This window comes from Alteromonas lipotrueae, assembly GCF_019249215.1.
In the GTDB taxonomy this organism is placed as follows: Bacteria; Pseudomonadota; Gammaproteobacteria; order Enterobacterales; family Alteromonadaceae; genus Alteromonas; species Alteromonas lipotrueae.
In genome coordinates this window covers 57,672-115,342 of the sequence record NZ_JAESDI010000013.1, presented here as the reverse complement: position 1 = coordinate 115,342, position 57,671 = coordinate 57,672, and the positions used below count along the sequence as shown (strand labels likewise).

Genomic DNA, 57,671 nt, shown 5'->3' with positions numbered 1-57,671 from the left:
AAACCTCGAGTTATTTGCTCTTGGTAATAACAAATACTTTCTATGGTAAAATAAATTGGTTGTATTTGGGCGCTCAATTGGTTAGATTGTGTTTTTCGTGTGACATTTCTTTTACACAAAGCGAAGATCGTAAATGGCTTATATGGCCATGGTTGGCGAGCAAATAGTGAAATCAGTATCGGTTCAGTGTAATTAGGCTAAATAGCGTTGATAATCCCATAAATGTGAGGATTAGGTAAGTGAAGTCTATCTGGTACCAACAAGATTTAGCTAGCCCTCGGATTGAACGGCTACTTCGTTGAGTAGACAGTGCATATTAAATTGGAGTCTGTGTAGCATGAGAGTTGGTTTTATTGGCGAATGTATGTCAGAGCTTAGAGAAGCTGAAAACGGCTTACTCTCTCAAGGATTCGCAGGTGACACTTATAATTCAGCTGTTTATATGAAACGTACGTTTCCCCAACATGACGTTTATTACATTAGTGCCGTTGGCAACGATGCGTTAAGTGATGAAATGGTCATGCATGCTGTAAATGAAGGGATAAATCCGCGATTTATAGGCAGGCATGTAGAGAAGCATCTAGGTCTCTACCGCATATATACAGATGATAGTGGTGAACGCTCATTCGTTTATTGGCGTTCGGATTCTGCAGCAAAAAGCATGATGCAAACCCTCGATAGCAACGATATTGCCGCAATGACCGCCTTCGACATGGTGTTGTTTAGTGGAATAAGCTTAGCGATAATAAACGAAGAAGATCTCTCAACGTATTTCTCTTTGTTAGCCCGGTTAAAATCGGCGGGTGTTAAGTTAGTCTTTGATATCAACCACCGCCCCTCGTTGTGGAAAAGTAAAGATGACGCTAAGCGTCTTTATGCAAAAGCTTATGAGTTAGCAGACATTATTCTTCCCGGTATTGAAGACTTCGATTTCTTGTATGGCATAGACACTATTGACGAGACACTGAAATTTTTAAGTGATTACACCTTCGATGAAGTGATTATAAAAAATGGAAGTGACGCTGTTACCGTTATTAATCAGCAGGGCGATATCTCTCAAGTTCCGCTTACGCCAGTTGAGAATGTCGTAGATACAACATCTGCAGGAGATGCCTTCAACGGCGTTTACCTTGGGGCAAGACTAGAAGATTCGTCGCAAAAAGAAGCAGTCGAGAAAGCATCCAAGAGTGCGGGGTTTGTTATCCAGCAAAAAGGCGCCATTGTGGATGCCACCGCTTATAGCCTCTTTAGTCAAAATTTAACCTGATCCTTACGCAAAATTACACAGAGAAAATTATGAATTCTATATCTTCAATTATGGGAGAGCAGAAGCTTTTACCTATTATCCAAGTCAATAATGCAGACGACGGTGTAGATATCGCAAAAGCGATGTATGAAGCGAACTTGCGCACGGTAGAAGTCGTACTTCGTTCAGAAAAGTCAGCCGAAGCAATTACAGCGATAAAAGCTGCTCTACCTGAGATGATTGTAAGTGCGGGCACCATTATTGATGAAACATCATTGCAAATTGCTAAAGACGCAGGCGCTGATTTCATTGTGACGCCAGCTGTCACCGAGCGCTTACTCACTGCATTAACAGCCTGTGGTTTACCTGTGTTACCTGGCGTTTCCACTGTTGCTGATATTGTATTAGCAAGAGAGCATGGCTTTCGTGAAATGAAGTTGTTCCCTGCATCTCTATCTGGCGGCGCAGCGTTTTTAAAAGCGGTAGGCGGATTGTTTAAAGATACACGCTTCTGTCCAACCGGCGGTGTGTCAGAAAGTAACTATCAAGATTATTTATCCATGAGCAATATTTTTGCTGTGGGTGGAACTTGGGTAGCAAAGCCTGAGTGGGTTGAGGCGAAAAACTGGCAAGCCATCACACAAGCATGCCTAGACGTTAAATAGCAAAAGAAATCGTCTATTCTACAAATTACTGCCAGAGTGAGGGGATCACTTTTACTTCTGGTAGCTCATCGTGTTCCGTTCTAAATAATTATCTCTTAACTTACTGCCCAAACTGGCGAAAAGTGGATTTTAGATTAATAATCACTAGATGCTTGTGATAGTTAATTTCACACTTGTTTGCTTATAAGGTTTCCCTTTGGTTAGTCGGTTCACATTACTGTTTATAATCGAGAGTTTTATCTCCTTTGGAGCCACCGCCAAAACTTCAAATGATTTACAATTTTCTGGGTTTGCGCGATTGGTTGGCGGTTACTTATCTACCGATGAAGCTAAGTACGAGGGCTATAATAATTCGGTAAGCTTCTCTGAAAAATCCTTAGCAGCACTGCAAGCCGATTATATTATTAATGATTACTTTTCTCTGTCTGGACAATTATTATGGCATAGCGATGAGACGAGAAAATCGGGTGTGGAATGGCTGTATTTAACCTACCAACCTAACGCATCTTGGCAGTTTAACCTTGGGCAAATACGCACGCCTTTTTTGAAATATTCTGATGTGATAGACGTTGGTTTCGCTTATCCATGGTTAAATGCGCCGCAGCAACTTTACAGCAGCTACCTGTTTTCCCAGTACAAAGGCGTGAATGCGCGTTACCTAGGTTCATTTAATGAGGTCGCCTTTTCCTTAGAAGCTTACTGGGGGAACTACAGTGATGAAATACACTCCAGCGGAACGGCTTTTGATGTTACTGTCGATGGCATGTATGGTGGAGTAGTAGAAATAAGTTACCGAGGTTTTCAATTTCGAACTGCCACTATACACGCGAACGATACCGACACCGATTTAACCGAGTTGGATCCATTAATTCAAGGCTTACGCGCCGCAGGCTTTCCCGACACCGCAGATATCTTGGATATTGACGGTGGAGCCACCTCTTATCTGTTCGGTATCAGCTACGACTCGCTGAATTGGTTTGCTTCTGCTGAATGGATGTCGGTTAAATCAGACTTAGACATTCTAGGCGGTATCGACAGTTTTTATGTTACTTTTGGTTATTACTTCGATGAAGTGTTAGTACACGCCACCGTGGGCTCATCTCGCCAATCTTTAAACGATATTGAAAACCCGATCCCTGTTGGCATTGCACCGCAACTTGATGCGCTTCATTTCGCTGTGGAGGAAGTAAAAACGTACTTTCCAACGGATGACTTAGACTCATTAACGTTAGGGGCCCGGTGGGATTTTCGAAACGATTTAGCGTTAAAAGCTGAAGTGTCTTTTTTAAAAGGAAAAGAAGGAAAAACATCGTTTTTTGAATTAGATGTCATCGGTTCTGATTTTGACCGGCGAGCCACACTGTATCAGCTAGGCCTAGAGTGGGTGTTTTAATGTCGAAATTTGCCTTCGCTATATTCATCATCTCCTTTATTTTTTGTGCGGTTGCCCAAGAGCGCGAGCGAGTGGTAGTGGTTGCGCATTTAGCTGATCAACCTGTTTCCTTGAGTAAAGGGGAAATCCGCAATATCTTCATGGGGGGAGTATCGGAATCTAATCTTACTCCCGTAGAAATTGCGAGCGGCTCCCATATTCGGGTTGTCTTCAACACGTATGTTATAGGGCTACCTGAATCTAGAATTCAGTCTTACTGGGCACAGATGAAGTTCAGCGGTAGGAATAAGCCACCCACCAGTGTTGGTAATGTTGATGAGATGATAAGTTACTTAAATGAAAACGAAGCCAGCATAGGTTATTTACCTGAAGGCGTTGAGCTTCCAGATAGTCTTACTGTTATTTTTATAACAGATTAGTGTTAATCAGCCTCGTATCCAGTGGTTTTGTAGGCTGCATAAATATTTCCTAATACTTAAGTCTGGCTGGTAATTGTTAGCGCTTATGCTATTAATTATGTAACTAAAACAGCAGCTAGCTCATGTGCCACCGTCTGCTATTGATATTTACTGAGTTGTGACCTAGATGCTGAAATATATCACTGCTGCTTTGCTCACCTTAGCCCTGTTTACCCCTTTTGCGATTGCAGATACCCATCGCGATCTAACGTTCTCTGGGTTTGCTAGGGTAGTAGGTGGTCAGCTCTCCACAAGCGAAGCATCTTATGCAAATTACGATAGCTCGTGGAGCTTTTCTGAAGACTCACTTTTCGCACTGCAAGCCGATTATGCTATTAATAACCAGTTTTCAATTTCTGCGCAGGGAATACTCCACACTGGACCAGATAGAGATTCAGGATTAGATTGGCTTTATATTACTTATCAACCTTCATCATCGTGGCAGTTCAACGCTGGGCGACTTCGGATACCTGTACTTAAATATTCTGATGTTATCGATGTGGGGTTTTCTTACCCTTGGCTAAATGCACCCGAGCAAGTTTACAGCCGACGGCTTTTCTATTCGGGTTACGAAGGCGTGAACGTAAGACACAAAACACAATTTAAAAACGTTGGATTTGATATTGAGGGTTATTGGGGAAATTTCGATGGCGAACTTTTCTCCGGCCAAGAAGGGTTTGATGTTGATATCAATGATATTTACGGTGCGGTACTTTCTCTGACTTATGATGGCTTTAGCTTTCGTTCTTCTTTTATGAGAGTGACAGAAGTTGTAGATAATAGCGTGCTAATCGACCAATTAGTTGGGGGGCTTACTTCGGCTGGCTTTGATGAACTCGCAGCAAAATTTAGATTGGACGACGGCGTATCCGTTTACGTATTTGGCGCAGGCTATACATCGTTAGATTGGTTTATTAGCGCAGAATCTATGTCGGTAGATTCTGATCTCGATGTATTATCTGGTATCGACAGCTACTACCTTACTATAGGGCATTATTATAACTCGCTGCTATTCCACGCAACGATAGCAACATCACGACAAGACGAGAACAGTATTGAAAATACCATCCCATTAGGTGTCAGTCCGCTATTAGACCTATTATCAACATCGGTTGATTCTATTAACGCTTTATTTCCCACTGATGACTTAGATTCTTTAACCTTTGGTGTTCGTTGGGATCACAGTACCAATCTTGCATTCAAAGCAGAGGTTTCGTTTTTGAAGGGTAAAGAGGGCAAAACATCGTTGTTTTATGTCCCTCCAGAGAATGCTGATTTTGATAGGCGGGCAAGTCTTTATCAGGTGGGATTAGAATGGGTATTTTAATGCGATATTTACCCTTATTCATGTGCCTATCTTGTTTAGCGTTTCCGCAGTTAGTGCACGCTCGTGAACGTGTTTGGGTGGTCGCTAATTTAGGAGAGCCATCGCTTCAGTTGAGTAAAAGCGAAATACGTAATGTGTTTATGGGAGGCGCTACGAATGGGCTTTCACCAGTAGAATTCGAGCCAGGCTCCTATATTCGAAAAGTCTTTAATACTCGGGTTATTGGATTACCTGAAGCACGTATTCAATCTTTCTGGGCGCAAATGCGATTCAGTGGGCGTAGTATTCCGCCTTCGAATGTTAGTAATATTGAAGAAATGGTCACTTTTCTCATAGAGCATAAATTAAGTGTTGGCTATTTACCCGAGGGAACCGTTATTCCCAAGGGACTAACCGTGGTGTATGTATCAATTTAATTTACTAGGTGTAACAAAGCTCGTTCTTCTTGCGAAAACAAAGCGTCAAGAGGGATTGGTTTACTGTATAAAAAACCTTGCAATATGTTGCAACCATTCTCGGTTAAAAAAGCGGATTGCTCATGGGTTTCGATACCCTCAGCACACACATTTAAATTAAGGTTTTTTGCCATTTCGATAATAGTGATAGTGATAAGCTCAGATCGTTTAGAAATGCCAATTTGACTGACAAATTGACGGTCTATTTTAAGTGTGTCGATGTTAAACTCTGTAATGTAACTTAATGATGAATAACCGGTTCCAAAGTCGTCTAAAGATATCTTACACCCTTCTTTTTTGAGTTCGGCTAAAAAGGCGTTTGCGATAGAGAAATTATTCATATAGGCCGATTCGGTGATTTCAAATTCCACGTTATTCTTGGGGATCCCACCAGATCGTAAACCCTCTAAGATAAATTCAGTCACATAAACGTTTTTTAGATCGTAAGCAGAAAGGTTGATTGAAACCCTAATATCTTCGCCATAGTGTTCTGTAATATGGGGTATTTCTATACAAGCTTGGACTATCACCCAAAGCGTGATTTCAGAAATTCTGTCGCTTTGCTCAGCGATGGGTATAAACTCTGCTGGTGAAACATTTCCAAGCTCATTATCAAACCAGCGCAACAAGGCCTCAAAACCTACTACGTTACCTTGGCCGTTGACTTTAGCTTGATAAACCAAATGGAATTCATTGTTCTCGATAGCTTTAGGAAGGTGAGTAGCCACCTGAATTTTGCGCCTAGTTGCCTCCTGCATCGATTCGGTAAACCAAACGTAACGACCTTTTCCCTCGTTTTTCGCTTTGTACATAGCCACATCAGCGTTTGTCACTAACGTGGACGCGGCGTAATCACTGTCGGTAGCGAGGGCAATACCTATGCTAACGCTAGGATCCACTCGCCAACCATCAATATGATGCAACTTGGTTATTTTACTGATGAGCCGCTTCGCTATTGCTTCTAATTGTGAATTCGTAGGGTTACCCACTAGAATAATAAGAAATTCATCGCCGCCGAGACGACCCACTATGTCGCCATCACGCATGGCATCAGAAATTTCAGAGGAAATGCCGCAAAGTAGTTTGTCACCAGCGTCGTGACCATAAGAGTCATTAACTTGCTTAAACCCATCCAAATCGAGAAACATAAGCGCGACTTGCGATTTTTCTCTTTTAGCTCGAGCCAATTCAATTGATAAGCTCTTCATTAAATATTGCCTGTTGGGTAACCCTGTTAACGTATCGAAGTTGGCAAGCTTCTCCATTTGAGATTGCTGCCTTTCAAGTAACAGTGTTTTACGCTTATTAATATCTATTTGATTCTTTATGTGTAGCATCATGCTATTAAAACCGCGTCCAAGTGAAGCAATTTCATATTTGCCTTCTTCCGACACTTTTACGTCGTAGTTTGCTTCTTTTTCCACTTTTTTCATTTTCGCAATTAATGATGTCAGTGGTGTGAGCAAACGTCTTTGTAAGCGCACCGTAGTAATGACTGTGATGAGAAGCAAAATGATGACGACCGGCGTGACGAGCCCAATAAATTTCCATCGGTTTTCGGCAAGCGGATGTTGAATGTCGTAGGATAGAACGAGCTTTCCTATGGGAAGATCCACTTCACCTATCGTTTTAATAACAAAGATGTTGTTATTGATGGTGTGAAAGCCATTATCTAAATGAAGGTAGTCAACTTCGTTAATGATTGGGACCGGTGCTGACTCATTATCGATAATTGGGTTACCCACATAATGATTGACCAATTCATCGTATTCATTGTAAATACGAGCAAACTCAACGTATTCGTATTTGTCTAACCTTAGCAGCACTTGGGTTTGGTCAAAGCTTCCTGCGCTGTAATTAATGACGGGTAATAAATCGACCGCCATATTTTCAGCCAGTGCATCAAACTGGTAGGCAACAAAATCTTGATACAAGGTTTCGTAAACACGAATAGACAAAGCCATTATCAATACACTGATAATCGCAACAGAAGCTATAGATGTAAGTGCAATGTCAGAACGAAGACTTTTCAATTAAGAAACCCAAGTTAATTAAAAATGCCTAATGTCGTTTGATGCCTAGGGCGTGTTGAACTCTGCAACAATGTGCAGAGGTCAACACGCCCGAGTTATTCTTTATTAGTAAACGACAATGTGAAGGCATATAACGATTAGTATAATACTGGTTAATTGGTTTCGCTGGCGAAACGATTGTTAACCGCAGTGTTGGCACTAATGCGATAGTTAATAATAGGTTGTTTTGCGCACAATTATGTCGTTTTCTCAAATTATTTCAATTAGACACAAGAGTAGTTTTCCATATAAGGTTTCTAGCAGATTTATCGGTAGCGTAGAGCAATGAGTGCTGCAATATGAAAGATAAAATCACCGATACGCTTTTTCTACCTTCGTTGCATATTAACTTAACGGTCGAGGTTAAAAATTAACCTAGCGAGTAAGGTCAAACAGTGGTAGTATGCGCCCGCATTTTGTAGGTACTATTTTAATTTGATAATTGTTTCTGCTTTTATGATTACTATTGCAAGTCCCTCTCGCGTTTCACATTACGAACTTTACCGTTTTACACCTGCTTCAGACTGATAACCCTTCAGCGCAGACCGGTTACGTTGCGTAACCTAATTTTTATTTCCAGGAGTTATCCATGTCTTTTTCTCAGTTGGGCCTAGCTGCCCCGCTACTACAAGCTATTGAAAAACAGGGCTATACAACGCCTTCGCCAATTCAGCAGCAAGCTATTCCCATTATTCTTGAAGGCAAAGACATACTGGCAGCAGCGCAAACAGGTACAGGTAAAACCGCGGGCTTTTCTTTGCCTTTGCTCCACCGTTTATTAGATGGCAGACCCGCGGCATCAAATTGTGTTCGCGCACTTATTTTAACGCCAACCCGTGAACTTGCGGCGCAGGTGGAAGAAAACGTAAAATCGTTTAGCGAATTTTTGCCACTTAAAACTGCAGTGGTTTTCGGTGGTGTGGGTATTAACCCGCAAATGAAAGCCTTACGATCAGGTGTTGATGTGCTTATCGCCACCCCAGGTCGCTTGCTTGATCTATACCAACAAAACGCAGTTAAGTTCAGCCAACTCGAAACCTTGGTGTTAGATGAAGCCGATAGAATGCTAGACATGGGCTTCATCCATGACATAAAGCGTATTCTTAAATTGTTGCCAGCTAAGCGTCAAACCTTATTGTTCTCTGCGACTTTCTCGTCTGAAATAACCACGTTAGCGCAAACGATTACTAACAATCCTGAGAAAGTGTCTACGGCACCTGCTAATACTACCGTTGAAACGGTTCAGCAGCATTTAGTGCCTATCGACAAGTCTAAAAAAACAGCGGCCTTAATTAGCCTAATTAAGCAAAATGGTTGGAAGCAGGTGCTAGTGTTTAGCAGAACTAAACATGGCGCTAACCGTATTGCAGACAAACTGAGCAGAGCGCGTATTCCTAGTGCAGCAATACACGGTAATAAAAGCCAAGGTGCGCGTACTAAGGCGCTGTCTGAGTTTAAAAGTGGCGAAATTGATGTACTAGTAGCGACTGATATCGCAGCCCGTGGTATCGATATTAACGAGCTTCCTATCGTTATTAATATCGACTTGCCAAACACGCCCGCTGACTACGTTCACCGTATTGGTAGAACGGGCAGAGCAGGAGCGAGCGGTCAAGCTTGGTCTTTTGTTAGTGTTGATGAACTAGACCAACTTAAAGATATTGAAACCCTTATTCAACAACTGCTTCCTCGTCAAGTTATTGAAGGCTTTGAGCCTCAAGCTAAAGTACCTGAAACCACATTGTCAGCGCCTAAGAAACCAAACAAGCCTAAGCGCCCACGTCAATCTCAAGGTGGTAACGGCAATAGCCAAGGCGACAGACCCGCGCGTCGCTCTGGTAGCCGAAACGGACCTCGTGGTCAGGGTAGACCGGGTGGTTCTGGCAAACCGGGAGGCTCAGGTCGCTCTAACGCTGGTAAACCTAGCTCGCGCAGAGCACCAACCAGTAAAGCATAGTGACTTTGTAGCAGCAGGTAACATTACCTGCTGCTAGTTAGCGGTACACAAACGGTTCAAATAAATCGTTTGTCTTTACTACGAAGTGCGAGTAACAACCCGCCAAACGCGAGCACGTTTATTAGCGTAATAGCGATAAGCACACCAGTAAAACTCTCTGGAAACAAGCTCACCATTTCAGTATTGTCATTGTATAAATTAAGTTGCTGCATTGCGCCTTGGGTGGCAAATTCTGTTGCATCACCTTTGTTTGTGGCTGCGGGTGGATTGAATACCCGCACCATAACGGAAGCGGGTATGTCCGCTTTTTCATTCGTCCACTTTTCCAGCTCTCTGGCTGCACCATCCTGAATATGCGCAAACCCTTCAGTTCCCCATCTACCTAACGTAAGGTAACTGAGCAGAACTTTTATATTATTGTCTAGCGGCGCAATAATTCCCGCCAGCATGATTTGCGGCATAAGGGCAATAGGTACAAAAGTCATGACCTTTTCAGTGGTGGTAAATACTGCGGATAGAAAGAGGCCAAATAAGGTGGCTGAAACCGACAATAACAGCATAAACAGCGCTGTTGCGCTAACACTCCAAAGTTGTACTTCACTAGCATCCCAATTCACGTTGCGATACGCAAGATGAGTTATAGCGATAAATATAGTCACTTGAATACAAGCGATAAATGACAGTACCGTTAGCTTAGACGCAATATAATTGAAGATATTTAGGTTATACATGCGCTCCCGTTCGTAGATGGGGAGCTCAGAGACTATTTCTTTAGCTGCATTACTTACCCCAAACCAAACCGCAGATACTGCCATCATAAACATCACGCTCACTTGAAGTTTACTAAATATAAAAACGAGTAGCCCACCAATAATGAGTGGTTGCGCGAGTAACAAAAGCAAATTTGCGTGGTCATTGAGCTTAATATTGAAATAACGAACTGAGAGCCAAAAAAACTGGCCCATGAGAGCAGTGTTTGATTTCTTCGCGAGTACTTCTTGCTTTACTTCGAGGGCAGACGCAGGATTTTGGCGAACCCAATGTTGATACCACTGTTGGCCTTCTTCTGGGTTTTTCATCATGGAATACACTTCAATAATATTGTCTTTTTCGAAGTGGTTTAGAAGCTGCTTCTTATCACCATAATACGTTTGATAACCTCCTTTTGATAGAAAGATAACTTGATCAACATAGTCTAAATCGGAGGGTTTATGGGTGACCATGATAACGGTTTGCCCCTTGCTCACTAACCGTCTAATACAGGATAGGAAATCTTCAATCGTCTCTGGATCTAAAGGAGAGGTGGGCTCATCCAAAAATAATATTTTAGGGTCATTGAGCAGTTCTACCGCAATAGATACCCGTTTTCTCTGCCCCCCCGATAAATCACTGACCTTACTTTTTCTTATGGCATCGCTATCTAAGTTTAGACTTGCCAATACCATGCTTATTTTATCTTTGATTTCCCGTTTTGTTACATCGTCGGAAATGCGCAATTTGGCGGCGTAAAACAGGGTTCTTTGGACGCTTAATTCCCCGTGAACAATATCGTCTTGCGGCACATAGCCAATATATTTTTTGAGCGTGTTGTAATTACTATTATTTAGCTTTAACCCCTGTACAGTAATAGCCCCAGAGGTTACAGGGTTGGCACCGTTTAAGCCCTTCAATAAGGTTGATTTTCCACAGCCAGAGGGGCCCATCAAGGCAATAAATTGCTTACTCGGAATTTTTAAGCTCATGGTATTTAGGCCAACGAAGCCACGGGCATACACTTTTTCTATGTTATCTGCCACGATAGCGTATTCAAGTTCAACTCTACCGCTTTCAATAGCAAAGGTAGTGGTTCCAATGGTAATTTCATCAGTAGTGGAGATACTCACTGAGCCACTAATTTTTTCACCATTTACGAACGTACCGTTGGTGGTATCAAGGTCTTTTAATGTTATCTGGCCATCACTGAACGTGAGTAAAGCGTGCTTTCGTGATGCCTGAAGGGAGTCGATAACGTAATTGCAGTCGAAAGAGCGACCAATGAGTACTTGCCCACGGGTTAATAGTAATTGATGAAGTTCGTTATTTTCAGAGCCACTATGAGTGATGGGCCCAAGGTGAGGCTGGGACGTTGTTGGTGAAACCTGTGGTGCTGAAGAATTAGCGTGTGAGGTTGAAGAGGCTAAAGTTGAAGAGCATAGCTCGACATGGATGCTGCCATTCGCTAATAAAATCGTACTAGGAAGCTGAACTTCATAAGGTTGACCGCCTACTAGTGTTAAGTCGCCGATGATGCTGCCGTTGGAACTATTATTATCGGTAACACAAACGCGCCCATCGAGGTAGCGAATAACTAAATGCTGACGGGAGAGTAGTTCGGCATTAACGCTGGCGAAGCAAGTGTCGGAACGACCTATATCGTAGTCCCCATTTTGAGATAAGATAAATTCTGATTCTATGCCTCTAAAAGACACTATTTTAACGCTGACTGCTTGTGATCCTGCCATTTTATTCTCTTTTTAAAATATAGTGGCGCTCTCAGTAATACGATTAACTGACTTTAAATATGTAGCTAAAGTCAGCAATACGAAGGAGCTGTCCGTGCTTAATAGGTGCTGGTAAAAAGGCTTTAAGTCGTTCTCCGTCCATCATGGTACCGTGGGTTGAGTTTAAATCTTCAACCGTAAAGTAGTCGCTATGAGACTTAATTCTTAGGTGACGTCTGGAAATTCGCTCATCTCGAAGTTGCAAGTGCACAAGTTCTAGTGACCTACCAATAACAAACCCTTCACCTTTCGATGCAGTATAAGAACAAATATTGAGTTTTTGGTTACCCTCAAGGGATTGTAAGTAATAAGGCGAAGCCTGCTGATGCGGAGCACTTCCACTATTGTTGGTATTTCCCTTTTGCTGTTTAGATGGCCTGGGAACAAGATAGTCCGGCGTCGCATTTGGGGATGCTCCTGAGGTACCCATTGACGTATTTATTTGCGTATTTTCAGCTGAATAACCTTTGGGGCTTTCGCTTCTGCTATACGCCGGCTTTAATTTAAAAAGCGCTAGCAAAGCAATACAAAGACCTACGCTCCCTAGAATCAAAATTATAACGAGCTGGTTGTTATCGGCTTCGTTATTAGACGTATGGACTCTGTCATTTGTTTCCAAAGGTTCCTCTGCTTTTGGTGGGGGCGTTGTTGGCTGAGGAACAGGTTGTGACTCTTGCTCTGGCTCTGGCGAAGACTCGGATTCGGGAGTGGGTACTGGCTGTGGCTCTGGAACTTCTTGAGGCGGGCTCCATGCTCCCGTCACACCAACTGCATCCATCGCTTGATGTACCGCTACCCACTCTTTTGAGCCTTTACCGTGCAAAGCTTCGGCGGCTAAAGCATACGCAAAGCGAGCATCTTCAAAGTTAGCATTTTGAACAAGTAATTTTGAAGCCGCTTGCGCAACAATGTGTACTGCTGGGTATAATCCTATGCCGGTTACGGTACTCGTACTGGAATGGCGTGGGTGCTGGCCCCCGTTAGCCATTAAAAAGAATGCCATATTCATTATGGAGGAGTTTATATGAACACCGCCTTGGTCTTTCTTTATCGGCCAATTCAGAAAGTCATTCATATGGTCTGGGTAGGCACCCTCTCCAAAACTCAGCGAACTAGGATCGGCTAAGTCCCTTTCTGGCCCCGAAGGCATTCGTAATAACCAATACTCCCTGGGAATCTTAGTTGAATTTGTCTGCTTGTTAGCATGCTCTAACCAAATGCGAAAGGCGATACCGATTGAGTCGGCTATAGATTCATTCAGCGCGCCTGATTGAAAAGAGTATTCCAGATTACTGCCATTTGAAACAATGCCGTGTGCCAATTCATGCATGGTAATTTCAATGTATTTAAGCCCCTCTTTCGGCACATATAGTGACTGTTTTCTCGACATCCACATGGCATTGAATACATCGCCATAACACTGAATAGTAGGCATGCCCTTTAAAAAGTGAACGTTGATAAACATATTTAAGCGCAAGCCATTCCCATCAATACTATCCATACCGAGCACGGTATCCATAAATTCATAGGCATTACCTAGTAATGTAAATGCGGTTTCTACAGAATCATCATTACTAGGCGCGCTGCCTTCTGTTCGCGCATGGGTTTTCATTGCTCGCGCTTCAACTCTATCGGTTAGCGGTGGGATAAGCGGAAATTTAACTTTGAATTCTTCACAAGCTGCGGAAAAGTTGTTGATTTGGCGGTGCATGGCAGTGTGAAATAAAGGCTCCCGGTCCAATTCTCTACCTGTGGTAGCGTCGACAAATACACGTTGAGAAAGAGCGTAACCAAACGTGGTGGTAAACTCTCCTTCAAATTCATAAGCCAAAATATGCTGGCCCTGCGGCGAAGGCCAATATACTAGCCTCGATGCTACATCAGCCCCATTTGCAATGCTTAGTGTTGATAACGCTTGTTCAATATTGAGTGTGGGGGTCGCTGGTTCTGCGGATTTAATATTCCTATGTGTGCCTAATATATATATAGGTTGATGTCGCGCATTTAAAACCAAACGAGATGCTGAATTAACTACCGGAACATTTTGATATGTTTGGTTTACTGCAACTATTTTAAAGGAATGTAGTTGCTGCTCTGAAGTGGTGTGAAGTGCGCTCTCTTTACTTAAATTAAATCGCTGTGATAAGACAGTTTTTACCCACTCTTGTCTTTCTGCTTGCGTACTAAGCGGTGATTGCTCTTCCAGTGATTGAGGCGCGCGGTTAATGCCAATTTTCTCCGCGCCTACCGCAGGTTCTATCTGATATAAGTAGATAAATGCCAAACATATACTAATAGTTTTGGTTCCTATGTACCTTGGTTGACGTTCACTTTGTTTCATCTACAAGGCCTTCAGAAATATGTAGGCTAATTTCTTCAACAATTAAGGCATTAGTGCTGTCTAGGAATAGCATTACCTGTTCACCGGTTGCTTTTTCAACTTCAGCGCGCCATACAAGTAAGTAGTTGTCTCCTTTTTTGAAAATGATGAGCTGCGCTTGCTGAAGCATTCTTAATGACGATTTAACCTCGTCTTGCGCTAACGTAAATGCTTCGTCAGCTGACAGTGCCGGAGAGGTGTCTATATTAATATCGTTAAGCGTTTTGCTATCTATGCTAGCTATCTTGTTTTCACGAACAAGGGTAATTGTTTCGGCGCCATAAACAGGTAAACCTTTATAGAACTGTTGGAGTTTAATAACTTGGCTATCACCTATTTCACGCCCGCGGGTGGCTACTTTTAGTTCATCGTCTTCACCTAAGCCGCCTTCTTCTCGAAGGGTTTCCTCCGTTTTCTTGATAGCATCATCAATACTTGATACAGGAATATCTGGAGTGCTTCTTCGGGTTTGGATATTTCCTGAGTCAGCAGAAGATGTGTCGGTTCCTACGACTTCTTTTGAGGATTTTCCAGCGGACTCCAACGGTAAGTTATCCTGTTGCTTAGTCGGACTATTTGAGTCTGGGCGGGGTGTTGGAATAGGTTGTTTAGATTCTGTGGACGGGTTAGCGTCGGAACTGTTAGCTTTACTCGTCTTTTGATGTGGTAGTGACGCACTGTCGATGCTGTTAGGTCGACTCAGAAAGTAATATCCTAATGCAATTAGGATGATGAGAACCCCCAGCCCTAACAGTAATTTGTACTGACTATGTGAAGATTGCTCTGCCGTGCTTTTTAGCGTGCTGCTTTCTAAGTCACTGTGAATTTGTGTTGAATCAATATTCTCTTCTATTGAAACTTCAATGCGATTTGATTCACTCTCAGTGGATCCAGCTTTATGTAATTCTGTTACCGGCGATTTAATGCCATATTGTGCCTGGGGCGTTTGCCCTGAACCTGTAGTTTCTTCAGAGCACAGTTTTACTAAAATAGCGGTGGTATTGTCATGTTGACTTTTATTGGCTAATTGCTGCTGTATTAGGGTTTCTAAATCCTTGTCGCTCTCAATATTTTCAAGTGCTTCGCCTAATGCTTGTCGAGTGAATAACTCCCAAAAACCATCAGAGCAAACCAAAAACACGTTACCGCTTTTCTCGTAACTTTCAATAAGGGGGGAAGGGGGCTCACTACCGCCTAAACTAGAATAAATTTTGTTTTGGTCTGGATGCGATGCAATTTCATCATCTGAAATATCGCCTTTTAATGCATGAAGTTGAGCGAGAGATTGATCTACGGTTCGTTTAACGAAGCTTTCGTTTTTAAACTGAAACGTTCGACAGTCGCCCACATGCATCGACATGAAGATACTTTGTGCTAGGTTGACATAGAGCATGCAGACGAGAGATTGAGCTTGTGCGAATTCTGGAATTTGTGAATCTACAATTGCACTATGTGTGAAAAATGCCAATTCGGTAAGAAAATTTTCGGGCTCTTCAATACTTTCATTTTCATTCCACTTTAGTGTGCAGATGTCGACCACTTTTTTTGCTGCAAACGCCCCCCCTTTATGGCCGCCCATGCCGTCTGCAACCACACATAGAAACTCGCCGTATTGCGGTTTTGTTAATACCGCATGAGCATCTTGATTCTCGTCGCGATGGCCAATATGACTAGCAGAAAAAACGCGAAACTTGTTGTACATATTTCTCTTCCTTAAGAAAAGCCGCTATTGAAAAGTCACCGCCGAAATTGGCAACTCAGTAGATTCACTACAGGCTTTATCTTTTTAAAAGGAAGCAAGAGAAGGCTTGATAACTGGGTAAATCGCCTTTGTTTCGCTAAAGAGAAAAGGCGGAAAGACAAAAAAGAGGGAGCTGAAAGTATCATATTTGTACCTGTCCTTGGTGCCGTTGAAATCGCAATTCATTATTTTTGTAAGTGCGTAGAACAACGAAAAGGCCAAATACTTTTCACTAGCGCTTTGTAGTATTGATCGTTTTTCATACAAATGCTACCGATCAAAAAATAAACATATTGTGCTCGTTTAAAAGATTGATTCGTTATTTTCTTTGGTGTATATCTTTTATTGTTGTTTAAATTTTGATCAGCTGGTGTTTTTTTAGTGACTCAAAAGATGTTGACAACTGCGCCATTAATTAGAAAGAAAGTTGCACACTAAGGGTAGTATAAAGTGCAACACACAATGCAAATATACAGGTAAGTATTTACCACTGCAGAGGGAAGAATGAGCAGTCAGGTGCACAAGCTCGCGTTACCAGCTGGTACGCAACTTCAACAGTATCAAATAGAGTCAGTCCTTGGGGTTGGTGGGTTTGGTATTGTCTATCAAGCGCGCCACACGCATCTTGATTCCTTGGTGGCCATTAAAGAATTTATGCCGCAGCACTGTGCTACTCGTGATGGTCAGACCGTTTATCCATTAAGCCAGTCAGACGAACTAGAATTTGAAACCGGTATCCAAAAATTTCTCGATGAAGCAAAGCAGCTCGTCCAGTTTGATGACCACCCCAATATTATTCGCTGCAAAGACTTCTTCAAATACAATGGAACGGCGTATCTAGTAATGAATTTAGAGCGAGGAAAAGAACTCGCTCAGATCCTTAAAGCTCACACAGCACAGGAATGTCCACTCACTGAAGCGCAAATAATAAAACTAATGATACCTGTGCTAGAAGGCTTGCAGTATATACACGACCAAGGTGTATTACATAGAGATATTAAGCCCGCTAATATCTTTGTTCGCTCAAGTGACGAGCGCCCATTGTTGATTGACTTTGGAGCTGCAAAACAAAACTTTGGCCACACGCAGAAGTCTGAAAATCAAATGCAAACTTATGGTTATGCTCCGCTAGAGCAGGTAGGTTCAGAGGGCGAACTTGGCCCTTGGACAGATATTCACGCAGTTGGCGCGATGATGTGGCGAATTGTTCTTAATGCCAACCCTCCTCGGGTTGAAGACCGTACCGCCAGAGTATTGCAAGGACAAGCGGATCCTGCCCTAACCCGACTGGATGAAGTTAAAGGGCAGTTTTCTGAAAATTTTATTAATACAATTAAAAAAGCGCTATCAATTCGCATTAGTGAACGTTTTCAAACTGCAAATGAACTTATAGCTGCGTTACAAGGTGTACCCGTAACACCACAGGTTGGGCTAGACGAACAACAAACTACTCGGTTAGATTCATCGGCCTCAGCATCTCAGTTTCCACCAAGCTATCCATCGCATGTTGCTCATCCACAGGCTACCCATTCCAATCCTGGTTCACTCAAGTCACATAGCGCCTCGGGGCCAAATACGACAGGGGTTTCTGCGCCTCAACCTATATCTGTTAGCGGTAACACGGGGTACAGCGCGGGCTCTATTCCCAATAATGCTGGGGCGAACGCGAATCAACATCAACCGACAACTCCACAAACTAAAAACAACTTCAAAATGTGGGTAGGCGCGCTTTGTGCGGCGGTTGTCGTTCTGCTAGGCGGCTTTTATGGCTTGCAGTCGACCAAAAGTAGCACTGCTTCCAGTCAGATTTTAGTAAACGAAGAAATCGATATTATTTACTCTCTGGTCACTAAAGCGGAGATGGATAACGACAGCAATACTATTGAAAACCGCATGCTATGTGCAATGGAAGAAATCGATGATATGGATGATGCTGGGACGAGAAATATGGAGCTACTTCGTTCTGGCATTGAAAACCGAACGCTAAATATTGAAAAGAATTTAGCGAAAGCCAGAGAGCGAGCCTTCGATTTAGTATCTCGTCATCAATCAAGCTCAAAACATATCAATAATGTCTTCGATGAAGTCATAAAGTCGAGTAAACAAAAAGGGAAGTACGATAAAGCAGAATACCTAGCCTCATTAAAGTTACTTGTTCAAGAAGCTTCTAAATTAAATGAAAAGAGCGAAGTCGTTGAGTTATTAGAAAAACGAATAACCGTTACTCCTAAAGCTTGCAGTTAAAGCCAACCTAGAATTACGAACTTGAAAGACGTCTGTCAATTTAATAGGGATTTAAAAATGAATACGTTAAACAAAGTAGTGCCAGCGACCATTGCATGTTTACTCATGACAGGGTGTGCAAATACAGCAGAAAGCTTGATGGGGGCTTTAACACCAGAGAGTAATCAAAGTAACAGTAGCGAAGGCGGCATGGACTTCAGCTCGTTTGACGTAAGTTCGCCCGTTGAAGAGTTGGGTAAGAAGGATATTAGTACTTCACGAACGGTGGGCCAAATCATCGGTGCGATTGTGGGCGGCTATGCGTGTTATAAGAAATTTGGCGGAAATAAATTGCTTATGGCTGGTTGTGCTGGCATTGGCGGTATTGCCGGAGATCAGTTAGGGAAATATATAGGTGAAGCGATTGCAGTTAGACGTATGAATTATGCCAGTAACTATGAGTTTCTAGAGTCAGAAATTGAAGCGTCTGAAAATGCGATTCAAACCCGAGAAGAAGAGTTAGCAAAAACTAAGCAAAACATTTCAACGATGGAAGAAAGAATTGATTTACTTAAAAGCAAAGCATCACTCACTGAAGCAGAAATTGCTGAGGCGACAGCATTGCTTGCGGAAGGGGAAGCTTTACGGGCTGAGAATCAACTACTCGAAGACCGCTATACCGATACGCTTTCATATTTGAACAGTGCACTTGAAGACAGTGAAGAAGAAATTGCGTCACTAACCGAAGATAAAGCCAAGACACAAGAGGCCCATGAGGAGTTACTTGCCAAGCGAGATCAACTTTCCATGCAACTGGCTGCCATCCAAACTCAATCTTCACAATTGGATGAGCAAAATACTGCACTTAACAGCTTAATTGCAGGTTAAGGAGCCACGATATGAACAAGTTATATAAATTAGGTGTAGTGCTACTTAGCATAGTCGTAGTGGGTTGTGCGGTTTCGGCAGATCCCAGAGAACAAAGTACTAGTGATCGCATCTGGGCGAGTGTAAGTGGCTTAGATGAAAAAACTATTGCGAGTATGCAAGAGAAGCTCGATGGGCTAAATAGCCGAGTGAAGGGAATCGATGAAGAAATTGATTACTATATGAGCCAGCTTTACTTGGTCAAAAAAGAGCTGTCTAGCTACGAACTTACCGAGCAACAACTCACCGATTTAAAGTTGGAAATTGAGGAAGTTGAAAAGCAAACCTTAGCATTGAATCAGAAGAATAAAGACAGTGCACTACTCATTAAGCAAAAGAATGCACAACTGCAGGAGAAAGAGGGGAGTAAGGATGAACTGGTTGAAGACCTAAAGCAGTTAGATTCGCAAGTTGGTAGTGTTGAAAGTCAAGTAGGCATTGTTTCTACCGGTATCAAAGACATTGTTGCCATGCGAACCCGATATTCATTGGAAGAGTGATATGGCGTTTGCAACTTACACGGTAGGTAGGTCGAGCCAAGCTGATATCTGTATTGCAGACCCGAGTATTTCTCGCATTCACATGGAAATAACTGTCACCAATGACGGGCGCTACTTTTGCGCAGATCGTAGGTCGACTCACGGCACTTTTTGTAAAAAGAATGGAGAGTGGAGCCCACTTAAGCAAGGCTACATAGACGGAGCCGATTCCCTCGTGTTGGGAACGAAAAAAATTAAGCTCAGTAGCATTATAAATTCGCCCGCAGTGGCTGGCTTTTTAAAGCAAAAAGAAGTGAATGAAGATGTTGAGCCTATGTCATTTAAGCCTATTCGCAACACTGCTACGGGTGAAATTGAATCGTCCTCGTAAATAGCTAACATGAAACATGGATTGGTAAACGTTATGAATTTATTGGAATCAGACGAGCAGAAATATCGGGTTATTGTGGCTTTAGTCGCCATATTTATCACCATATTTGTGGTTGGCGTATTTGCATTAATACTTCCTGTCAGCGAAGCCAAAACCGGTCAAATAAATGTGGGCGACGTATTGTTCGATCGCAGCAGTGGTATGTTTCCCGCTACCTTGCAAAACCTAATGTGGCTCATGTTCTTTATCGGGCTAGGCGAAATGTGGGTTAGGCACAATCGTTCAGCCAAAGAGTTAGAGCAGCTTAAGCTTTATATTTTGCCTGAAGAAGATGACGTTATGCTGAGGGCGAAAGATCTAGTACCTATTTATACCGGTATATGCGAGCGAAAAGTTGCTCAGCATTTCTTTGTACAAAGGCTCACCAAACGGGTGATCCTTCAATTCCAAGGCAGCAATTCAGCGGACCAAGCCAACTCTTTAATGAATTCCAGCCTTGAGTTAATGCAGCATGAAATAGAGCTCAAATTTAATATGTTGCGATACCTTGTATGGTTAATACCTACGCTTGGGTTTATCGGTACGGTGGTGGGAATTGCATTAGCGTTATCGTCGGCGGCAGACATGCCCGATGTATCAGACACAGACGCGATTCGTGAATGGTTAGGGTTGTTAACCACAGATTTAGGCTTAGCGTTTAACACCACGTTAGTGGCCTTGATTATGTCTGCCGTTTTGGTTTTCTTACTACATATTGTGCAGGCTAGGGAAGAAATGGCACTTAATAGTGCGGGTCAATATTGTATGGACAATTTAATTAATAGACTTTACGAAAACAAATAGAGGTGCACCATGGCGATTAAACGAGGCCCAGATGGCGTTCCAGTTGATATGCCGTCAGTCATAGCTCATGAAGGCAGAGCTCCTAAAGGTATAGCTCCAACCGAACCTGAAACTCGGGCAAGTGGTATGGGTAGCAATACCGCTAATGATGGGCCAACGGTTACCACACCTTCTCCCACCAATACTATGCCCTCAAGTACTAGGCCTTCAAGGCCTGCAACGTCTGGTTTAATATTTGATGAACCTTCAACAACTCCAGCCAACCGTCAGCATACGACAACACCTGCTGAGACCGTTGATATTCGCGAAAACTCTAGTATATCTAATCACGATGACATTGATGCACTACCCACTGTGGTAGGGGGAAACAGAAGACCTAGTGCGCCGCCAGTCAGTACGACTGAAACCGCCGTGCAGTCACCACATTCTATGCCTGATCCTATGCAAGACCCCATCTCTGGTTGGCTAGTGGTGGTAAAAGGGCCGGGTAAAGGGCACTTTTTAAAATTGGGCTTTGGCCAAAATAGTATTGGGCGAAGTGCATCTGAAAGAGTCAGTGTTGATTTTGGTGATGGGCAAGTATCAAGGGCTAATCATGCCACCATTTCTTACGATCCTCGAGGTAACCAGTTCTATATTCAGCCGGGCTCAGGTACCAATATGACCTATTTAGATAACCAGCCTGCGCCCGTACTGCAGCCCATGATATTACCTGCTTTTAGTCATATTTCTATTGGTGAAACCACACTGAGGTTTGTGCCTTTGTGTGGCGAAAACTTCACTTGGGAAAGTATGGAAGAGGATTAATCATGTATTCGGTTCAGGTGGCGTGGTCTCAAATAATTGGTGCTCGAAAAAGCCAACAAGACAGTGCCTCAGTAGTAACTTGGCCTAACGGTTTCCGGTTGTTGCTGTTAGCTGATGGGATGGGGGGGCATGTTGGGGGAGATATCGCCAGTAGCTTGGTTATCGATACATTCAAACAGCAATTTATTGAAAGCGATGAACAGGATATTAAGCAGCGTTTAATTAACGCGTTAGATGCGGCCAACCTTGCTATTTATCATCAGGTAAAAGAAAACCCTGAGTTATCAGGTATGGGAACCACGTTAATTGCGGCAGTTTTTGATGGCTTACATCTACAGTGGTTAAGTGTAGGAGACAGCCCAATGTGGTTACTGCGTAACAAAACGTTGGTGCGACTTAACGAAAACCATTCTATGTCGGAAGTGTTGGCCAGAAAAGTAGAGCTGGGCGAAATATCAAGCGAGGAAGCAAGGACATCACCGGTTCGTTCTCAATTACTCGAAGCCGTAATGGGCGAAAATATTGAACGGGTTGATGCGCCGGACCATTCCAGAGAACTCATGCCACATGATTTGCTTATTTTGGCTAGCGACGGGGTGGAAAGTTGTAGTGATGAAACAATTATTGGGGTATGCCAACAGTCTTCAAATGATAGTGCCGAACTAGTAATGGCACTGTTAAACGCGGTTAAAGCACAAGAACGACCTAAGCAAGATAACGCGACGCTTGTTGTCATGCAGGTAAAAGAACCTGTGGTAAATGAGCCCGCTACAGTGCAGCCGGAAGCGGGTGAAACATTAGAAGAGCCATCTACCCATTAACTAACAGATAATTTGAGGAATACACTTGTGTATAGAGTAGGGATGTTTATTACACTTTGGGTACTATTTACTTTGCCATCCTATGCTTCTACTACGGTCGCTATAGAGGTGCTTGATAATGGAAAAATTGAGCAAACAGGCATTGCTACGCTGGTTGCAAACGAAACCATTATTATCAACCAAAAACTGCTAGCGCAGGGCAATCAGTTTGTCGTCACTGACCCTATCAGCAAGGCAAAGTTGATTGCTGACTTATCAGCAAAAGACGAAAACTTAGACTTAGCCATTCTGCATGTTAACGGGTTAACAGGTACCCCTGCGGTGGTGGCGAAAGAGAATACTGTCATTGGTAGCAAAATCTATTTGGTGAAGCTAAATGGCCTCTCTACGGCCGGCACTCTTCACTCCATACTTCCTATAGATAAAAGCCACCCTGAACAGCGGTGGCAGCATACGGCATTATTTACAGAAGGAGAGTTTGGTGCACCGCTAGTGAACAATTGCCAAGAGCTACTAGGCGTTAGTGTTAGCGATACCAAAGGGGTATTCGACAAGCGACTTAAACTGTCTTCCTCATTTTCAGCCGCAACCAGCTTAACTAACCTAAAAGCGTTTCTTACTAAGCAAAATATAGATTTCACAGAATCAGAAAATAGTTGTTTGTCTGAAGCTGACCAACTGGCTGCGTTAGAAGAAGAAAAGAAAAAGCAGCAAGCAACACTTGAGAAGCAAGAAGCCGAACGAAAGGCAGTGGAAGAAGAGCTTGAAAAGTTAAAGAAAGAAGCGGAAGCAAAGAAAAAAGCGCTAGAAGAAGCTAAAGCTGATACGACACGACAAGATGCGGAACGTCAAAAGGCCGAAGAAGCATTGGAAGAAGCTAGACAACAAACCATTGAACAACAGAAAAAGCTCGAAGATGCTGAAAAAGCCATTAAAGAACAAGAAGAAAAAGTAAAAGAAACCGAAGCGAAGAGTAAACAAAAAGAGCAGGAATTCGAAGAAGAAAAGAAAAGTGAACAACAGAAACTTATTTACTATGCAATTCCAATCATTCTGGTACTGATTGTGGTGCTTATTGTATTAAGCCGCCGCAGAAAAAAACTGCTTGAAGTAGAACAGGAGGCCTCGGAAAACAAGCAGCAACTTTCGGCAGAGAAAGCCAAAGTGGCCTCTGCGCAAGAAGCGCTCAGCATGGCGTCAGCAACCTTCGACGATATTATTCTCGATGGCAAAGATGAAGCGGGTGGTGAGCATCGTATTAAAGTTATTGGGTCTACTTTAGCCAGAACCGAAGGCGGCATATTGATAGGTCGTTCGGCACAAAAAGCAAACTACGTTATTAATGTGCCGGGTGTTTCACGAGAGCATTTAAACGTTACTTTGATAGACAATAAGGTCATGATTGACGATTTAGGCAGTGTAAATGGGACCGCAATAAATGATAAAGACTTAGCGCCAAACACGAAGGCCGAACTAGAAAATGGCGATACCCTTCGAATAGGAACGGTGACTTTTTCTGTCCATTTTTTACCGTCTTAGGTGAAAGAACAGGTGAAACCAAATGAAAGTGCGCAGCAGGGAAGTAAACGTATTTAGTATGTCGGCATTAGACTTATTTGCGTCTGCCATGGGCGCTTTTATGTTTTTGGCCATCATCGCACTGCCGTTTTTTCCTAACACGGGAGATTCAGCTGAGCGAGTGGCTGACATTAAAAGCGAGCTTAAAAAAGCGGAAGCGCAAATTGCCGAAGAACAAAAACAGAAAGCGGAGATAGCAAAGCAAAGGGATGATGTTCAAAAGAAACTAGACGAAGAGCAAAGCACATCCAAGATATCGTTTCCTACCATGGATATGGTTATTGCGCTTGATACAACCGCTAGCATGGATAAACAAGTTAAGGGGCTGAGGGCTGAAATTGTTGATATTGCCAACTTGCTGATGAAGTTATCCCCTGATGCGGCACTTGGCGTCATTGATTTTAAAGACAGATGTGAGCCAAGAGGGGCAATAAAAAGTCACGATATCATTAAGCTAAATACGAGTTCAGTTAATCAGTTACAGCGCTTCGTGAATACCATGAGTGCTGGCAGTCATAACTGTAACCAAGATGGCGAAGAAGCGATAAATCTTGCAATGAACAAAGCATTAGCATTGAAGTGGCGCGCTTCTTCAAAATCTAAAACTATTATTTTTATTAGCGATAATGGTGCATACGCCAGCGTATCCTCCCAGGTGCTAGGGCAGGCGAGTCGGTTTAATCAAAGTGGTGAGAAAAGCCAAGTTTCAACGGTTTTCGTGCCAACTCAAAATGCCCTCGGACGTGCCTATTTAAAACAATTAGCAGAGACAGGGGGCGGCAAGTTTGTCACCGGTGGCGGCTCTTTTGTAGGGACCGTGCTGTTGGCGCTAGCAGAATGATTACCTTTAATGTGTTGGCAAACGATTTTTAGCGCTCCATTAATGTCGAGGCTTTATGAAATTACGTAACAGGGAAGTCAACGTATTTAGTATGTCTGCACTTGATCTGTTTGCCTCGGCAATGGGGGCATTCATGTTTTTAGCCATTATTGCACTGCCTTTTTTCCCCAATACTGGGTCTTCACCTGAGTCTATAAGCGAGATTAAAAAAGAACTCGATGCCGCAAAAGAAAAAACAGCACAGACCGAAAAAGCGTTAGAGTCTACTCAGAAAAGTTTAGATGAGGCGAACAAAGAGCTTGCCGAGGGTATTAATAAATACCCCATCGAACTGGTTATCACCATTGATATTAGTGGTTCAATGGCGGTGCCTTTACAGCGCTTGAAAGACGCGATTAAGCGGCTCACCATTGAAGTGCCCAAAGTTACCCGTGAATTTAAGATTGGTGTGGTGGCCTATGGTGGAGATGGAAAATTTATTACTGTACCAAGTGTTGTTATCACGAAAGCATCAAGAGAGGGTTTTATTCAGCGGATAGACGCCCTTGAGCTCTTGCCTGGAGAGACCGATGTGCCAGAAGCGGTATCGAATGCCATGGCGATGTTCACACCACCAAATAATAAAGTACGAAAAGCTTACGTACTTATCGGTGATGTGGGGCCTTATGAAATGATTGGCTCACGAAGTTTTGATATTTACGCCATATCTGAGGCTCAGGCAAACAGGTTAATTAATGCAGGAAGAGGCGTTCAGGTGAGTAAAAACTATGAAACTGAAATCTTAAATAGCATAGGCAGTTTTATATCGAGCAATAAATTACGTAGTGTAATGGCTATGTACACAGGTAACGCAACCCGCCGTGGGGATGCGTCGTATAACGTTATCGCACTCACCAAACCGCATAGCATCCCGTTCTTCAAGGCTGTGGCAAATAAAGGTGGCGAAGACAATGGGCATTATTCAGAAGAGCCTTCAGAAATGCTATCAATGCTGCTTATTGCAGTATTAGCCGCGTCTTAATAAAGCGGCTAGCATGCAATAACTAATATGTAACAAGTAGTATTGAAAAATATGAATGAGCTAGCTGAAGAACTAGTTAGCTTCAAGCGTTAATGCTACGCCGCTCTTTTTAAGCTGTAAGTGTTGTCGACTATTCAGCAAAAACAAACGATTCGCGTCAACCGCAAGGTCATTTGCCAAGAAGTTCTTCACCGTTTTGGCGCGCGCATCAGCTAATTGGGCAAGTTCCCGCTTCGGTATGTCAATGGCACTTCTTACTTGGTTGTACATGGCGATATACAGCGCTTGTTCAACTTGTGCGGCATCAGGTGCTACTTGAACAGGTGTTGTTTCGCTATTTGCAGTATCTTTACCTTTATTGTCACCGGTATCGTTTTGCTGCAATTTAGCTATTACCACTACGCGTTCTTCTTCTACTGTTTTGCCGGTGCTGCTAACGAATAACTCACTTAATGCGTCAGCGAGAGGGCCGCTTATCGGCATGGTACTTGGCGACAAGCTTTCTGGGAGCGCCTCTTGGCCAGAAAGAGCCAACAGCTGTTGTTGCAGTTTCTGTTCTGCTAGTTCATAAGCGTCAGGTACTTCATCTACAGTGCCTTCAATATTCACGCGAAGCCCTGGGCGTTTTGATAGCGCATCTGCGAGGGTAGAGAGTTTACTTGATGCAACATCAGTTAACTGTGATGCGCCATGCGTGAAGTCAATCTCGTTAAGCTCATCGTCGTCGCTGCCGACTAAGTTCGCTAACAACGAAAATGGTGCAGTCACCGCTTTCGTGATCAAGTTCCCAATTGCTTTTAATATGATAGAGCCAAACCCAAAGGTTGGGCTATCTAAATCACCAGACACTTCAAGACCTAGATCGATAACACCGTTTGAGTCTTCTAATAAAGCTATGGCCAGCCCAAGCGGTAAGCTAAGCGCTTGGTCAGAGTCTGTTTTCCTACCTAAGGTAAGTTGGTCGATGACTACATGGTTATTGCCCGCTAATTGGTTATCCTCCAATAAATACTGTATATCGAGGGACAATAAACCTTTATCAATAAAGTGCCCCATATAGGTACCTGAATAAGGGTTTACAGACGTTAGTTCAGCACCCTCTACGGTGAAGGTGAGGTCTAAAAAGATATCATCTATTAATGGGTTAATCGCGCCGTACAAAGCGACTGGCGCATAGCCATCTATTTTGCCCTTTACGTCAACATTGGCGGCGGTGTCGGCATTTGATGAAAGCTTGGTAATACTGCCGTTTAAGCGTTCAATACCGGATGCAAAACGGGGGCGTAAAGAGTTATCAGCAAAGTAGGCGCTGCCATCATTAAAGACTATTTCATCAATGCGGATAACAAGCGCAGACGCTTCTTCTCCAGCGGTGGGGTTTGCTTCCTGATTTGATTCAGATTGGGTATCAGAACCCACTACTGGTGTGGAAGTAGGAGGAGATGTTGAAGCGGTTTGGTCAATGAGAATATTGCTGAAATTAGTTTTTTTATCTTCTGCAATCAGAAGCTTAGCGTAGGGTTTGTCCAGCGTGATTTTTTCTAAAGAAAGGGTGCTGTCAGTAGAATTATACTTAATACCTTTGACTTGAAAGTCGGCCCATTGCAGCAAAGGCTCTTGCTTTAAGTCATCGATAACCGTAAGTGACGCTATGCTCGCCTGCCCATCAAATATTACTTTACTGTCACTGTTGGCTTCAAAACTACCTGAAAGATCTGCACTGCCATCTTCAAGAGCAAGATTTAAATACTGCCCCACATAAGGCTGAAGTTGGGAAAGGCCGAACTGGCGGATATCAATAGTACCCGACACGGCTTGAACATTTGCCAAAATAGCGCCTTTACTGCTTATTGATGAAGCGGGTGGGGCTATCGATGGCGTGGCTGATAGGCTTGAAGTGGAAGATTGCGCTAGGCTGCCACCGAGCTTCATATCAATAGTGTAATCGATTGGGGTTGTAAGGGTAGAATCTATCACGCCCGTGGTTAAATTTAGCGGAAATACTCGCCAGTTAACCCCGTCAGAAACCATACCTTCTTGTATGAGTACGTCGCCACCGTTTAGCGCGAACGTTTGCAGTACTACCCGCCACGCCGCTTTGTTACTTTGTGCGGAATTCACAGAAGCTGAGCTAGCGCTAAAACCTGATGAAGTTGGCGCTGTTGCGGTTGATGGTGGCGTCGCAGGTGAGTTTTTTGTAGCTGCTGCCACTGTTGTTGACGGTGTGCTCGTAGCCGCTGGCGGGGCATTTTCATCACGCCCTTTTAGGGTAAACATTGATACTAAATCTACGCCCGACTTGTCGATTTGAGCACTTACCCAAGGTTGCTCTAAGCTAACATTGGTAACATCAACCTGCTGGGTTTTGGTATCTAGCTTTATGTCACTAACACGTAATTCAGTAAGCTTAATTCTAGGGCTTTCTTTGTCTGAGATAACGAATTGAGACAAAGATAAGTCGGCATTATTTGCTTGAAAGCGAAAATCATTATTGTCTTGTGATAGATGATAATTGAGGGAAAAACTTAGGGCGCCGTTTGTTATTTTTGCATTAATCACGTCATCAGATAATGGCCAAAGCGGGGCTAATGCAATTTGGCTAACCTCAAAACTACCCGCTATATCTATGGGAGACAGCTGAAACTGCCCATCGAATTGAACGCTGCCGCCTTCGGTGGTCGCTAAGGTAAACGCATAATGATTAGCGGATTTGTCTTGGTTGTTATCCACAGTGCTATTCGCACTAGTATCATCTGCATGAGCCGGACTATTGACTGCATCTACATTCAAAGAGCTGGCGAAGGTATCAAGATTGGTCAATGTGAACGACAGTTCTGGGTAATCAAGTTGTGTGTCGGTGACATTATCGGCTACTGAAATATGGCCATTGCTCAGGCGAAATTCTCCCAGGCGAATATGAGGTATTTCGCTTTGCCCTTGCGCTTCAGGCTCGGTTGTATCCTCATTAGCTTTAGCGAGCGTATCTATAATGTCAGAAAAATTAAATACGGTGGTATTTTGATTAGACCCTGGTGAGGTATCTCCTTCCGATACCCTCGCAAGGTGTGCATAAGGCGCATTTAGGTAGAAGTGTTCTAGGGTAGGGGTAAAGCTGAATAGGGTTTGCCAAAAGCCCACATCAACTTCAAGCCGTGTAAACGCAATAAATGGTTCGTCGTTACTGGCTTCCTCGATAGAAAATCCAGACACCCTGGCGCGTAGCAAGAAAGGATTGATACGAATACTTTCGATACTGACATTTCGGCCTAACTGTTCACTCAATATTTTTGGTGCTTTGGATTCAAGAACCATAGGCGCAACAAGGCCCAGTATTAACGCGTAGAATAAGTATGCCAACAGAAAGTAGGTAGCAATACGCCGCCATTTAGGTTGCTGCTTAAATGAGGTGGTTAAGTTTTTTATGGGCATAATTATTCTAGACGTATTAAATAGAAGAGAAAAAGGCGGCGAATAAGTGATGGCATAGGTCAATCACTAATACAGCCGCCAAAAATAAATATTAAAGCATTGAGGCTAAATTACCTAAGCCAGACTGAAGTAAAGATTGTGTTTCTTCATTGCTGTTCAGGTAAGTGTTAATTTGTGTGATAAAGCTGCTTATCATATCTGCATCTAAACCAAGTGCATCGAATTGTTGCTTTAATTCGTTAATAGAGCCTAGAGAGCTGCTGTATTCAGAGGCTTTACTTAGTAGTCCAGACATGGTTGAGCCGCTATTTGTAGAATCTGCTGCAACTAAAGGTACGTTTTCTAATAAAGAATCTAAACCAGGGATCGCACTGGCAAGTTCTGAATAATCAGAAGTCGTCAGGTTGCCTTTAGCATAATCAAAAATAGATGCTAAACCGCCTTCAGATTGTGTTTCACTTACGCCCAAATTTTCTGACACCATACTTACCAAACTAGACACATCCATCGAGCTAGCCTCAGCCGCTTCTGTGGTTTGTGAAGATGGAATAGTGGCATCACCCAACATACCGTTAAGTTTGTTAAGCGTGTCGTTGGCAGAAGCGTGTGCCGAGAATGATAATGTAGCAATAACGAATAAAGATAAAATTTTCATAAGATTTTCCTCTGAAGTAGAAATCTACCGGGCTGTAGCTAGTAAGTCAGTAAACTAAGAAGCAAGGTGAGCGTCGGCCAAGCTCGATAGCATAATAGGTGAAATTTAGGCGGTATTCTGAGGCGCTATCCTAGCGTAAATAAAGTGCTATTGCCTGCAATAAAGTGTAAAGCCGCTTTACATTAGCATGGAAAATACGAAGCCAGGTGTAAGTTATGTAGCCACTATTTATTCTAAAATAGGCGGGCACGTTATTAGGTAGAGAGTTTGTATTAGGTAGAGGGTTTGGGCGGAAAGTATTGTGTAGGTTGCTGCTATTTGAGGCTATTACTTCAAAAAGACATTCAAGCCTGCAGGTAAATGGCCACAACGTATGTTGTAGCCATCGTCAGTACTTAGCTTAGTCTAGCTTTTTCAGTGGCTCAATTTTAGGAATCAATAACCATACCGCAGCCATTGCGACAATGGCGAGCGAAGCACCAATAATAAACGCAGGGGCATAGTTACCATCGGCGGTAAGGTAAGGGACCAATGCGGTTAACCCAACCGCCCCTAACTTTGCAGCCATGCCTGAAAAACCAGCCAAGGTGCCTACGGCTTTTTTGCCTAGCAAATCGCTTGGTAGTGTCTGTACATTGCCAATAGCGGTTTGAAAACCAAACAAGATGACCGCCATGATAATAACCGCCATGGTAGGAGAACCCGGTTGCGACATGGCTAAAAGCGATGGAAGCATAATTAAACAACCAAGCGTTATGGTCAGCTTTCTAGTTTTATCTGTATTCCATCCGGCCTTAAGTCTATTTTGGGCAAGTAAACCGCCAAACCAAGCGCCCACATAAGGTACCCAGCCGTAAATACCAATAGATTTTACATCCATGGCATACACTTCATTTAGGTAAATGGGGATCCAAAATACAAACAGCCACCAAATAGGGTCAATAGCAGCAGACGCTAAAATAACGCCCCAGCTCTGTTTACGCTTAAGTAGTTCACCGGTAGAAGGGTTGTATTCTTCTACATCTGTTTCAACCATGTCTGCTGACATCGTAGTTTGACGTTGGCCAGTAAGGATATACTCACGCTCTTCGTCAGTAATCCAAGGGTGTGCCCCAGGTGGTGCTTTCACCAGAATTAACCAAGGAATTAACCACAGTAATCCTACTGCACCCACAACAACAAACAGCATTTGCCAACTGAAATAAACGGTTAAAAATGCAATTAAGGGGATGGCAACAATGCCACCAATGGCAGCGCCTGAATTGAAAAGACCCTGCGCAAGAGCACGTTCCTTGGTAGGAAACCATTCTGCATTTCCTTTCGCAGCACCTGGCCAGTTGCCTGCCTCAGCAATGCCTAATATGGCGCGAAAGAGGCTAAAGGTTAGTACGCCCTGTGCAAATGCATGGGCAATGGTGGCCAACGACCATACGCCGATAGACAGCACAAAGCCTAAGCGGGTACCTACCCAGTCAAAAATTTTACCGAAAATGGCTTGCCCAAACGCGTAAGCAAATACGAATACAATAGAAATATTAGCGTAAATTTGCTTGCGTTCTAACGCTGATTCATCCGGAAATAACTCTTCAACAATATCAGGCCACAACACGCTAAGTGCCTGACGGTCGATATAGTTAATCACAGTGGCAAGCGCAATTAATGCGATTACCCACCAACGTAAGCCATTTAATTTCACAGTTTTATTCCTCTAAAAAGTCTTCGCGAGGAGGACTAAAGGTGTCAATTAATATACCACCAGTAGGACAAACTGCGCCGTGATCTGCATGAGGAGGAATAAGGCAGCTATCACCTGGCTTCATCACTTTTACTTCGCCATTGATGCTGAAGTGGAATTCGCCTTCAATAACGTAAGTGACTTGAGAGTGTCTGTGCGCGTGCACGTACCCTTCTGCGCCCTTGTCAAAAAAGACTTTAACCATCATTAATTCTTCGTTGTATCCAAGCATTTGGCGTTTTAGCCCGCCGCCGATATCTTCTATTTCAGTTTCGTTGCCGGATAAAAAAAGTGCGCTTTGCTTTTGCATTTTACTTGCTCCTAATAATTAAATAGCTCTTAAATGGCGGTCTACCATTTAACAAATAGGGTTTGAATTCTTATGTGAATTTGAAACGAGTGTCTTTGTGAGGTGTGTTGTTACCAAACGAAGCAAATACGCAAGAAGAAAGGGATCTTAATTGTGTGATATAGGAAAAGAAGCAGATAGGGTGTTACCTCACTTTTTATTGTTAATGAAACAGTTCAGTTACTCACACAGTAAGAGTTCGGTTAACTTCACAGCACATTAACGACAGTCGTGTGCTTTCGTTATTGCCTTGTAACCCCAAAAATCACAGTAGTTTTGCTATTTGCTTTATAAATTGAAATATAACGAGGGGCTTAACACTAACCAGCATGAGTTATTGGTTGGCATCAAGCACCCTAGTAGCTCAGACAGGATCTACTTTTTTAACTTTAGAAAGTAGTCAAAAATCTCTGGTACGTTTCCGTTACCCATGCCAGCTTCAAACGCAGCCTGTAAGTTAGAAGACGAACCTTCTGCAATTTTAGACTGTGTTCCCAAGTCTTCTACCATTTGTAAGAAATAGCCAAGATCTTTATTCGCATTTGCAATTGAGAAACCAAGATCACTTACATCATCAACGGCATAGTTCTTACAGAACTGCATGAATGGTGAGCTAGACGGACCTGTCGACATAATGTCGAAAAGTTGTTGACGATCTACGCCAGCTAAGTCAGCAACAGCAAATGCTTGAGACATTGCACATACCGTTGTCATACCCATGAAGTTATTAATTAACTTAGTTGTATGACCAGCACCTAATGCGCCAAGGTGGAAAACGTTCTCGCCTTGGTCTTCTAATACAGGCTTAACCTTGTTGAAGGTATCGATATCGCCCGCAGCCATAATATTAAGCAAACCATCTTTAGCGTGAGCGGGTGTACGACCAAGCGGTGCGTCAATCATACCAACGCCTTTCTCTGCTAGGTCAGCACCAATCTTGCGAGTAGATGCTGGAATAGAAGTACCGAAGTCTACTAATACAGAACCTTCTTTCATGCCTGCAAGGATGCCATCTTCTGCATACATTACTTTTTCGACAATGGCTGAAGTGGTTAAACAAAGCATAACGATATCAGATGCTTCAGCTAGCTCTTTAGCCGAAGAAACTGCCTTGGCACCTCTTGCAACACATGCTGCTACCGCATCTTTGTTAAGGTCCATTACATTAAGCTCGTAGCCTTTCTTCTGTAAGTTTTCGACCATATTGCCGCCCATAAGGCCTAGACCGATGAAACCGATGACAGGTTTTGACATGTATAACTCCTAAAATATCATGGCGCAGGCTGTACTGAGAGTGATGTGAACTTCACTTCATAGCCGAGTGCGCTATCTTGCTTCTAATTAATTTAATAAGTAATTTGAGCTGAGATTAACGTCTCGCTAAATAATTGGGTTCTGTGTCGAACAGTGTGACTATTGATAGATGTACCCACTAAAATAAAGGGGCAATAAATGCTTCCTACCAAAAGACCACTTACCAATTAAATATTCACCATTAACCAATGCCAAACTTAATTCGTGTCTCTTATCGACTAGTATGATGACAGTTCATTTTTCTTATTGAACCAATCAGCATATCAAAAACATTATTAGTATCATGCCATATTGTCAACCAATAATTAAAGAGAGGTGCTAATTTGGTTTGTTTTTTAACTTGATTTTGAACTTTCGGTTAAAAAAATTCTTTATCTTAAAAGTAACCTTTAAGTGATAATGTTGCTCTATAAGATTAATATATATGGTTTTTATTCTTAATAGGTGGTGTTTTTTAAATGTTTAATAACCGTGAATATCTTGATCTATTTGGTAATTTTAATTGGTAACTAGTAGTTTGCTGGAGGGTTGACGACTATCGTAGGCTTGGTTAGTCTTTGAACAGGTTGAGGGTTAAACCAGATTCAGATATTCATTCTAGCAGTTTTCGCCACAGATTCGAGTCATCCAGTTCACTGGTTTACTATCAACGAGCCTTTCGCGTGAATATCTACATAAATTGAAACATGAACTTCGGGAGATAAGACCATGTCGATGACAGGTAAAGTTGCAATTGTAGCGGGTGGTGGCAGAGATATTGGTGCTGCCTGTGCAGTAGAACTTGCTGCTCGTGGTGCTAATGTCGTTATTACGTATCAAGCAAGTGCCGACAGGGCGAAAGAAACTGTTGAAAAAATAGTAGCAGCCGGTGGTAACGCCATTGCTATTCATGCAGACCTCACTCAAAAAGCCGATGTTCATAATACGGTCGAAACCACTTTGTCTACCTACGGGGCAATAAATTGCTTAGTTCATGTCTCAGGTGGTTTGGTAGAGCGTAAAAAGATACTGGAAATGGATTTAGCGCATTGGCGCAACGTGTTAGATATTAACCTAACGTCTTTGTTTTTGATGGTGCAAGGTGTCATCCCTCACATGAAAGCCGGTAGTTCAATTGTCACCTTCTCGTCGCAAGCAGCACGAGATGGTGGTGGTGGCGGTGCTATTCCATACGCAACATCCAAAGGCGCTGTCTCGACCTTTACAAGAGGGTTAGCGAAAGAATTAGGGCCAGATATCCGCGTGAATTCAGTGTGCCCAGGTATGATTTCTACCGGGTTTCACGACACCTTCACCCCAGACACTGTCCGTTCGAATGTCGCGGGAGCAACCTGTATCAAACGAGAAGGCACATCTGAAGAAGTGGCTAAGCTGGTGGCATTTTTAACGAGTGATGATGCTTCCTACATGACCGGTAATAATGTAGATATCAACGGAGGCTTGCTTTTCTCATAGCAATAAACAAATGAACTTTTTCAATATAGATGATGTTGATAAATTATTACCGATAGTTAAATAAAAGCCTCCTTAGAGGCTTTTATTTTTGTGTGGTTTACAATTGAAAGACTAATATAATTCATTTAAATCAAGGTGACATTTATCTTTTTTGGTTTGGTAATATCAATAGGTATATTAATTGGTAATATAGAAAGTTAACAACTGGTTGACATTGTGTTGTGGGGTTGGTTACATTGATACCTAGTATCTTTCGGCTCGAGTTGAAACATTGTTGACTTTTTGCATGCCACTAATCAGTGCTCGTTATATGGTGTCGCTGCCTAAGCTTGATGCAAGTGTTAAATGTTTGAAGAGCCCCTTCTTTAATCATATAAAGGCGATTATCGTCTTTCAGATAACTTAGGTTGTTTGCATGAATGCTAGTGTGTTTTCTGTTCCTGTTTTAGTCACTTGTAGCCTACTCTTTGTTGCTGGCTGTAATTCAACTTCTCCACAAGCTGGTGCAAAAGAAGACAGCACCGATGTATCCAATCCTTTGTTACAAGTATCGCAATCAGATGGCATTTTAGTTGCCGATAAAAAGCAATTTCTCAAACAAACTAAGTCGTTAAAAGCGGGTGATACCATTGTACTTGCTGATGGCGTTTGGGAAGATTTTGAAATTTTACTTAAAGGTGTCGGTACACCAGAAAAGCCCATTACGTTAAAAGCGCAAACTAACGGCGGTGTTGTGTTATCAGGGCTATCTAACCTTCGACTAGCAGGTGAGTATCTTGTAGTAGAAGGCTTGGTATTTAAAGACGGATATAGCCCTACAGGTGAAGTGGTATCGTTTAAAGAGAACGACGACAACCTTGCTTATCATTCTCGAGTTACTCAGGTGGTTATTGATGGATTCAGTAATCCAGACAAATTTAACTCTGATAAGTGGGTTGTTATGTATGGTAGGAACAACCGCTTCGACCACAGTCATCTAGAAGGTAAAAGTAATGCGGGCGTAACGATGGCTGTGCGTTTAAATACGGAAGATAGCCAACAAAATCATCACCGTATAGATCACAACTACTTTGGCCCTCGTCCAATTTTGGGATCTAACGGTGGTGAAACCCTTCGCATTGGTACCAGTAAATACTCCTTAAGTGACTCATTTACCATTGTAGAGAATAACTATTTCGACAGATGTAATGGCGAAGTAGAAATCATTTCGAATAAATCTGGCAAGAATCAGTTTTTAAATAATGTGTTTTTTGAAAGCAGAGGTACGCTAACGCTTCGCCACGGCAATGGAAACCTAGTGGAAGGGAATGTGTTCTTTGGTAATGGCAAACACCATACCGGTGGTATCCGTATTATCAATGCCGACCAAACCGTTCGCAATAACTACATGGAAGGGTTAACGGGCATAAGATTTGGTGGCGGCTTTACCGTTATGAATGGTGTGCCGAATTCATCTATTAACCGCTACCACCAAGTTAAAAATGCCAAAATCGATAACAATACGTTGGTGAATTTGGACAATATCAACCTTGCAGCAGGTAGTGACGCAGAACGTACGGCAACGCCTATCAATAGCAGCTTCGCGAACAACGTAGTGGTAAATAATAGCGGCGAAAATCCATTTAAAATTTTTGATGATGTATCAGGAATTACATTTAAAAATAACCTAGCCAGCCAATTGCCTCAAGATGAACTAGCGCAAGGCTTCGATGTTAAAAATATCGAATTAGTGCGTGGCGAAAATGGGTTGTTGCAAAGTAAGCAAGCTCAGCAATTAGATATTGGCGCACCAGCATCTTTAAGCCCAACGCTAAAAGAAGACACAGGTGTAAACTGGTATGAGAAAGCTGGCTTACCCATAGATTTTGATTCGGGTAAAACAGTTAGCGTGAGCTCTGCGGATGAGCTTTACAGCGCAGTAGCCGAAGCAGAAAGCGGAAGCACAATACTGCTGAAAGCGGGGAGTTACTCGCTGAATAAGCAGCTACAGGTGAAAAGCGTAGTAACACTAAAAGCTGAGTCACCGCGCTCAGTTACCCTTTACCCCATGCGCTCTTTAATGATTGAGATTGAAGATGGGGGAAGCTTAAAACTTGATGGGTTGAATATATCAGGTAAAAAATCGCCAGACAGCGCTGGCAATGTGCTTATCCGCAACACTAAGTTACCTACCTTGTTTAATCACAAGCTTGCCATTCATAACACTCACATTACCGACTTGAATGTGAACCATTCCTCTCATGTATTCGATGCGGGTTACAGAAGCTTAGCCGACAGTATCGATATTACTGACAGTGTGTTCAAAAACATTACCGGTGACGTACTACGTTTAGACAAAGAGCAAGATGACTTAGGTATTTACAATGCCGAATACGTCATCATTAAAAACTCTACTTTTTCAAACATTGAAGGTGCCATTGCAAAAATTTATCGCGGCGGCACAGATGAAAGTACCTTTGGCCCGCACTTCACGCTAACTAACAGTGATATATCGAATGTTGGAAAGGGTAAACGCAATAAATCCAAGTCTTCTATTTTTCTATTGGGTGTGCAGCAGAGCCTAATTAGCGGCAATACGTTTGTAGATAGCAAGCTAGTGACTATCGATCACACGGTAGGTGAGCCGCAAACTCAAATTCTCAATAACACCTTTGATTCTACGCCACTTCCTGAAGTGACCGAAACCTTTACTAAAGGGGCATCAACGGCGACGGTAAAAGGGAACCAGTCGAAGTGACACCCTGCGGGCTAACGCTTTAGACAGTACGCTTTATAAAAATGACGACGAAGTAATATTAGGTAAGGTAGTAACATGAAGAATTTGAGATGGTGGGTAATTGCACTGGTTGCACTGGCAACGGTGATTAACTACATAGATAGACAATCGCTTAGCGTATTGTGGCCGTTTATGGGAAAAGAAATTTACCCTGATAAAACGGATGCCGAATTAAAAGAAGTGTACGGTATCATTAGTATTGTATTTCTTTTTTCCTATGCCTTCGGTCAAGCCATATTTGGTAAGGTTTTTGATTGGGTAGGAACGCGCATTGGGTTTGTTCTTTCTATTGGTATTTGGTCGATTGCCACCGTGCTGCATGCCTTTGCGCAAGGGATACTAACCTTCAGTGTGTTCCGCGCTATCTTGGGTGTTTCAGAGGCGGGTAACTGGCCTGGAGCTGCTAAGGCTAACGCTGAGTGGTTTCCCACTAAAGAGCGTGCTTTAGCTCAAGGTATATTCAACTCTGGTGCAGCCATTGGCGGCATTATTTCTATACCTCTCATTGCCTACCTTGCCTTATTTTTCAGTTGGAAAGCAATCTTCGTAATAGTGGGTTGTACTGGCCTGCTTTGGCTTATTCCTTGGATCATCGTGGTTAAATCGCCACCAGGTTCACACCCTTGGATCACTGACGAAGAAAGAGAGTACATTCTTACAGGCCAAAGAAACGAAGCTACCAACGCCGATGGCAGTGCTATTGCCGAATACACACCTACAACAGGGCAGTTGTTATCTCATAAACAAAGCTGGGGCGTAATTATTGCCACCGCTGCAATCGATCCCATCTGGTGGCTATTTATTGTTTGGATCCCCACCTATTTAGTTGAAGTTTATGCCATGGATGTGAAGGGCTTGGCTATTTATGGTTGGGTGCCTTATGTAGGTGCTATGTTAGGTGCTTGGTTTGGCGGGCTTCTTGCACAAAATAGACTAGGAGCAGGTTGGTCGGTAAACAAAGCCCGTAAGTTAGTTATTACGCTTGGTTGCTTAATCATGTTGCCAGCACTGTTGATGTTGTCTAACCCAAACAGTGAAGTTGCTGCGGTACTGATTATGGCAACCATACTGTTTGGCTTTCAAACGGCAATTGGAAACGTACAAACATTACCAAGTGATTTATTCGGCGGAAAGTCGGTAGGTACACTGGCGGGTTTTGCGGGTATGGCGGCTAAGCTAGCGGCAGGGCTTTTGATATACGCAGTGCCTTCGTTAACGGCTGACGGAAGTTACACAGTGGTCTTTGTGATTGGTGCGGCACTCGCCATCGTTGCTACACTAAGTATTTGGGTTTTATGCCCGAAGATTGAACCGGTTGAAGCTAAGCGATAATAATCGCTTAGCTTTACTTTGCTTGTGTTAATTGGGTAGGTAACGTTTATGAAAGCAGTAAAAAAAGCGTTATTACGCAGTGTAGTTGTTATTGCATTAGCACTGACTAATACCCTAGTAGTAAACACTTCTCTGGCAGAAGATTTAGCTGCTACCCACACACTTCCTGATTCACATCAAATACTTGCTCAAGGGGAATTACTTGGTGATTTTAGTTCTCTCGACCCATCAAAGCCACCAAGCGAAAACTTTGACTTATTGAGTTGGACATTAAGCCTACCTACCGACTTAAATAAAGATTTAAAAGCCGATATCATTTATGAAAAAGCGCTAAGTGACAAATTTTCACTCAAACCGCTTTTTTACACTGCCGCTGACGGAGGAATGGTATTTGCCTGCACTAACGCCGGTGCAAAAACATCAAAAAACACCAAGTACGCCCGAACTGAATTGCGGGAAATGCTCCGCAGAGGTAACTCCCGTTTTAAAACTAAAGGTGTCACTAAGAACAACTGGGTATTTAGCTCGGCACACGGTTCAGTCAAGCGAAAAGCGGGAGCAGTGGAAGGCAGTCTTGAAGCAACCCTTGCCGTAAATCGCGTTTCTACCACCGGAGACGAGAAAAAAGTAGGGCGAGTGATCATTGGGCAAATACATGCTACCGATGATGAGCCCATTAGACTGTACTACCGTAAACTACCCGGCAACGAAAAGGGCTCAATCTACTTCGCCCATGAAATTAATGGTGGCGACGATGTATGGGTAAACCTGGTAGGAAGCCGTTCTCACACGCTAAACAATCCTGAAGAAGGCATCGCACTTAACGAAAAGTTTAGTTATAAAATCACGGTTGAAAACGATATTTTATTTGTCACTCTAGTCCGCGAAGGCAAACCAAACCTAACCAAAAGTGTTGATATGAGTATAAGTGGTTATAACAAGAATAACCAATATATGTATTTTAAAGCTGGTGTTTACAATCAAAACAACAGTGGGGCAGAGAACGATTATGTTCAAGCCACCTTTTATCATCTAGATAATCAACATTAACCCCCGTTTAATAAGCCCTCTTTCATATAGCCTTTAGCACCTATTCTCTCCGCTCGGGCAGCTGAATATTCAGTGCCTCGCGTTATATTTGGCCGCTCTCTCTGCATACATCCTGCAATTTTATACCCAATATTCACAGTAAAAATAAATTGGTAATAACAATGTGATCACCAATGGTCATAAGGGCGGAGGCGAACTAATCGTATCTATAGACAATATTGTGAATTAAATGTTATCGCAATGGCATGATAATGGTGGCAAAAGTTACTTTATTGTGTTTATATGTTCCAACAGGTTAACAATGTTGTCTTAATGTAATTTCAATTGGTAACCTATAACTCTTTAATTTGGTAATAATAGTTAATTATAAAAATATTGTGCGGTTCACTACTCAATAGCCAAAACCAATAACTCGGAGAATAGAGCCATTATGAAATTAAAAACATTCGCACTTTGTGCAGTTGCAGCAGCGATTACAGGCTGTAATGTTGACACAGATGTTAGTTCAGACAACAACCCTAATACGTTGGGGTCTATTACTCTTTCGGGTACAGCGATTAGCGGCCAAACACTAGATGCAGCCGTAAGCGATCCGGATGGCATTTCTAGTACAGTTACCTATTACTGGTACGCTGATGGCGTTGCTATTGAAGGTGCGAATTCTTCATCATTCACTCTTACTGACGATCAAATTGGTTCACCAATTACTGTTCAAGGGCTATATACCGATGACGGTGGTATTAATGAATCTCACATCAGTGACCCTACCGACGATGTAATGGCCATTGCGTCAGATGCGACAATTACCCTTAGTGGCGACGCACTTGTAGGCTCAACGTTAACAGCCACCGTGGCTGATGAAAACGGAATCGAAAATGCGGTTATTGTTTACGCATGGTTCGCGGACGATACGCAAATAGAAGATGAAGTTACTTCAGAGCTAATGCTTACCGATGCTCAATTCGGTACCGTTATTACCGCCAGTGCTACGTTTGAAGACGACCGAGGTTTTAGTGAGTCTGTCACTTCAGCGGCAACGGATGTAGTGGCGCGAGTTAACTCTGAAGGTGCAGTTGTTATTACAGGTACCCCGACGGTAGGCAATACCCTTACCGCTGAAATTGCTGACGAAGACGGTGCAACAGGTGATATTTCTTACCAGTGGTATGCTGATGATGTGGCTATTGATGGCGCAACCGACAGCACCTACGTGGTAGATGCCTCATTGGTGGGTACTGTGATCACCGTGCAAGTCACCTATGTAGATGACAACGGTTTTGAAGAAGACATTACGTCTGCACCCACTATTCCCGTTACCAGTGTTGCGGTTGACCAAGCGGGTAGCATTGAGATTATGGGCACTGCGCCTTATTTAGCCAGTGCCACATTAACTGCTGAAATCACGGATAACAATGGCGTTGACGAAGCAAACGTTGTGTACACCTGGTCCGCAGACGGTGTTGAAATTGCCGATTCAAACGCTAAAACCTTCACGCCATCGGCTTATGCCGGCGCGATTATCTCAGTCAGCGCTGCTTATACGGATAATGATTCGTTCACCGATACAGTAACAGATGCGCTGGACTCAGTGGTGTATACCCAAGTAGTCGGTGACGCTGCAACGCTTGAGTCTACGCTCGTAACCCTTGCTGATGGTGACGTGCTAGGGTTAAACACCAACACTTACACAGGTATGGCTGCCCTTGAATTAACCAGCGGTATTGAACTTCGTGCCGTTGAAGGTGAAACACCTACCTTTACTGGTGATTTCTGTATTCACGTAGCCGGCACAGCCGATGGTGCAGCAGTAACCGGTTTAACCTTCACTGATATAGATACACTTTCAGGTTCAACCTGTGATAGCGGTGAAGAGGCAATGATTTATTCTGAAGGCGATAACTTCGTTTTCTCACAAAACACCATGGGCAATGAGCAAGCTACATTGAACTACCCAGATGATTCATTTCATTGGATGGTATTGAAAGGCAGCGGCGCCTTGATTGAGCGTAACACTTTCTCTGGTCGCTCAGTGGCCGCAGAAGGCTCTATCATCAAGCTATCTTCTTCTGGTTCTGACCACGTTATTCAATATAACTTGTTTAGCGAAAGCCCAAATGACAACTTTGATAATTCAAGTCTTCTTCTACTTAACTTAGGTAGCACTACAGGTGACGACTCGGCCGACATGGCTAACTTCACTGTTCAGTACAACTTAATTGACAATGTGACTACTGGCCGCCGCTTAATGCGTGTTCAAACCTCAGGTGCAACAATCAAAGGCAATACTATTGTAGATGCTAGCGGTGGTATTTCACTAGAGGACGGCGGTTTTAATACGGTTAGCGATAACATCATTATTCGTACATCCGATATTGTAAGCTCTGACGATAGACCAAGCGGTGTGTTAGTAACACCATTAGGCCACACCGTTACCAACAACTACATTGCTGGTATTCGCTCTGGTAACAAAGAAGCTGGCGGTATCGTATTTACCGTAAACCCATTCTCTCAAGCTGATGGCGGTGTTCCGAATTCCGGTAACCAGGCGGTATTAGATGGTTCTGGCGACCTATCGCTTACAGTAACGAACAATACTGTACTTAATTCACTTCAGCCTATTGTCTTCAGTACTGAGATTGGTTCGAAAGCCGGTGTTAGTGATTGTGACGACTTAGCCGAAACCTCAACACTATACGGCCTTAGTAATCAATTTTTCGTTATCGACTTTGACGCTAACTTAATTGCAAATGGCTTGAACAATGACGCTTCGACTGAAGGGTTGTACTTAAATGCAAGCGGCGATTTCAGTGACCATTCCTTCGAGTACGACTGCGACCTAATTAACCACACAGAATCAACCCTGACTAACAACTTTGGTTTCAGCGACAGCTACATGTCGGGTGACCGTTCAGACGACTGGGTAGATATCAGAAATATCGATGGCAATGGCGAGTTTGATACCGATGGTGCCATTGACCAAGACCCTGCCGGAAATGGCAAAGAAGTTCCTGAATTTGTAGTTGCTGAAAGCACGCTTATCGAAACAGACGGAAGTGGTGCTCAGGCAGTTGCTGGTGCAAAAGGCCTTTACTACATCCAAGCAGCAGATGTGGGCGTAGGTTCCACTTGGACGGCAGATGATGAATAACACAACACACACAGCCCTACACACATTAAAAGACACAACGGAGATCTCGTAATGTCGTTGAAAACACTAAAAAACAAAACCTTGAATGGTGATCAAGTGGAGAATGCTGAATTCACGCTTCGCCCGGTGGCCAAGTGGGTTCGCACTGCAATAATTGCTAGTGTAGCCACTACCAGCGCGTTCTCACTTCACGCTCAAGAAGCCAATGTAACTGAAGAAGATCAGGCTGACGTCGAAGTTATCGACGTGGTAGGTACACGTAAGACTATCCAAGACCAAATTGCTATTAAGCGTGAGTCTACAACCGTTGTTGACGGTTTGTCTTCAGAGGACATCGGTGACTTGCCAGCCCTTTCAATTGGTGAAGCTCTGGAGTCTATTACAGGTGCAGCCTCTCACCGTGAAAACGGTGGGGCAACTGAAATTACCATTCGTGGCCTTGGTCCTTTCTTAAGCGCAACACATATCAATGGTCGTGAAGCTACCAATGGTAGTGGTGACCGTTCAGTAAACTTCTCTCAGTTCCCTTCGGAACTTGTGAAGAAAGTGGCGATTTATAAAACCCAAGATGCCTCTATGATTGAAGGTGGTGTGGCAGGTGTTATTTCCTTAGAAACGGTTCAGCCGCTAGATTACGGCAAACAACGCATTCAAGGTGAAGTTAAAACCAACTACAACCCAGATGAAAGCAACGTTGATAACTCGCTTCAAGGTGATTTGGGATTTCGCGGTACCTTCAGTTATGTCGATCAGTTTGAATTTGATAACGGACAAGCACTAGGTATTTCTTTTGGTTTGCAACGTCAAGATATCAGCCAGCCAGAAGCCGAATACAGAAGCTCAAGCCCTACAGGTTCTTCGCTATGGGCGTGCTTAAACGACCCTACAAATACCAATGAAGGCTTCTACCGTAGTAGTGCAGGAGACTGTGAAGACCAAGTTAACGGCAGCAGTAACCAAGGCTACGATACTGCTATCGACCCTGAAACAGGCGAAGCGGTTAGCGCTGGATCTCCTTATGCATGGACAGGAAGCAGCCGTAGTTATCGTCAAAACGAAACGTCTGATGAACGTGATGCTTTATTCTTAGCGCTTCAGTTCCAACCTTCTGAGTCTTGGGATATCAACTTTGACGCTCAAGTGTCAGATAGAACACAGCAAGAGTCTCGTCACGACTTAATCTTCTTACAAAAACGTGCAATTCCAGGGCTTACAGGCCCTACGCTAGTAACGAATGATGTAGGTGGTATTTTGCACTGGGAAGGGCAAGATCGTATTGAGTCTTCTGGTGAACAGTTCTCACGTGAAGAAAACTATCGCGGTTATGGTTTAAACATTGAGCACTACGCTACCGATGCGCTAACCGTTAAATTAGATTTAGCCTACTCAAAAACATCTCGTGAAGAGTTACAAATCTCTAACCGAGCTAGAACTGCCGATAGACAATTCTTTAGCTGGGACATGGGAGAGAACATCCCTCATTTCACAGTGACTGATTTCGACGTGACTGATATTTCTAACTATACAGATAGTTTACGTACTCGTATTGATAGAGAGAATACACGTGACAACGAAATTAAATCTGCTCGTTTAGACTTTGAGTATGCATTAGATAGCGAAGTTTTCACCAGCGTACAAGCAGGTTTAAGAACGTCAGAGCTTAGCTTTATCCAGTATGGTGGAAGCCAAGGTAATGGTTCGCGAAACGAGTTTACGCTAGACACAGCTAACGCCGATGCGCTTGAGTTATTGCAAAGCTGCCAAAAAGATTTCCCAGAAACTGATTTCTTAGATAGCGTTTCTGATGGCGATCTTATTACTAACGTTGATAGCGATGGCAACGTTATAGGTAGCGGTTCTTCGTGGGCAACTTACGATAACATTTGTTTCTCTCAAGCTGTGGTTGCGTCTCAAAACGGCGAGTTTGGCTACCCAGAAGTAGAATATGAAAATAGCGGTACTATCGATGTTACGGAGAAAACTAACTCTGCTTACGTGATGGCCAGCTACGATACAGAAATGTTCGACAAATTCATTCGTGGTAACTTTGGTGTGCGTATTGTTGATACCGAAGTCACCTCAGTGGGCTTTAGAAACTCTTTCGATGTTGTTACTGACGAGCTGGGTGTAATTAGCTTAGTGAGCGGTGACTCGCTTGAAAGAATTGAAGGCGGCGGTGATTACACTGAAGTACTTCCAAGCTTTAACTTGGTAGTTGATTACAGCGACGATATTTTAATTCGTGGTGGTATTTACCGTGGTATGTCTCGTGCCGATCCATCTGACTTAGGCTATAGCCGGACATTCCAGACCGATGATGATTTGGCGCCAACTTCACTTGCCGATTTACTAGTAGGTGTTAATGGTTCAGGTAACCCAGATACCCAACCTCTAATGTCGTGGAACTATGACGTTGCATTCGAGTGGTATCCTAACGAAGATTCAATCTTTGCGTTTGGCTTGTACTACAAGCAATTCCAAGGTGGATTCCAACAGCGTACCGTCCTTGAAAACTTCGTTATTGATGGTCAAGAGTTTGCGCTTCCAGTAACCAACTCTGTAACCACTGATGAGGAAAGCGATATCTTTGGTTTAGAGGCGTCTATTGCTTACCGCTGGGATAATGGCCTAGGTATTAAGATTGGCTACAACTACGCTGACACAGACTTCGAATTCGAAGACAGCTTGTACGGTGACACCTTCATCACAGATGTAGATGGCAACACCACGCAGTTAACAGCAGGTATTGTTGACCCAGCTTCGGTACCAGGTTTCTCTGAGCACGTGTTCAGTACTCAGGTTTACTACCAAATTGGCGATTTAGATACTGCCATTATTTACAAATATCGTAGCGAATACTTCCAGCCTTACACCAGTAACGGTACTCGTTTACGTTACGTAGATGAAGTAGGAGTATGGGAAGCACGTATGTCCTACAAAGTTAACGAACATGTTCGTGTAAAACTTGAAGCGATTAACTTGTTCAGTGCACCTAAGTCACAGGATTACTATGTACAAGGTAACCTAGGTGAAGTGAACGATTACGGCCCTCGCTTGTTCGCCGGTATTAGCTTGAAGTACTAACTAATAGCAAATTAGGGGAGGGCTGGTTTTACAGTTTTACCCTAACCAATATAAAAAATGGCTGCCTCTGGGCAGCCATTTTTATTTTAGACGCTAAAAGTTTACTTATTCACTTTGAGCATAACCAGTGTGGCTATTTTTAATCTCATAGAAAGTAGCTTGTGCGAATTCATCCGGCTCGCTTGAGTTATTAAGGTGGTACACACCCACTTTAAAATAGTGATATTGGCCATCTTCATCGTACTTACTTTCACTCATATCATAGTGCGCAGCAATATCAGGTTTGCCTTCTCGGCTAATCGTTACCGTTAGCAAATTTACATTTACGTTAATGTGGTAACTGAACTTTTCATCCAGTGCAATACCATCAGATGGGTTGCTTGCTGAATTGCTTCTTGAACCAATGAGTTCGACGTAGGTCTCAATATTGTCACCTTCGGCGTCCTCAACGCGACTCTCGTGGGCAAAGTACACTGAACCTAATTCATTACCCGGTAGCTTGCGATAATACAAGCGAATAGGTTCATCATCGTTTGCGTGAATCTGCCCTATAACCAGCCTACCGATTTGGTAATTTTCACCTGTGGTAGTTACATTGTTTACCGCCAAAGTCACTCGTAAATCACCATCTACACCGCCAGCCGCTTGCTGTCCTTCATCTGAAGCACTGCCGAACACCCAGTTATTTTTGTTCACACCTTGTGTGCTAATGGAACGATCGCCTCTTCGCAGCATTTCTCGCAGCTCAACACGCACATAATTCGTATTCGTTGACGTTTTAAATCCATAGCTTGGCGATCGCATTACGATTCCATTATCGTCTGAGGCGTAAAAATACTCAGAATTACTATATCCGTTTGCAAGTTCGGTTTCAGAGATAGAGTCGGATGTCCCGCTATCATCTTCATCGGTCGGCACACTTAAATACCAATCAACTAGCTCAATACCTACCTCGTTGGGCAACACGTCAGTGTAGATTCCAGTGGCGTCTTCACAGCTGTGCACTTGCACTTCAACAATACCATTGTTGGTATTATAACTATTGCCTAGGCCAACAATGTTGACATAGCGCGCTTGCGACGCGTCGACATTGACGAGTTCGAAGCCACTTTGGTTACCCTTCGATTCCGCTTGAGTGAGAACAGATGTCCAAGTGTTTTGGTCGTCAGAGGTTTCAACTGAAAAACTCGCTATGCGTTCGGCACCTTTGAACCATTTAATTGCGAGCGCCCCCACTGTTTTTGACGCACCTAAATCTAATGTAAGAGTTTTGTTCACCCCGTCATTTGACCATCTTGATATAGAAGCGGTGTTTCCGTCGATAGCATTAGCAGGTGAGAATGCGGTTGCTGAACTGCCATCATCGCTTGCACCTACTAAGGTATGCATTTCGTTAGTGCAAACTTCTACTACAGGGGTTTCAACAGCAGGAGGCGAGGGAGTTTCAACAGAAGATGTACCGCCGGAACTTCCTCCTCCACCGCAGCCTGTTAGCAGTAGTGGAACGAACAACGAGCTGGTTAGAAGAGGAAGGTAAGAACGATTGGTCAGTACTTGTTGAGAAAACACAGCGCACTCCTTAATGTAAACGCAATGTAATTAATTGGTTTCAAGTATATAGGCGTAGGTAGTATTATCCAATAATTATGTCATACCAAAAAGCCGCGTTGTTCTTACACTTTGGTAAATCCGTAATGGTAGGGGCTTTAGTCGCTAAATATATTAAAGAAGAGTAGGAAGGATTAAAAAAACCGCTTAAGGTGAATTAAGCGGTTTAATATCAAGTGATAGATTCGAGCTGTCGGCTTAACCTACCAAATGGGTTATAGAGTATCTGTCTCGGGTCTCGCTTGATTTCTTTTTAATTTCTTCAAGCGCTTTTGCTTCTGAAGCTTCGAAAAGCGCGTTGATCAAACGATTAAAATGCCCGTGCATCGCCGCTCTAGCGCTTTGTGAGTCTCGTGATTTCAATGCTGTAAAGATACGCTTATGTTCTTCAAGACGGTCTTTGCTACTCGTACCACACACACTTTTATATGATGAGACAATCTGCGGTTGAGATTCTCTTAATTTCCAATAATGCTGAATAGATAACACCAACGCGTTATTACGTGTAGCCTTGGCTATAATAGAGTGAAATTCTCTATCGGCTTTTTCCGGCTCGTCGTCGTTTTCCATTGCAATAAGAGTATCGTTAAGACTACTAAGCTCTTCGTCGGTGATTGAAAGGGCCGCCAGTGCAGCAGCTTCGCCCTCTACCAACGCGCGTGCTTGAGTAAGCTCAAAAGCACTAATACGTTGCACTTCACTTTGTTGAGGCTGATTGTCTAGCACGTAAACACCAGAACTTACTTTAACTTCCACGCGGCCTCGCACTTCAAGTGCAATAATGGCTTCTCTAATGGTAGGTCTGCTGACATCAAAATTTTCAGCAAGTTCTCTTTCTGGTGGCAAGCGACTTCCAGGGGGATATCGGCCAGCGTCGATTTGCGCTTCTATTTTTTCAACGATATGCCAGAACATGCGACGATTTTTCATCAACTAAACCTTATAACTGCAATAATTAGGTACAAACAGATACAACTTAATCGGTTAAATTGTACTTATTGTTCAACACAATTCAATTGCTTTAAAAGGTTCAAGCATACCGGTGCCTAGCTACGTTTGTTCTGCTAATTTCGCTAACAAAACCTACCATTTAAAACAATCAATTCAGGATATTCTACGTCTTATTCTACAAATACAGAAGTATTTGTTAAAAGAGGCTTATCAAATCATATATTTAAGTGCGCCAACGGGGCTAAAATTAAACTATTTACATCCGCAAGCACTCAAAAACTAAGGGTTTCAAGGATTTTATCTACTCTTAGTTATAGCATATAGGCTCGATTGGTCAACAATTCGAGCCATTTTTTACGCCTTGGCTTATAAATTGGTTAACATTTTACGTTCGGTTTTTACTGTTTTTTCTATTCGGCGTTAACATAATTGTTTATTCATAATCATGTTACGAACCCGGTTTCCAAAGACAGTATGAATATCCACTCATGAATTTTTGCCTAGATATTAAAAGATTTTGAGTATTGCTGCAGCTCTAAGGAGCAACCACTTCTGAGCTCTCCTCCATAGGCGCTGGTACTAATTATGTGAGCAGGAACAAGGGGGAGTGGGTATTCACCTTAGTAGCCGCCTTCACCTTCTCCTCCTTTTGAATGAATAAAACAGCGCTATTGCAGGATGTGTTTGTTAACGATGAATGTTTAGCATAGACACGTCTATTTAGTAATTATGGTGTAGCCATGTCGGGATTTAAGAAAATATCCAGTGCCATCGTGGCCGTCTTCATCGTGTGCTTTATTGTCTTCTCCTGTTCGGTCTATTTCCAAATTCGCCAAAATATAAACGATGAAACATCAAGCGCGCTAAACCAAGTGCAAGAGATGCTCAAAGCGAATATGAATGCTGGCGATATTAAAGCAGTTGCAGAGCAAAGCCCGCATTTATCGGTAACCGGCTTTGCTGGTCGGTTATCAATGCCTGCAAATAATCATTCTGATAATCAGCCTATCTATCTTCCCATCCATGAAAATCAATATTTGGTGGTAAGAGCACACGATACTGCCGAGTTAGTTCAAAACATGAACCTTTTTTGGCTAGTGGCCGCGTTGTTTTTTACAACGCTGAGCGTGTTGCTATTTACGCTTAAGGTTGCCGTAAGGCAGCGGTTGAAGCCTTTAAATCAACTGGGAGACGCGCTGCAACAACTTGTAGACGGTAAAGCGACTAACAATTTTGAAGACAGTGATATTAAAGAAGTAAAGCGGGTTATAGGGCAATTTCAGCGTTTACAATATTCACTGCAAAGCAAAGAAAGGCAGTTGGTTAAAATAGATAAGAAGTTAGCATTGTTGCAGGAACAAGAAAGGAGTTACCTGGCTAGAGAGTTACACGACAATGTAGGACAGCTACTTACCACTATTAAAGCCCACGCCTACATCTTAGTGAATTCAAATGAGCCCAGTATGCTCGAGTTGTCAGCCAATAAAGTGCAGGCCATGAGCCAGCAAATCAGTGACGCCATCCGACACTTAACCGCCCACCTTCATCCGTTAGTGTTAGACAGAGTATCGTTGCAGCAATCCCTTGAAAAACTGGTGTTCGAACAAGAACTAGCTCAGCCTAAAACCGAGTGGCAAGTTTCTATCAATTTGAACAAATTTGCCCAAGAGCATGAGCGAGATATTCATATTTATCGCTTCGTTCAGGAAGCAATTAATAATGTGGTAAAACACGCCGATGCGTCAAAAGTATGGGTGCATATATCTGGTGATAAGCAAGGGCTTACTATCAATATTAGAGATAATGGAAAAGGGTTTGACGGGGACGCCATTGAAAATGTTGGTATGTCATCTATGCAAAGCAGAGCGAGGTGTATTGGCGCTACTTGCGCGGTAAAATCACCCAAAGAGGGTGGTGTAAGGGTTCAGTTGTCGCTTAGTTTGCTCGACACTGAAGACTTGCGCCAGGTTAACGTGGCATGAATATCTTGCTAGTAGATGACCATGCTGTAGTCAGAGAGGGCTATAAAGCTTTACTGAATGCCATGTTGCCTGAATACACAGTGCTGGAAGCCGCTGACGGCCAGCAAACTCACCATTTATTGAAAATGTTTACCATCGACACGTTAGTTCTGGATATTAATCTTGCGAAAGAGAGTGGATTACTATTAGCCTCCGACTTTTTGGCTAAGCAGCCTAGTTTGAAAATCATATTTTTTAGTATGTTTGAGGATTGCGCGATTTTGCAGCGTGCCATGCAAACTGGTGCTATGGGGTATATCAGTAAAAGTAGCCCGCCAGATACACTTATATCAGCCATAAAAGTGGTGGCCAAAGGGCAAAAATACATAGAACGTTCATTGGCGGTTAATTTGGCTAATCAATTGTTGAACGCCGATGTCGATATTGCTGAAAAATTGACGAAGCGTGAGTTTGAAATCTTCATCGCAACGGCGATGGGTAAAACTCGCTTTGATATTGCCAATGAATTAGCCCTGTCTGCGAAAACAGTGTCGAACGCGCTAACAGTGATAAAGCGAAAGTTAAATACCGTCCCTTCAGAATTTGCTGAGCTGGCAACAAAACATGGCTATGTTGGCAAGGCATAGACTTTTTCCCCTCCTAAAGTAGGAGCCAAATCGGCCTATCGCATTATGGTGGATTGACTGTAAAAGTACGATTATCAAATGACACAGTAAGCGATAACTAGCAGCGTGTTGACGCGCTAAGCATTCAAAAAAGGTGTCATTATGATTTACGCAAATCCAGGAAGTGAAGGTTCAGTACTCAGTTTCAAAGAAAGTTATGGTAATTTTATCGGTGGTGAGTGGGTTGCGCCAGTTAAGGGCGAATACTTTATTACTACGTCTCCTGTAGATGGCAGTGATATAGCCCAAATTCCACGCTCTACTGCAGAAGATATTGAGCTAGCCATTGATGCTGCTCATGCTGCCAAAAAAGGGTGGGCGGATACATCAGTCGCTGAACGCTCGAACATTCTGTTAAAAATAGCCGATCGTATTGAAGCTAATCTTGAAATGCTCGCGGTTGCAGAAACATGGGATAACGGTAAGGCCGTGCGTGAAACACTTAACGCCGACGTCCCATTAGCCGCTGACCACTTCCGTTATTATGCTGGCTGTATACGTAGCCAAGAAGGCACTATCGGCGAAATTGATAAGAACACAGTGGCTTATCACTTCCACGAACCATACGGTGTAGTAGGGCAAATCATTCCATGGAACTTCCCACTACTTATGGCGGCATGGAAACTCGCACCGGCTATCGTGACCGGTAATGTAGTGGTGTTAAAACCTGCAGAACAAACGCCAGTGTCTATTTTAGTTTTCGCTGAACTTATTCAAGACTTGCTACCGCCAGGCGTGCTTAATATTGTAAATGGGTTTGGCGCAGAAGCGGGCCAAGCGCTTGCCACAAGTACCCGAATTGCCAAAATCGCATTTACAGGTTCCACGCCAGTGGGCGAGCATATTCTTCGCTGCGCGGCTGAAAATCTTATTCCATCTACGGTTGAACTAGGCGGTAAGTCGCCGAACCTTTTCTTCCCCGATATCATGGATCATGAACCTGAGTTCATTGATAAATGTGCCGAAGGTTTAGTACTTGGTTACTTTAACCAAGGTGAAGTGTGTACTTGCCCATCTCGTGCGGTTATTCACGAAGATATCTACGATGCCTTCATGGATAAAGTGATTGAAAAAATTCACAAGATTAAGCGTGGCAACCCGCTTGATACCGAGACAATGGTAGGTGCACAGGCTTCTAGCGAACAGTTTGATAAAATCCTTAAGTACATTGATATAGGTAAATCAGAGGGCGCTGAAGTTGTGACTGGTGGTGAAAAAGAGCAGTTACCAGGTTTAGATAAGGGTTATTACATTCAGCCCACTATTCTAAAAGGGCATAACCAAATGCGTGTGTTCCAAGAAGAAATTTTTGGCCCCGTCATAGCAGTACAAACCTTTAAAACTGAAGAAGAGGCCATTGAAATTGCGAACAATACCAGCTTTGGTTTAGGTGCTGGGCTTTGGAGCCGAGATGCGAACATTGCCTTTAGAGTAGGCCGAGCTATTGAAGCTGGGCGCGTGTGGACCAACTGTTATCACCTTTACCCAGCCCATGCCGCATTTGGTGGTTACAAAAAGTCGGGGATAGGCCGTGAAACTCACAAAATGATGATGGATCACTATCAGCAGACTAAAAACTTGCTGGTGAGCTACGACATCAATCCACTTGGTTTCTTTTAATTAAGTGGGAAGGCAGCACCTAGGTGCTGCCTATTTCTTTATGTTGAAAGCGTTGCTATTCTTTTTTGTTACGATAACCTCTATATCGTTAGCCTTTGCGCAATCAGACGCCACTGAGATCCCTGAAGACGTTCACCAATTATTTCCTACCGCTACCCGAATAGGCGATGCGCACGCTGACATTAACGTAATACCAGTTTATCAATTACAGCAATTGCTGGGGTACGTGTTTGAATCGAAAGATTTTGTCGACTTTATAGGTTTCTCTGGAAAGCCAGTCAATGTGATAATTGGACTGGATACTCAAGGTGATTTTGTCGATCTTGCCATTAAAAAACACAGTGAACCTATCTTTTTGCATGGACTAGGGGAACAATCGCTAAGGGATTTTATCGCGCAATACAAAAGCCACAATGTGAAAGAACGTTTCGTGGTGGGAGGGAAGAGCCATGTAGGTAACAACGCGACCTACTTTGATGGCGTGACTAAAGCCACGGTATCGGTATTGGTCATTAACGATACTATCGTGACGTCGGCGTTGGCGGTAGCGCGGGCTAAATTAGATGGCTTTGTGCTACCCAGCACACGAATTATTGATCCTGACTTTTTTGAAACTCTAACCTTTGAGCAACTTGTAAAAGCCGGCTATATCCAAAAACAAACCATTTACCGTAACGAAATAGATGGCCTTGAAACCGAAATTATCGACGCTGCAGATAGTGTTACCGACCCGCAAGCGCCCCTATTTTCTGAACACTTTTATGGCTTTCTTAGTTTACCTATTGTGGGGAAAAACCTACTACAGGAAGAGGAATATATCAGGCTTCAAGAGAGCTTAAAGCCTGGCGAAGTGGCCTTGTTGGTAATGAATACCCAAGGCTTTAGTTTTGTTAGTAATGAATTTATCCCCCAAACCGCGCCCGAGTTTTTTCGTCTATCGCAATCCGCATTTACTATCGATGCTAGAGATTTAGATTTTTATAGTTTTTATGATCCTAGCTTTAAACAACCAATGCCAGAATTTGAAGGCATTAAGGTACTTAGGATTAAATCACAAGGTGGGCTATCGCTTGACCAAGAAATGGATATCTCCATTAGTTTGCCTTACAGCCCACGATTTATGGAACAAGATGAGCATTTATTTACCCACACTTTTTTGTTACCTGATGCGCTGTTCATGGAAAACCCCGATGCACAACAAAATGCTGTTGTGCCGCTTTGGAAAAAATTGTGGCAAAGCAGATGGTTGGAACTCAGTATTACGATTGTTTACCTAGTTGTGCTTTCACTTTTTTTTGGTTTCCAACGAAAGCTAATGAAATATACGCGTATGGTGCATATAGTCAGAGGAGCATCATTGCTCTTTGTCTTGTTCTTTATCGGCATATACGCACAAGGGCAATTGTCGGTCGTCAATATTTATACATTGTTACTCGATTTAGCCGATGGCTTTTCTATTGAAGTATATCTGCTTGACCCTGTCATCTTTGTATTGTGGTGCTTTGTATTTGTGTCGTTATTTATTGTGGGGCGAGGGCTGTATTGCGGCTGGTTATGTCCCTTTGGGGCGCTTCAGGAGATCATGGCAATTGTTGCACAAAAATTGAAAATAAGGCAGATTCGAATAAAGCCAAAGCATCATAAATATGCGCAAAAACTTAAGTATGTGATGCTGATTGGCTTGGTTGCAACGTCGTTTTACTCACTGACATTGGCCGAGAAACTGGCCGAGATTGAGCCATTTAAAACCTCAATCACGCTCTATTTTGTGCGCTACTGGCCGTTCGTACTTTATGCACTTCTACTACTAGGATTTAGCTTAAAAATTCACAAAGTCTATTGTCGCTACCTTTGCCCGTTAGGCGCTGGTTTAGCCATTTTAGGTCGCTTTCCTATCGTGAAGCTTTTAGAACGTCGCAAAGAGTGTGGTAACCCATGCCAACTGTGTAAGCAGAAAAAGTGTGGCGTAGATGCCATCGAGCAAGACGGCAGCATTGATTACACAGAATGTGTACAGTGCTTTGAATGTGTCGTAACGCTAGATAATCCCAATTTATGCAAAATTGATAAATATAAGAAAAATAAGGTGCCAACACGTGTCAAAAACTTCCATCCTGTCCGCGCTGAGTAAACCTGCAAGTCAATCAGCGCATACCGCCTACTTAGCGGCAGATGCATGTCACGATGTGGCCAGTGAAATACTATCTAATGCGACGCTTGATGAAATCGAGTTGGTACTTTTCCACACATCACCATCATTTGATTTAGATGCCGTAGCGCAGAATATGACGTCGCTTTTTGCCAATGTACCAACGGTAGGCTGCACCAGTGCGGGGGAGTTTAATCAAAATGGGTACTGCACAGAACGTCTTATTGTGGTTGCTTTTTTAAAGTGTGAATTCTCCATTGCTACGGCATTGGTTTCAAACTTAGATGAAATCAATTTTAACGAGGCTCACGACATTGCAAGCGGCTTACGCAATACCCTGCAAGGAAGAGATAAACGATATGATACCAATCAGCATTTTGTTATTTCCGTATTAGATGGGCTTACCCGCCACGAGGAGCACTTTCTCGAAACGTTCGCCACAGCGTTTGGCAATATTCCTCACTTAGGAGGAAGTGCCGGCGATGATTTAAAGCTTCAAGCCACCTATGTTTTTTATAATGGAAAGTTTCATCAGAATGCAGCAGTGTTAATGTTGGTAGGAACCGGTAAACCTTTCTCGGTTTTTTCAGTAGACCACATAGACTCACCTGTATCTAAACTGGTAGTGACCAATGCCGACCCAGAATCTCGTACGGTTTACGAAATTAATGGTGAACCTGCAGCCCAGTACTACGCCAGTTTACTTGGCCTAAACGCTTCTGATCTAACCCCTGACGTATTTTCAGTATTTCCGTTAGCGGTATTAGTGGGTGGAAAGTATTTTATTCGCTCTATTCAAAAAGTTGATTTAGCGACTAATGCGATCACTTTTTACTGTGCAGTAGATATTGGCATTATTCTTACTTTTGTTCAGCTTGGTGATTGTATTGATGCCATGGAACAAAAATTGGAAAGCTTGAGCCGTGAAGTAGGAGAAGCTGAATTTGTTTACGCGTGCGACTGTTTCTTAAGGCGTATTGAAATAGAGCAAAATAAAAATGAGGCTGAAATTCAGCGGCTCCAAGAAAAATACCGTGTCGCGGGGTTTAACGCTTATGGTGAGCATATCCATTCTGTACACCTAAACCAAACCTTTACGGGGGTGTACTTTGCCAAAGATTAAATCGACTCGACAACCAGGTGCAATCGAACTCACTCAAGATATTGAGATGAGTAATCTTCGTAGAGAACTTGCGCGTCAGAAAGAAGAAAATGAAAAGCTGGAAAAAATTAATGCTGCGCTTATGTACCGTATTGAAGAAGGCGGCTTCGATCACCATAGTTACCGGGCTTTTGAACACGCGGTACAGCTATCTGAAAAGGTCAATGAAAAAACCGAAGCCCTGCAAATTGTACTGCAAAAGTTAGAAAAATCGAATGCCGAAATAGCAAGAGCCCATCAAGAGACCAATCAGTTAAAGCAGCGCTTGAATGATGCTATTGAAAGTATCAACCAAGCTATGGTGTTACTCGATAGCAAAGGGGCGGTGGTTTATTTCAATCGGCACTTTACCTCCGTGTGGGACAACCATTCAATTACGCCCAAAATTGGCGACCATTATTATGATATTACTCAACTCGCTAAGCATTTAGGGATAATCCGCCGTGTACTTCCTCCAGACTCTGAAGGTCGTGTCATCTATCAACTGTCTAATAGCCGCTGGTACCAACTCACTATCCGTCGCACCCAAGAAGGCGGCAAAGTTATCTTGTTCAACGATATTACCGAAGTGAAACTGAATGAGTCGAACCGGTATGAGCAGGTTATTAAAGAGAAAAATAAACTGCTGCAAAGCCTTATCGATAGTGTTGATGTCGGTATCTTGCTGATAAACCAAGAGGGCGGTGTTGCCTTCTGGAATAAGACGTTTTTAACTCAATCAAATGTGTCGAAGCAAACCTTATTCGATTGCAAAAATATTTATACCTTGCAAATGCATGTGGATTGGAGCGGTTTAAACCTTGAGAAAGGGGGCGATACCACCCAAATTATCAACGAAAACTTGGTAGTAGACAGACGTATTACCATTTTACCCGATGGTAACACCCTGTGCACCTTTACTAATGTCACTTCTCAGCATCATTATGCGGAAACCTTAAAACAAAATGAAAGTTGGATCCGTATGATCACCGATAATGTGCCCGCACTTATCGCCTATATCGGCACAGATAAAAACTTCTTATACACCAACAAGGGTTATCGA

General features: G+C 43.0%; 40 protein-coding genes (1 of these 40 only partly in view). 29 read left to right on the top strand and 11 right to left on the bottom strand.

The window, feature by feature from the left end; all coding sequences use genetic code 11:
- Positions 1-337 precede the first annotated feature (337 nt).
- The 6 genes from JKP82_RS15920 (at position 338) to JKP82_RS15895 (ending at position 5,505) form a co-directional block, all read left to right on the top strand.
- Positions 338-1,267, top strand: coding sequence for a sugar kinase (locus JKP82_RS15920; protein WP_218397794.1), 930 nt, complete (start codon positions 338-340; stop codon positions 1,265-1,267).
- A gap of 29 nt (positions 1,268-1,296) precedes the next feature.
- Positions 1,297-1,911 carry a bifunctional 4-hydroxy-2-oxoglutarate aldolase/2-dehydro-3-deoxy-phosphogluconate aldolase gene (eda, locus tag JKP82_RS15915; RefSeq protein ID WP_159533179.1) on the top strand — a complete coding sequence of 205 codons (615 nt, stop codon included), beginning with the start codon at positions 1,297-1,299 and terminating at the stop codon, positions 1,909-1,911.
- A 196-nt stretch (positions 1,912-2,107) separates the two neighbouring features.
- A complete protein-coding gene (locus tag JKP82_RS15910; protein WP_159533177.1) occupies positions 2,108-3,304 on the top strand; it encodes a TonB-dependent receptor in 1,197 nt (398 codons plus the stop codon).
- Positions 3,304-3,723, top strand: a complete 420-nt coding sequence (locus JKP82_RS15905; protein WP_159533175.1) for a hypothetical protein — start codon at positions 3,304-3,306, stop codon at positions 3,721-3,723. Before JKP82_RS15910 ends, JKP82_RS15905 begins: the two co-directional genes overlap by 1 nt.
- 166 nt (positions 3,724-3,889) lie before the next feature.
- A complete protein-coding gene (locus JKP82_RS15900) occupies positions 3,890-5,089 on the top strand; it encodes a hypothetical protein (protein WP_218397793.1) in 1,200 nt (399 codons plus the stop codon).
- The gene (locus JKP82_RS15895) at positions 5,077-5,505 is read left to right on the top strand and encodes a hypothetical protein (protein ID WP_246604313.1); all 429 of its coding nucleotides are present in this window, start codon (positions 5,077-5,079) and stop codon (positions 5,503-5,505) included. The genes JKP82_RS15900 and JKP82_RS15895 overlap by 13 nt, the downstream gene beginning before the upstream one ends.
- Here the strand turns inward: JKP82_RS15895 and JKP82_RS15890 are convergent.
- Positions 5,502-7,577, bottom strand: coding sequence for an EAL domain-containing protein (locus tag JKP82_RS15890; protein WP_246604312.1), 2,076 nt, complete (start codon positions 7,575-7,577; stop codon positions 5,502-5,504). The two genes, JKP82_RS15895 and JKP82_RS15890, sit on opposite strands and share 4 nt — an antisense overlap.
- 628 nt (positions 7,578-8,205) lie before the next feature.
- On the opposite strand from JKP82_RS15890, the gene JKP82_RS15885 reads away from it, so the two are divergent.
- On the top strand, positions 8,206-9,573 hold the full coding sequence (locus JKP82_RS15885) for a DEAD/DEAH box helicase (protein WP_218397791.1): 1,368 nt from the start codon (positions 8,206-8,208) through the stop codon (positions 9,571-9,573).
- 56 nt (positions 9,574-9,629) lie between these two features.
- Here JKP82_RS15885 and JKP82_RS15880 read toward each other — a convergent pair whose 3' ends face one another.
- From JKP82_RS15880 to JKP82_RS15870, 3 genes are read right to left on the bottom strand one after another with little or no spacing between them, the layout of a single operon-like run.
- Positions 9,630-12,074, bottom strand: coding sequence for an ATP-binding cassette domain-containing protein (locus JKP82_RS15880; RefSeq protein WP_218397790.1), 2,445 nt, complete (start codon positions 12,072-12,074; stop codon positions 9,630-9,632).
- A 43-nt stretch (positions 12,075-12,117) separates the two neighbouring features.
- Positions 12,118-14,454: a M4 family metallopeptidase gene (locus JKP82_RS15875; protein WP_218397789.1), complete on the bottom strand. Its 2,337-nt coding sequence runs from the start codon at positions 14,452-14,454 to the stop codon at positions 12,118-12,120.
- Positions 14,441-16,195: a PP2C family protein-serine/threonine phosphatase gene (locus tag JKP82_RS15870; RefSeq protein WP_218397787.1), complete on the bottom strand. Its 1,755-nt coding sequence runs from the start codon at positions 16,193-16,195 to the stop codon at positions 14,441-14,443. Before JKP82_RS15870 ends, JKP82_RS15875 begins: the two co-directional genes overlap by 14 nt.
- Positions 16,196-16,738: 543 nt before the next feature.
- Here JKP82_RS15870 and JKP82_RS15865 point away from each other — a divergent pair.
- Genes JKP82_RS15865 through JKP82_RS15820 form a run of 10 tightly spaced genes read left to right on the top strand, consistent with a single transcriptional unit; the run spans position 16,739 to position 26,165 of the window.
- Positions 16,739-18,478: a serine/threonine protein kinase gene (locus JKP82_RS15865; protein WP_218397786.1), complete on the top strand. Its 1,740-nt coding sequence runs from the start codon at positions 16,739-16,741 to the stop codon at positions 18,476-18,478.
- Between the two features lie 57 nt (positions 18,479-18,535).
- Positions 18,536-19,345: a hypothetical protein gene (locus JKP82_RS15860; RefSeq protein ID WP_218397785.1), complete on the top strand. Its 810-nt coding sequence runs from the start codon at positions 18,536-18,538 to the stop codon at positions 19,343-19,345.
- 11 nt (positions 19,346-19,356) lie between these two features.
- Positions 19,357-19,884, top strand: a complete 528-nt coding sequence (locus tag JKP82_RS15855) for a hypothetical protein (RefSeq protein WP_218397783.1) — start codon at positions 19,357-19,359, stop codon at positions 19,882-19,884.
- Position 19,885: 1 nt separating this feature from the next.
- A complete protein-coding gene (locus tag JKP82_RS15850; protein WP_159533157.1) occupies positions 19,886-20,254 on the top strand; it encodes an FHA domain-containing protein in 369 nt (122 codons plus the stop codon).
- Between the two features lie 33 nt (positions 20,255-20,287).
- A complete protein-coding gene (locus JKP82_RS15845; RefSeq protein ID WP_126872601.1) occupies positions 20,288-21,097 on the top strand; it encodes a MotA/TolQ/ExbB proton channel family protein in 810 nt (269 codons plus the stop codon).
- 9 nt (positions 21,098-21,106) lie between these two features.
- Positions 21,107-21,904, top strand: a complete 798-nt coding sequence (locus JKP82_RS15840; protein WP_201299279.1) for an FHA domain-containing protein — start codon at positions 21,107-21,109, stop codon at positions 21,902-21,904.
- Positions 21,905-21,906: 2 nt separating this feature from the next.
- Positions 21,907-22,725 (top strand): PP2C family protein-serine/threonine phosphatase, encoded by an 819-nt coding sequence (locus JKP82_RS15835; protein WP_218397782.1) that lies wholly within the window; start codon positions 21,907-21,909, stop codon positions 22,723-22,725.
- 42 nt (positions 22,726-22,767) lie between these two features.
- Positions 22,768-24,264 (top strand): FHA domain-containing protein, encoded by a 1,497-nt coding sequence (locus tag JKP82_RS15830; RefSeq protein WP_159533153.1) that lies wholly within the window; start codon positions 22,768-22,770, stop codon positions 24,262-24,264.
- A gap of 22 nt (positions 24,265-24,286) precedes the next feature.
- Positions 24,287-25,144, top strand: coding sequence for a vWA domain-containing protein (locus JKP82_RS15825; RefSeq protein WP_159533151.1), 858 nt, complete (start codon positions 24,287-24,289; stop codon positions 25,142-25,144).
- Between the two features lie 55 nt (positions 25,145-25,199).
- Positions 25,200-26,165: a vWA domain-containing protein gene (locus JKP82_RS15820; protein WP_218397781.1), complete on the top strand. Its 966-nt coding sequence runs from the start codon at positions 25,200-25,202 to the stop codon at positions 26,163-26,165.
- Between the two features lie 72 nt (positions 26,166-26,237).
- Here JKP82_RS15820 and JKP82_RS15815 read toward each other — a convergent pair whose 3' ends face one another.
- The 5 genes from JKP82_RS15815 to JKP82_RS15795 form a co-directional block, all read right to left on the bottom strand.
- Complete coding sequence (locus JKP82_RS15815) at positions 26,238-29,594, bottom strand: DUF748 domain-containing protein (RefSeq protein WP_218397779.1); 3,357 nt, start codon at positions 29,592-29,594, stop codon at positions 26,238-26,240.
- 91 nt (positions 29,595-29,685) lie between these two features.
- A complete protein-coding gene (locus JKP82_RS15810; protein WP_218397777.1) occupies positions 29,686-30,249 on the bottom strand; it encodes a DUF2780 domain-containing protein in 564 nt (187 codons plus the stop codon).
- 400 nt (positions 30,250-30,649) lie between these two features.
- Positions 30,650-31,945 carry an MFS transporter gene (locus JKP82_RS15805; RefSeq protein WP_218397775.1) on the bottom strand — a complete coding sequence of 432 codons (1,296 nt, stop codon included), beginning with the start codon at positions 31,943-31,945 and terminating at the stop codon, positions 30,650-30,652.
- A 4-nt stretch (positions 31,946-31,949) separates the two neighbouring features.
- The gene (locus JKP82_RS15800) at positions 31,950-32,294 is read right to left on the bottom strand and encodes a cupin domain-containing protein (RefSeq protein ID WP_057789516.1); all 345 of its coding nucleotides are present in this window, start codon (positions 32,292-32,294) and stop codon (positions 31,950-31,952) included.
- A gap of 414 nt (positions 32,295-32,708) precedes the next feature.
- Entirely contained in the window at positions 32,709-33,587 is an 879-nt protein-coding gene (locus JKP82_RS15795) for an NAD(P)-dependent oxidoreductase (protein WP_159533141.1), read from the bottom strand.
- Between the two features lie 768 nt (positions 33,588-34,355).
- Between JKP82_RS15795 and JKP82_RS15790 the strand changes: the two genes are divergently transcribed.
- From JKP82_RS15790 to JKP82_RS15765, 6 genes are all read left to right on the top strand, one after another.
- Positions 34,356-35,102 carry an SDR family NAD(P)-dependent oxidoreductase gene (locus tag JKP82_RS15790; RefSeq protein WP_159533139.1) on the top strand — a complete coding sequence of 249 codons (747 nt, stop codon included), beginning with the start codon at positions 34,356-34,358 and terminating at the stop codon, positions 35,100-35,102.
- 415 nt (positions 35,103-35,517) lie between these two features.
- Positions 35,518-37,839, top strand: coding sequence for a polysaccharide lyase 6 family protein (locus JKP82_RS15785; RefSeq protein WP_218397773.1), 2,322 nt, complete (start codon positions 35,518-35,520; stop codon positions 37,837-37,839).
- Between the two features lie 75 nt (positions 37,840-37,914).
- On the top strand, positions 37,915-39,210 hold the full coding sequence (locus tag JKP82_RS15780) for an MFS transporter (protein WP_159533135.1): 1,296 nt from the start codon (positions 37,915-37,917) through the stop codon (positions 39,208-39,210).
- 48 nt (positions 39,211-39,258) lie between these two features.
- Entirely contained in the window at positions 39,259-40,260 is a 1,002-nt protein-coding gene (locus JKP82_RS15775; RefSeq protein ID WP_218397771.1) for a polysaccharide lyase family 7 protein, read from the top strand.
- A 430-nt stretch (positions 40,261-40,690) separates the two neighbouring features.
- Positions 40,691-43,408 carry a chondroitinase-B domain-containing protein gene (locus tag JKP82_RS15770; RefSeq protein WP_218397769.1) on the top strand — a complete coding sequence of 906 codons (2,718 nt, stop codon included), beginning with the start codon at positions 40,691-40,693 and terminating at the stop codon, positions 43,406-43,408.
- A 51-nt stretch (positions 43,409-43,459) separates the two neighbouring features.
- Entirely contained in the window at positions 43,460-46,492 is a 3,033-nt protein-coding gene (locus JKP82_RS15765) for a TonB-dependent receptor (RefSeq protein WP_159533129.1), read from the top strand.
- A gap of 105 nt (positions 46,493-46,597) precedes the next feature.
- Here the strand turns inward: JKP82_RS15765 and JKP82_RS15760 are convergent, their stop codons facing one another.
- Together JKP82_RS15760 and JKP82_RS15755 are read right to left on the bottom strand one after the other, a co-directional pair.
- Positions 46,598-48,061 (bottom strand): polysaccharide lyase family 7 protein, encoded by a 1,464-nt coding sequence (locus JKP82_RS15760; RefSeq protein WP_309475343.1) that lies wholly within the window; start codon positions 48,059-48,061, stop codon positions 46,598-46,600.
- 237 nt (positions 48,062-48,298) lie between these two features.
- Entirely contained in the window at positions 48,299-49,030 is a 732-nt protein-coding gene (locus JKP82_RS15755) for a FadR/GntR family transcriptional regulator (protein WP_159533125.1), read from the bottom strand.
- Positions 49,031-49,791: 761 nt separating this feature from the next.
- Here JKP82_RS15755 and JKP82_RS15750 point away from each other — a divergent pair.
- The 6 genes from JKP82_RS15750 to JKP82_RS15725 form a co-directional block, all read left to right on the top strand.
- Complete coding sequence (locus JKP82_RS15750; RefSeq protein ID WP_218397767.1) at positions 49,792-51,033, top strand: sensor histidine kinase; 1,242 nt, start codon at positions 49,792-49,794, stop codon at positions 51,031-51,033.
- Positions 51,030-51,659, top strand: coding sequence for a response regulator transcription factor (locus tag JKP82_RS15745; protein ID WP_159533121.1), 630 nt, complete (start codon positions 51,030-51,032; stop codon positions 51,657-51,659). The genes JKP82_RS15750 and JKP82_RS15745 overlap by 4 nt, the downstream gene beginning before the upstream one ends.
- Positions 51,660-51,800: 141 nt before the next feature.
- Positions 51,801-53,318, top strand: a complete 1,518-nt coding sequence (exaC, locus tag JKP82_RS15740; RefSeq protein ID WP_218397765.1) for an acetaldehyde dehydrogenase ExaC — start codon at positions 51,801-51,803, stop codon at positions 53,316-53,318.
- A gap of 40 nt (positions 53,319-53,358) precedes the next feature.
- Positions 53,359-55,449, top strand: coding sequence for a 4Fe-4S binding protein (locus JKP82_RS15735; RefSeq protein WP_218397763.1), 2,091 nt, complete (start codon positions 53,359-53,361; stop codon positions 55,447-55,449).
- Positions 55,415-56,590, top strand: coding sequence for a nitric oxide-sensing protein NosP (nosP, locus tag JKP82_RS15730; RefSeq protein ID WP_218397761.1), 1,176 nt, complete (start codon positions 55,415-55,417; stop codon positions 56,588-56,590). Before JKP82_RS15735 ends, nosP begins: the two co-directional genes overlap by 35 nt.
- A protein-coding gene (locus tag JKP82_RS15725; RefSeq protein WP_258544411.1) for an ATP-binding protein crosses the window boundary here: on the top strand, positions 56,577-57,671 show its beginning. 1,449 nt of this gene lie beyond the right edge of the window; 1,095 of the gene's 2,544 nt are visible here — the first part of the coding sequence; its start codon is at positions 56,577-56,579; the stop codon falls past the right edge of the window. The genes nosP and JKP82_RS15725 overlap by 14 nt, the downstream gene beginning before the upstream one ends.

Coding starts and splice junctions, on each gene's coding strand:
- JKP82_RS15920 (WP_218397794.1), top strand. CDS start 338: ATGAGAGTTGGTTTTATTGGCGAATGTATGTCAGAGCTTAGAGAAGCT.
- JKP82_RS15855 (WP_218397783.1), top strand. CDS start 19,357: ATGAACAAGTTATATAAATTAGGTGTAGTGCTACTTAGCATAGTCGTA.
- JKP82_RS15900 (WP_218397793.1), top strand. CDS start 3,890: ATGCTGAAATATATCACTGCTGCTTTGCTCACCTTAGCCCTGTTTACC.
- JKP82_RS15875 (WP_218397789.1), bottom strand. CDS start 14,454: ATGAAACAAAGTGAACGTCAACCAAGGTACATAGGAACCAAAACTATT.
- JKP82_RS15865 (WP_218397786.1), top strand. CDS start 16,739: ATGAGCAGTCAGGTGCACAAGCTCGCGTTACCAGCTGGTACGCAACTT.
- JKP82_RS15845 (WP_126872601.1), top strand. CDS start 20,288: ATGAATTTATTGGAATCAGACGAGCAGAAATATCGGGTTATTGTGGCT.
- JKP82_RS15785 (WP_218397773.1), top strand. CDS start 35,518: ATGAATGCTAGTGTGTTTTCTGTTCCTGTTTTAGTCACTTGTAGCCTA.
- JKP82_RS15860 (WP_218397785.1), top strand. CDS start 18,536: ATGAATACGTTAAACAAAGTAGTGCCAGCGACCATTGCATGTTTACTC.
- JKP82_RS15765 (WP_159533129.1), top strand. CDS start 43,460: ATGTCGTTGAAAACACTAAAAAACAAAACCTTGAATGGTGATCAAGTG.
- JKP82_RS15880 (WP_218397790.1), bottom strand. CDS start 12,074: ATGGCAGGATCACAAGCAGTCAGCGTTAAAATAGTGTCTTTTAGAGGC.
- JKP82_RS15825 (WP_159533151.1), top strand. CDS start 24,287: ATGAAAGTGCGCAGCAGGGAAGTAAACGTATTTAGTATGTCGGCATTA.
- JKP82_RS15810 (WP_218397777.1), bottom strand. CDS start 30,249: ATGAAAATTTTATCTTTATTCGTTATTGCTACATTATCATTCTCGGCA.
- JKP82_RS15795 (WP_159533141.1), bottom strand. CDS start 33,587: ATGTCAAAACCTGTCATCGGTTTCATCGGTCTAGGCCTTATGGGCGGC.
- JKP82_RS15830 (WP_159533153.1), top strand. CDS start 22,768: ATGTTTATTACACTTTGGGTACTATTTACTTTGCCATCCTATGCTTCT.
- JKP82_RS15870 (WP_218397787.1), bottom strand. CDS start 16,195: ATGTACAACAAGTTTCGCGTTTTTTCTGCTAGTCATATTGGCCATCGC.
- JKP82_RS15835 (WP_218397782.1), top strand. CDS start 21,907: ATGTATTCGGTTCAGGTGGCGTGGTCTCAAATAATTGGTGCTCGAAAA.
- JKP82_RS15820 (WP_218397781.1), top strand. CDS start 25,200: ATGAAATTACGTAACAGGGAAGTCAACGTATTTAGTATGTCTGCACTT.
- eda (WP_159533179.1), top strand. CDS start 1,297: ATGAATTCTATATCTTCAATTATGGGAGAGCAGAAGCTTTTACCTATT.
- JKP82_RS15885 (WP_218397791.1), top strand. CDS start 8,206: ATGTCTTTTTCTCAGTTGGGCCTAGCTGCCCCGCTACTACAAGCTATT.
- JKP82_RS15895 (WP_246604313.1), top strand. CDS start 5,077: ATGGGTATTTTAATGCGATATTTACCCTTATTCATGTGCCTATCTTGT.
- JKP82_RS15780 (WP_159533135.1), top strand. CDS start 37,915: ATGAAGAATTTGAGATGGTGGGTAATTGCACTGGTTGCACTGGCAACG.
- JKP82_RS15850 (WP_159533157.1), top strand. CDS start 19,886: ATGGCGTTTGCAACTTACACGGTAGGTAGGTCGAGCCAAGCTGATATC.
- JKP82_RS15755 (WP_159533125.1), bottom strand. CDS start 49,030: ATGAAAAATCGTCGCATGTTCTGGCATATCGTTGAAAAAATAGAAGCG.
- JKP82_RS15800 (WP_057789516.1), bottom strand. CDS start 32,294: ATGCAAAAGCAAAGCGCACTTTTTTTATCCGGCAACGAAACTGAAATA.
- JKP82_RS15735 (WP_218397763.1), top strand. CDS start 53,359: ATGTTGAAAGCGTTGCTATTCTTTTTTGTTACGATAACCTCTATATCG.
- JKP82_RS15790 (WP_159533139.1), top strand. CDS start 34,356: ATGTCGATGACAGGTAAAGTTGCAATTGTAGCGGGTGGTGGCAGAGAT.
- JKP82_RS15775 (WP_218397771.1), top strand. CDS start 39,259: ATGAAAGCAGTAAAAAAAGCGTTATTACGCAGTGTAGTTGTTATTGCA.
- JKP82_RS15770 (WP_218397769.1), top strand. CDS start 40,691: ATGAAATTAAAAACATTCGCACTTTGTGCAGTTGCAGCAGCGATTACA.
- JKP82_RS15815 (WP_218397779.1), bottom strand. CDS start 29,594: ATGCCCATAAAAAACTTAACCACCTCATTTAAGCAGCAACCTAAATGG.
- JKP82_RS15905 (WP_159533175.1), top strand. CDS start 3,304: ATGTCGAAATTTGCCTTCGCTATATTCATCATCTCCTTTATTTTTTGT.
- exaC (WP_218397765.1), top strand. CDS start 51,801: ATGATTTACGCAAATCCAGGAAGTGAAGGTTCAGTACTCAGTTTCAAA.
- JKP82_RS15750 (WP_218397767.1), top strand. CDS start 49,792: ATGTCGGGATTTAAGAAAATATCCAGTGCCATCGTGGCCGTCTTCATC.
- JKP82_RS15840 (WP_201299279.1), top strand. CDS start 21,107: ATGGCGATTAAACGAGGCCCAGATGGCGTTCCAGTTGATATGCCGTCA.
- JKP82_RS15745 (WP_159533121.1), top strand. CDS start 51,030: ATGAATATCTTGCTAGTAGATGACCATGCTGTAGTCAGAGAGGGCTAT.